Annotated in this window: 43 protein-coding genes, 3 pseudogenes and 2 CRISPR repeat arrays; of the genes and pseudogenes, 22 read left to right on the top strand and 24 right to left on the bottom strand. The window is 42.3% G+C overall.

Annotated elements, in window-relative coordinates; all coding sequences use genetic code 11:
• Positions 1-138: 138 nt before the first annotated feature.
• From F7734_RS31385 to F7734_RS31360, 6 genes are all read right to left on the bottom strand, one after another.
• Entirely contained in the window at positions 139-462 is a 324-nt protein-coding gene (locus F7734_RS31385; RefSeq protein ID WP_207714259.1) for a type II toxin-antitoxin system HicB family antitoxin, read from the bottom strand.
• A complete protein-coding gene (locus F7734_RS66330; RefSeq protein WP_347566316.1) occupies positions 449-613 on the bottom strand; it encodes a type II toxin-antitoxin system HicA family toxin in 165 nt (54 codons plus the stop codon). Before F7734_RS66330 ends, F7734_RS31385 begins: the two co-directional genes overlap by 14 nt.
• Before the next feature lie 454 nt (positions 614-1,067).
• Positions 1,068-4,592, bottom strand: coding sequence for a phytase (locus F7734_RS31375; RefSeq protein ID WP_155748470.1), 3,525 nt, complete (start codon positions 4,590-4,592; stop codon positions 1,068-1,070).
• A gap of 453 nt (positions 4,593-5,045) precedes the next feature.
• Positions 5,046-5,780: a hypothetical protein gene (locus F7734_RS31370; RefSeq protein WP_155748469.1), complete on the bottom strand. Its 735-nt coding sequence runs from the start codon at positions 5,778-5,780 to the stop codon at positions 5,046-5,048.
• A 76-nt stretch (positions 5,781-5,856) separates the two neighbouring features.
• On the bottom strand, positions 5,857-7,902 hold the full coding sequence (locus tag F7734_RS31365; protein WP_155748468.1) for an endonuclease/exonuclease/phosphatase family protein: 2,046 nt from the start codon (positions 7,900-7,902) through the stop codon (positions 5,857-5,859).
• 70 nt (positions 7,903-7,972) lie between these two features.
• Positions 7,973-11,011, bottom strand: coding sequence for a 5'-nucleotidase C-terminal domain-containing protein (locus tag F7734_RS31360; protein ID WP_155748467.1), 3,039 nt, complete (start codon positions 11,009-11,011; stop codon positions 7,973-7,975).
• Positions 11,012-11,451: 440 nt separating this feature from the next.
• Between F7734_RS31360 and F7734_RS31355 the strand changes: the two genes are divergently transcribed.
• Positions 11,452-12,324, top strand: a complete 873-nt coding sequence (locus F7734_RS31355; RefSeq protein ID WP_155748466.1) for an AraC family transcriptional regulator — start codon at positions 11,452-11,454, stop codon at positions 12,322-12,324.
• Here F7734_RS31355 and F7734_RS31350 read toward each other — a convergent pair.
• Complete coding sequence (locus tag F7734_RS31350) at positions 12,248-12,775, bottom strand: LysE family transporter (protein ID WP_155748465.1); 528 nt, start codon at positions 12,773-12,775, stop codon at positions 12,248-12,250. The genes F7734_RS31355 and F7734_RS31350 overlap by 77 nt on opposite strands.
• A 137-nt stretch (positions 12,776-12,912) precedes the next feature.
• Between F7734_RS31350 and petJ the strand changes: the two genes are divergently transcribed.
• The 5 genes from petJ to F7734_RS31325 all read left to right on the top strand — a co-directional run bounded on the left by petJ (position 12,913) and on the right by F7734_RS31325 (position 20,086).
• Positions 12,913-13,260, top strand: coding sequence for a cytochrome c6 PetJ (gene petJ, locus F7734_RS31345; protein WP_155748464.1), 348 nt, complete (start codon positions 12,913-12,915; stop codon positions 13,258-13,260).
• A gap of 90 nt (positions 13,261-13,350) precedes the next feature.
• Positions 13,351-14,370, top strand: coding sequence for an aldo/keto reductase (locus F7734_RS31340; protein WP_155748463.1), 1,020 nt, complete (start codon positions 13,351-13,353; stop codon positions 14,368-14,370).
• A 191-nt stretch (positions 14,371-14,561) separates the two neighbouring features.
• Complete coding sequence (locus F7734_RS31335) at positions 14,562-16,034, top strand: TldD/PmbA family protein (protein ID WP_155748462.1); 1,473 nt, start codon at positions 14,562-14,564, stop codon at positions 16,032-16,034.
• 215 nt (positions 16,035-16,249) lie between these two features.
• Complete coding sequence (locus F7734_RS31330; RefSeq protein WP_155748461.1) at positions 16,250-17,593, top strand: TldD/PmbA family protein; 1,344 nt, start codon at positions 16,250-16,252, stop codon at positions 17,591-17,593.
• A gap of 511 nt (positions 17,594-18,104) precedes the next feature.
• Positions 18,105-19,470: direct repeats of the CRISPR family, unit length 37 nt; unit sequence GTTGCAACTTATACGAATCCCTATCAGGGATTGAAAC.
• 91 nt (positions 19,471-19,561) lie between these two features.
• On the top strand, positions 19,562-20,086 hold the full coding sequence (locus F7734_RS31325; protein ID WP_155748460.1) for a hypothetical protein: 525 nt from the start codon (positions 19,562-19,564) through the stop codon (positions 20,084-20,086).
• Between the two features lie 93 nt (positions 20,087-20,179).
• On the opposite strand, the gene F7734_RS31320 is transcribed toward F7734_RS31325, so the two are convergent.
• Positions 20,180-20,992, bottom strand: coding sequence for an SDR family oxidoreductase (locus F7734_RS31320; RefSeq protein ID WP_155748459.1), 813 nt, complete (start codon positions 20,990-20,992; stop codon positions 20,180-20,182).
• Between the two features lie 123 nt (positions 20,993-21,115).
• Between F7734_RS31320 and F7734_RS31315 the strand changes: the two genes are divergently transcribed.
• Positions 21,116-21,520, top strand: a complete 405-nt coding sequence (locus tag F7734_RS31315; protein WP_155748458.1) for a hypothetical protein — start codon at positions 21,116-21,118, stop codon at positions 21,518-21,520.
• 47 nt (positions 21,521-21,567) lie between these two features.
• Here F7734_RS31315 and F7734_RS31310 read toward each other — a convergent pair whose 3' ends face one another.
• From F7734_RS31310 to F7734_RS31285, 6 genes and pseudogenes are all read right to left on the bottom strand, one after another.
• Positions 21,568-22,107, bottom strand: a complete 540-nt coding sequence (locus F7734_RS31310; RefSeq protein ID WP_155748457.1) for a hypothetical protein — start codon at positions 22,105-22,107, stop codon at positions 21,568-21,570.
• Positions 22,095-23,396, bottom strand: a complete 1,302-nt coding sequence (locus F7734_RS31305; protein ID WP_243147190.1) for a transposase — start codon at positions 23,394-23,396, stop codon at positions 22,095-22,097. Before F7734_RS31305 ends, F7734_RS31310 begins: the two co-directional genes overlap by 13 nt.
• Positions 23,299-23,898, bottom strand: a pseudogene (locus tag F7734_RS31300) (IS607 family transposase). The gene F7734_RS31305 and the pseudogene F7734_RS31300 overlap by 98 nt, the downstream one beginning before the upstream one ends.
• Before the next feature lie 84 nt (positions 23,899-23,982).
• The gene (locus F7734_RS31295; protein WP_155748456.1) at positions 23,983-24,318 is read right to left on the bottom strand and encodes a hypothetical protein; all 336 of its coding nucleotides are present in this window, start codon (positions 24,316-24,318) and stop codon (positions 23,983-23,985) included.
• 45 nt (positions 24,319-24,363) lie between these two features.
• Complete coding sequence (locus tag F7734_RS31290) at positions 24,364-24,642, bottom strand: hypothetical protein (RefSeq protein WP_155748455.1); 279 nt, start codon at positions 24,640-24,642, stop codon at positions 24,364-24,366.
• A gap of 372 nt (positions 24,643-25,014) precedes the next feature.
• A CRISPR array of direct repeats spans positions 25,015-26,808; the repeat unit is 37 nt; unit sequence GTTGCAACTTATACTACTCCCTACTAGGGATTGAAAC.
• A 345-nt stretch (positions 26,809-27,153) separates the two neighbouring features.
• Complete coding sequence (locus tag F7734_RS31285; protein WP_155748454.1) at positions 27,154-28,059, bottom strand: LysR substrate-binding domain-containing protein; 906 nt, start codon at positions 28,057-28,059, stop codon at positions 27,154-27,156.
• A 118-nt stretch (positions 28,060-28,177) separates the two neighbouring features.
• On the opposite strand from F7734_RS31285, the gene F7734_RS31280 reads away from it, so the two are divergent.
• The 3 genes from F7734_RS31280 (at position 28,178) to F7734_RS31270 (ending at position 31,283) form a co-directional block, all read left to right on the top strand.
• Complete coding sequence (locus F7734_RS31280; RefSeq protein WP_155748453.1) at positions 28,178-29,059, top strand: oxidoreductase; 882 nt, start codon at positions 28,178-28,180, stop codon at positions 29,057-29,059.
• 74 nt (positions 29,060-29,133) lie between these two features.
• Positions 29,134-29,379 (top strand): hypothetical protein, encoded by a 246-nt coding sequence (locus F7734_RS31275; RefSeq protein ID WP_207714258.1) that lies wholly within the window; start codon positions 29,134-29,136, stop codon positions 29,377-29,379.
• 515 nt (positions 29,380-29,894) lie between these two features.
• The gene (locus tag F7734_RS31270) at positions 29,895-31,283 is read left to right on the top strand and encodes an NCS2 family permease (protein ID WP_155748452.1); all 1,389 of its coding nucleotides are present in this window, start codon (positions 29,895-29,897) and stop codon (positions 31,281-31,283) included.
• A gap of 120 nt (positions 31,284-31,403) precedes the next feature.
• Here the strand turns inward: F7734_RS31270 and F7734_RS31265 are convergent, their stop codons facing one another.
• The 4 genes and pseudogenes from F7734_RS31265 to F7734_RS65555 all read right to left on the bottom strand — a co-directional run.
• The gene (locus F7734_RS31265; RefSeq protein WP_207714257.1) at positions 31,404-31,748 is read right to left on the bottom strand and encodes a hypothetical protein; all 345 of its coding nucleotides are present in this window, start codon (positions 31,746-31,748) and stop codon (positions 31,404-31,406) included.
• Positions 31,749-32,554: 806 nt separating this feature from the next.
• Positions 32,555-33,574, bottom strand: a complete 1,020-nt coding sequence (locus tag F7734_RS31260; RefSeq protein WP_347566315.1) for a catalase family protein — start codon at positions 33,572-33,574, stop codon at positions 32,555-32,557.
• Positions 33,575-33,770: 196 nt separating this feature from the next.
• Positions 33,771-34,241 carry a Clp protease N-terminal domain-containing protein gene (locus F7734_RS64070; protein ID WP_347566317.1) on the bottom strand — a complete coding sequence of 157 codons (471 nt, stop codon included), beginning with the start codon at positions 34,239-34,241 and terminating at the stop codon, positions 33,771-33,773.
• Between the two features lie 159 nt (positions 34,242-34,400).
• Positions 34,401-34,616, bottom strand: a pseudogene (locus F7734_RS65555) (metalloregulator ArsR/SmtB family transcription factor); the annotation flags it as partial.
• A gap of 202 nt (positions 34,617-34,818) precedes the next feature.
• On the opposite strand from F7734_RS65555, the gene hisD reads away from it, so the two are divergent.
• From hisD to hisC, 4 genes are all read left to right on the top strand, one after another.
• Positions 34,819-36,147, top strand: coding sequence for a histidinol dehydrogenase (hisD, locus tag F7734_RS31250; RefSeq protein ID WP_155748450.1), 1,329 nt, complete (start codon positions 34,819-34,821; stop codon positions 36,145-36,147).
• 155 nt (positions 36,148-36,302) lie between these two features.
• The gene (locus F7734_RS31245; protein ID WP_155748449.1) at positions 36,303-37,529 is read left to right on the top strand and encodes a hypothetical protein; all 1,227 of its coding nucleotides are present in this window, start codon (positions 36,303-36,305) and stop codon (positions 37,527-37,529) included.
• Positions 37,530-37,569: 40 nt separating this feature from the next.
• Positions 37,570-38,703 carry an HAD hydrolase-like protein gene (locus F7734_RS31240; RefSeq protein WP_155748448.1) on the top strand — a complete coding sequence of 378 codons (1,134 nt, stop codon included), beginning with the start codon at positions 37,570-37,572 and terminating at the stop codon, positions 38,701-38,703.
• Between the two features lie 15 nt (positions 38,704-38,718).
• On the top strand, positions 38,719-39,786 hold the full coding sequence (hisC, locus tag F7734_RS31235; RefSeq protein WP_155748447.1) for a histidinol-phosphate transaminase: 1,068 nt from the start codon (positions 38,719-38,721) through the stop codon (positions 39,784-39,786).
• Positions 39,787-39,873: 87 nt separating this feature from the next.
• On the opposite strand, the gene F7734_RS62305 is transcribed toward hisC, so the two are convergent.
• A complete protein-coding gene (locus F7734_RS62305) occupies positions 39,874-41,181 on the bottom strand; it encodes a hypothetical protein (RefSeq protein ID WP_207714256.1) in 1,308 nt (435 codons plus the stop codon).
• A 304-nt stretch (positions 41,182-41,485) separates the two neighbouring features.
• Here F7734_RS62305 and F7734_RS31225 point away from each other — a divergent pair, with 304 nt between their 5' ends.
• Positions 41,486-41,830, top strand: a complete 345-nt coding sequence (locus F7734_RS31225; RefSeq protein ID WP_155748446.1) for a helix-turn-helix transcriptional regulator — start codon at positions 41,486-41,488, stop codon at positions 41,828-41,830.
• A gap of 99 nt (positions 41,831-41,929) precedes the next feature.
• On the opposite strand, the gene F7734_RS31220 is transcribed toward F7734_RS31225, so the two are convergent.
• Positions 41,930-42,919 (bottom strand): aspartate carbamoyltransferase catalytic subunit, encoded by a 990-nt coding sequence (locus F7734_RS31220; protein WP_155748471.1) that lies wholly within the window; start codon positions 42,917-42,919, stop codon positions 41,930-41,932.
• A gap of 295 nt (positions 42,920-43,214) precedes the next feature.
• Between F7734_RS31220 and F7734_RS31215 the strand changes: the two genes are divergently transcribed.
• Positions 43,215-44,150, top strand: coding sequence for a CBS domain-containing protein (locus tag F7734_RS31215; protein WP_155748445.1), 936 nt, complete (start codon positions 43,215-43,217; stop codon positions 44,148-44,150).
• A 56-nt stretch (positions 44,151-44,206) separates the two neighbouring features.
• Here the strand turns inward: F7734_RS31215 and F7734_RS31210 are convergent, their stop codons facing one another.
• Positions 44,207-44,410: a hypothetical protein gene (locus tag F7734_RS31210; RefSeq protein WP_166482264.1), complete on the bottom strand. Its 204-nt coding sequence runs from the start codon at positions 44,408-44,410 to the stop codon at positions 44,207-44,209.
• 338 nt (positions 44,411-44,748) lie between these two features.
• Here F7734_RS31210 and mnmE point away from each other — a divergent pair, with 338 nt between their 5' ends.
• The 6 genes from mnmE to F7734_RS31180 all read left to right on the top strand — a co-directional run bounded on the left by mnmE (position 44,749) and on the right by F7734_RS31180 (position 52,323).
• Positions 44,749-46,131: a tRNA uridine-5-carboxymethylaminomethyl(34) synthesis GTPase MnmE gene (gene mnmE / locus F7734_RS31205; protein WP_155748444.1), complete on the top strand. Its 1,383-nt coding sequence runs from the start codon at positions 44,749-44,751 to the stop codon at positions 46,129-46,131.
• Between the two features lie 201 nt (positions 46,132-46,332).
• Positions 46,333-47,103 carry an SDR family NAD(P)-dependent oxidoreductase gene (locus F7734_RS31200; RefSeq protein WP_155748443.1) on the top strand — a complete coding sequence of 257 codons (771 nt, stop codon included), beginning with the start codon at positions 46,333-46,335 and terminating at the stop codon, positions 47,101-47,103.
• 855 nt (positions 47,104-47,958) lie between these two features.
• Positions 47,959-49,551 carry an alkaline phosphatase D family protein gene (locus F7734_RS31195; protein ID WP_155748442.1) on the top strand — a complete coding sequence of 531 codons (1,593 nt, stop codon included), beginning with the start codon at positions 47,959-47,961 and terminating at the stop codon, positions 49,549-49,551.
• Positions 49,552-50,046: 495 nt separating this feature from the next.
• Positions 50,047-50,502, top strand: coding sequence for a ribbon-helix-helix protein, CopG family (locus tag F7734_RS31190; RefSeq protein ID WP_155748441.1), 456 nt, complete (start codon positions 50,047-50,049; stop codon positions 50,500-50,502).
• The gene (locus tag F7734_RS31185; protein WP_155748440.1) at positions 50,453-51,157 is read left to right on the top strand and encodes a hypothetical protein; all 705 of its coding nucleotides are present in this window, start codon (positions 50,453-50,455) and stop codon (positions 51,155-51,157) included. Before F7734_RS31190 ends, F7734_RS31185 begins: the two co-directional genes overlap by 50 nt.
• A 488-nt stretch (positions 51,158-51,645) precedes the next feature.
• On the top strand, positions 51,646-52,323 hold the full coding sequence (locus F7734_RS31180) for a PAS domain-containing protein (RefSeq protein WP_155748439.1): 678 nt from the start codon (positions 51,646-51,648) through the stop codon (positions 52,321-52,323).
• A 332-nt stretch (positions 52,324-52,655) separates the two neighbouring features.
• Here F7734_RS31180 and F7734_RS31175 read toward each other — a convergent pair.
• From F7734_RS31175 to F7734_RS31165, 3 genes and pseudogenes are all read right to left on the bottom strand, one after another.
• Positions 52,656-53,120, bottom strand: a pseudogene (locus F7734_RS31175) (glycine betaine ABC transporter substrate-binding protein); the annotation flags it as partial.
• Positions 53,121-53,187: 67 nt separating this feature from the next.
• Entirely contained in the window at positions 53,188-53,937 is a 750-nt protein-coding gene (locus F7734_RS31170) for an ATP-binding cassette domain-containing protein (RefSeq protein ID WP_155748438.1), read from the bottom strand.
• 47 nt (positions 53,938-53,984) lie between these two features.
• Entirely contained in the window at positions 53,985-55,157 is a 1,173-nt protein-coding gene (locus tag F7734_RS31165) for a glycosyltransferase (protein WP_155748437.1), read from the bottom strand.
• Positions 55,158-55,274 lie beyond the last annotated feature (117 nt).

Here is a 55,274-nt window from a genome sequence, read left to right as displayed (position 1 = left end):
GGGTTAGGGTGGGGTAAAACTGAGGCGAAAACTTCCGTCTGCGAAATATTTCCGACTTGTGTGTACACCGTAACCGTTCAGGGGGGGTGTTCATACGATGCTCGTTCCGAGCCGCTTCGCGAACGTCAACTTGCTATTTTAACTAACATACAGGGACAAGCTTTTTTCAACCAATGAATTAAGGCTTTGTCCCTCTTTCTTTGCTTTAGCCACAATTTTTTTGTGTAAACTCGGGTCAATTCTTACCATGAATTTACCTGAAAATGGTTTATCAGGCTCCTCCCCACGTTCTCTACAAAAATCTAAATAATCATCCACTGAATCAGCAAAAGCTTGCTTGAGTTCATCTACGCTACGACCTTGAAAAGTAATCACGTCCCGAATATTAATGACTTCACCGTGAAAAATTTCTGCCGTTTCATCAAATTCTACGATTGCCGAATATTCTTTATACTTCATCATTTTTAATCCCCGCTTCTGTCAAGAACCGCCGCATCGACTTAACAGCACCTTTATCAGTTTCTTTTTCAGGGTGTGGTCTGTGAAATGTAGCTCTTATATCATTAAGAGCAAATCTGACTCTTGACCCTCTTCCCTCTGATACTCTGCCCAAGAGCAATTAGGAGAGACTCGATATCACTCCATAAAATCTCGATCTGATGGGTTTTGAAAAAGCCATCAAGAGTTTTTTGGTGTTTACTGTTAAGTTCCATTTTATAGTATCACTAGATGATATTATATTGGCACAAAGCGAGGTTATCCGTGAAGGGTTCGTCTTCTTAAAGACGAGAGGACTAATAATTAGTTTCTTTTCTTTTCCCTTCTGCTCCCGTGCCCTGCCCTCCTGCAGCCTCAACACAACATTTTAAGGTGGGATGTGGTAGTAGGTTGGGTAACCCGTGGGTGAAACCCAACAAATGTTGTAAATGTGGGTTCGTTCCTCAACCCGACCTACGTGTTTTCTGGCTGGATAAGAATTTTTTGTAGGTTGGGTAAACCCGTGGTGAAACAAATGTCTATAAATGTTGGGTTTCGGTCTTCAACCCAACCTACGTGTTTTCTGTCAATTAAGCAATATCCCCAAGAGATGTCACCTCAAGTGGACTAGCAATTGTGTTGTTAGAATCAAACAGGTAGTAAGGGCTGGGATTGCGAGGATCGTAGCTGGTTGTATCCAGTACTAAAGGAGTTGGGAAAGCATAGGCAATATTTTCCCAAGGAACTAACTTAAAGTTAGTGTTAACGTTCTCAAATTCTCCATCATCCTCAACCAATCTTGCAGGTAAATTATTACCATCTTGGGTCACGAATACACCATAAGGGAAATTAGAACCTAAAGGCACATTAATAACATCTGCACCATCTGACTCTTGCACGCTGTCAATGGGTCCATTGTTACCAACAGCAAAGCGTCCTAAAAAGTCATTGTTCCCCTCACGAGTATAGGCAACAAAGGTGTTATCACCTTGACTGGATGTTAACAGGTAACCAGTACCTTGATTGCCATAGTAAATAGTTAACCCTTCGACATCATCTTCTAGATATTTACCACCCAAATCTTTTACTTTGTCAATCAACACGCCTGTTGTACCACCGTTTGGTTCTGCTTGGTACTTCCAGATACCTACATCTTCTTGCCCAATATAAAGGTAGCCGAGTTCTTGGTCTGTTACCATGCCTTCAAGTTGTGGATCGCGTCCTGCTGTTGTAGGTACAGTGAAATTCCGCACTAACTCAGTGCCAATTTTACCATTGCCTTTATCTACGAGCTTTAACTGTGCAACATCTCCGGTTTCTCTACGATTGGTAAAAACATAGTAATCGTTTGTAACTGGGCTGCGGTACAATGCAACTCCGTAAGCACTTCGTTCTGAGGGGGAGTAGGGAGGTTCATAAGGAGATGACTGGAACAGAGTACCAAGACTGCTGTCAGTAATATCTTCTAGGTATTGACCTGAAGCATTAGGATGAGAATTAATTTTGAAAATGGCTAGTTTGTCGTTATTCCGATCTGTTGCTACAGCAATATCAACGGGATGACCGCCTAAGTCAAAGCCATATTGCAGGTCGATGTTATTGTAACGAATATTACCAGGGTTGATTTCCTCCAACAAATTACCCGACAAGTCGTACACTCGCAAACCTGCATTTTTAACCACTGTTAATACCAGACTTTGTTCTGGATTGGTGGAATTTACGTAGATAGCAGGGTCATCTGCATCAGCCCGTTGGTCGCGTGGTAATGTGGGATCATCAAATAGGTCGGGACGGGTTTCGACTGTGGGTGCTGCGGTGGGAACTAAGTCTGCACCTAAAGCAATGATTTGGGTAAATTGCGTTTGGCTGAAGTTGTTGTCACTGACTAAGACGATGGACTGACGACCATCTGCTAATTTGGGACCAAAGGAAATACCTTCAATATTATCTGTACCTGTGGGCAGATTCAGTGAGTTGAGATTTAACAACAAGCGTTTCTCAACGGGTTGAATTGCTGTTAACTGTTCGGAACTGAGAGCGTTGAGGGAATCGTAGTACTTGATGTCAGTTGCACCTTGCAAGCTGATTTCGTAAATTTTGATTGTGTTGCCAACACCTTCAGAGAAGGAACGTTCTAATGAGAGTAAAGTCCCTCGGTTATCAAGTGCTAACAAATCTACCAAACCACTATCAGCAAAGCCTGTTGCAGGGTTGGGTGGTGCAGCAATTGGATCGGTGATGTAGAGGTATTCTTTTTCTGGTTGACCTGAAACCAAGTTGTATTGGAGAATCCGAGAACGACTTCCCTCATTGAGACTGGCAATGGAACCATCCTGGAACAAGGAAGCTTCAGTTGCAGTGTATAGGAATTTTTGGTCGGGTGCGATCGTTAAACTTTCAAACGCTAAATTATTGCGAATACCAGAGACTTGTGTATCTCCTGTATCCACAACACCATTACCGTTGGTATCTTGAATAACTGGTAGGAACTTCGTCGGTACGGGTAAAGAACGTATTTGCTGTCCCGTGGTGAGGGAGAATTCATTGATAAAGGGATTGCTCACTCGCCCTGCATTGATATTTGCCTCTCCTTCAGAGGAAATAAAAACTGTCCCGTTGTTGGTAAGCGCAATTCCTTCCGGATCTAGGGTATTGAGTGCAAATTCTTGACCGTTGGCATCTTTTAGGGTAATGACGTTGGTGAAAGTCGCTCCTGAAGTGGCAATGGTAGACGGGTCAGCTGTCAATGTGTAGAATCGGGCAGGTGCAAGTTGAGAGCGATCGTCAGAGATAGCGTAAAAGACATTATTTGCAGCATCATAGGTGATACCAGACAGTCCGCCTAGTGCAGTTGTTCCAGCAGCACCACCGGGAATAAAGCCAGTAGGATATACCGTTTGTCCCAAAAAGTCCACTTCGGGAACAGTTTTTCCTGCTTCTGTAGGTGGAATTTGCAAATCTACCCAAATCAATTTATGGTCGGAACTGGGATACCCACCAGGTAAAGTTGGTTCGAATGTCCCTACCAGTCGGAACAGGGGGTCTGTGTTGAGAGGCCAAAAAACAGCTGAATTGTTAATTTGCAAGTCAGCAGATGGCAGTACGTAGTCTACTCGCAAGTTCCCTGGGGCTGTATCGGCAAAGTCCGCAGTGTCAAAAGCAGGGTTTCCTCGATGATTCAGATTTGCGCCACCTTGTAATATTGCTTGTTGAGAACCACCAAGGCTTGAAGGGATAAAATTTGTATTGATACCGGGATTAAGTAACAGTTGTCGGATAGCGTTGTTGTAGCTGTCACCATCAAAGGGGTCTGCATTTTGGTCACCCATAATCACAAAGCGTGACCCAGCAACAAGACCGCCTTTGTTTCCTGCATCATCATATATATAGTCGCCTTTTCCAGGAGTAATATAATCTGCCCAGAAGCGAATCTCATCATAATTGCGCTTACCATTGCGGTCTTCAAGACCATCAAATGTAGGCGGTGTAGGATGGCTGACTAAAGCATGGATAGTCTCGCCATTCACTAGGATAGGAACGTCCCAATGACTCTTGGAAGAAAGACGCAAAGCCTCTTGTTCTTCTGGGGAATACCAAGGTGTATCAGAATCGGGAAGAGCAATTGTCGGTAAGAGTGACTCTGGTATATCTTTCCATAAAAAAGTTTGGAAAGTCCGCAAATTTTCGGTATCTATGGGGTATTTTGATAGCAGTAACATCCCATACTGACCGGGAAACTCACCAAAACCAAAGGCATCATCGCCATAGCCCCGCGTACCGGGTGTTGTCACGACCGTACCATCGTTGTTTAAGTCAAATCCAGATGAAATACCAGTATTTGAAGGTGCTATGTAGGCGTAACGGTATTCAGTGGGATTTGCACCGTTTTGACTGATTGAAAGGTAATTTTTTTGAAAAAGTTCTACTGCTTTATATGGGTCTGGCTCGTAATAGTCAAACTCGTTAATCAGCAGTACGTCTGGGTTTGTGCGTTGAATAATTTCTGCAACGGACTTTGCCTGTGCATTTTCGGGGGTAGATAAATCCTGGATTAACTGACCCTCTGCACTACGGTTTAGGGAAGCATTGAATTGAGAAAAGCGAATTGTGTCCATATTTTGGATTTCGGATTTTGGATTTTGGATTTTGGATTCAGCTCGTTTCTAGGCTGCCGCCTCATCTCGTTCCTAGGCTCCGCCTGGGAACGCATGACTAGAGGCTCCGCCTCAAGATGAGTGACTGGAGGCAAATCGCAGGTTCATCTCGTTCCTAGGCTCCGCCTGGGAACGCATGACTAGAGGCTCCGCCTCAAGATGCGTGACTGGAGGCAGATCGCAGGTTCATCTCGTTCCTAGGCTCCGCCTGGGAACGCATGACTAGAGGCTCCGCCTCAAGATGCGTGACTGGAGGCAGATCGCAGGTTCATCTCGTTCCTAGGCTCCGCCTGGGAACGCATGACTAGAGGCTCCGCCTCAAGATGCGTGACTGGAGGCAGAGCCTCCTGGTTTTCATTCCCAGGCAGAGCCTGGGAACGAGGGGAGCCTGGGAACGAGGGGATCGATCGCTGGTTACTGAAAAACATTGTCTTTTTGTTGTCCTAAAAATTTGTTGCTGACTATTGCTCGGAAATCTTCAACATCTGTTGAAAAATTTTCCAATCGCATTATCATTTGTTGAAGCCGTTCTTCAAGCCCATAATTTCCAATTTCATAGTTGAAATTACCTGAAAATAATAAAGCTGATATCGGTGTTTTGTCTGGTTGTTGAACTTGTGCTTCGTTCAAATTAACTAGTAGTTTACAACGTTCTAATTGATAGAAAAAGTTAACTGCTGCTTGTACTGGTGCAACACCTATGGTATTCCAAAGACCGGGTGATAATAGGGTTTGTGTAATAAACTTTCTGGCTGCATTTTGTACCTCAGGAAATGCAATCAGTATTTTGGGATTGATACTAATTCCTTGATAATCAGCATTGGGAAGTTTTTCTACAAACTGACGGGCTAAAGCTGGTGTTTGTAGTGTATTTCCACTGTTAGAATCGAGGGTTTGGGTAAATGTAATGGTGCGGGCTTGGGCAACAATATTGACTCCATTTTTGAAGGTTAATTGAGATACGGTGGCTGTGAGAATGGGTTGCTTTTGGAGTTCCCAATCTGGAGGAATAATTCCACTCATTTTCAGGAAATCCATTTGGAGGGTTGTGGAAGCGAATTGATTGGCAACTAGTGCGATCGCTAGTTCTTCAAATCCTAAAGTTCCTGTTACTGCATAAGGTGCCAATTGGCTGTTAATTGCTTGCATGATTGTTAGTTGTTAGTTGTTAGTTGTTAGTTGTTAGTTGTTAGCCGTTTTTCCACTACCCATTAACCACTAACTACTAACTTGATAAATTAAATTGAGCAACACTGGGGTCATGATCGCTATCTCGATCGGCAAACTCAGAGTTAATATGGACGACATCGTAACCCTTTAATCTCTTAAAGAGATTTTGGCTGACTAAGATGTGATCTAAGACTTGAGCATTCCCTTGAAAATTATAGGTATAACGCTCGTTAGCAGGTAAAGTTTCTACCAAATTTCTCAGCACCGTCTTACCCTGACCACTCGGTCTCCCTCTTAAAATATTAAGTGGTTCGGAAAACTCAAAATCATTCAAATCGCCCAAAACTACTATATTGGCTTTGGAATCTACTGCCAAAATACTGTCTACAAAATCGTTGATAACTTGTGCTTGCTGACGGCGCTGGGTTTCTGTTGTAAGGACGGGGGGCTGATTGGGACCGTACAGGGGTTGGTCTCCACCTTTGGAGTTCCAGTGATTGGCGATCGCAAACAGTTTTTGACCTTGAAAGATAAACTCGCCTACCAAAGATTTGCGGCTGTCATTGAAAGCTGGGTTAGTCGGAGCGATTCTTCCAGGGCTGACGGAAAGTTCTGGTTGACCGCTGACGTTGTTAACTGTTGTGTTAGTGGTGGAGCTACCTCCTGCACGATCTACAAATTGTACTCGATTGGGGTTAAATAAAAAACCTACTCGAATATTGCCACCCGGTTGACCTCCATCCTGTCTTTCCACTGGATTGATTTGACGATAGTCGTATGCGGGACCGCCAATTGATACGATCGCACTCATTAATTCTTCGTAAGTGCGATTCGCATCGACCACTCCATCATTAATTTCTGCTCCAGTGTTGTCTTGAATTTCCTCTAAGCAAATAATATCTGGAGAACGCAAATTGTTAACAATGCGATCGGCAAGTGCGGCGAATTTACCATTCCCTAAATCATCATCAACATTACTTTTTTGCTGTTCGTTAACCTTGTCGATCTCCTCTAATTTGGGGTCAAGGTTCTCAACATTAAAAGTTGCAACAGTTAGATTGTTGCCTTCTGGGGCAAGATTTGTTACCTCTCTAGTTAAAGAACTCGGAGAGTTAACAGTTATAGAAAACGGCAGAATTTCATAACTGTTGAAATTATAATCAACTATACCTGTGATTGTGCCTAAAGTTGCACCGACGCTTACCTCAGGAGACCTACCAGAGATAGCTGGGGCGTCATCAATTTGGATGCGTTCGGGATTAAAATCTTTGGGTGAAATACGACTTCCACCGCGAGCCGTGCGTCTGGTGGCATTAGCTCCGTTGTCTGGAAGTAGCCAAATTTCTCCAAATCCGTTAGTAGGACTCACTGCTAGAGGATTGTTAATTTGAACTAACATACTTTCTAGACTTTCATAAAAGTCTATTCCCTCTGATGCTGGTTCAAAATCACCCTCGGTTTCTACATTACCGCGATCGCTTGCTGTAAAATCATCGTTAATTGCAGTATTGGGTGGAATGCGACCTCCCGTACCAATGACAGTGGGGGTAATAGTTCCTAAAGAATCGATTGTTTCAACTGCACCACCTGCCACGTTGGCATTAATTTGAGTGGTTGTCAAATTATTGGCATTGTTTCCCGGTCGAAATTCACTGACCCTTCCCGTAACTGCTACCGATTGACCAACACTAGGATTGGGAATTTGGGAATTACCCAAGAAAACAAAAATCCCCTCTGAGGTTGCATCATCATCGTCCGGATTCGGATCTTGCATATAAAAACCGCGACCAGAACCCGAACCAAGCACTAGTGTGATTACCCCAGGGACATCAGTCACTGTGTCACCAACTAATTTAGAGGAGTGACTTGCACCTTGAATATCGTGGATGCGAACAACATCAGAAGCTTGTGCGATCGCGTTTCCAAGGTTGAAATTTGTGGTGCTGTTACTTAGAGTGACTGCGGCGTGAGAATTCACGACAACAAACTCGCGATCGCTGTTGTTTGAGTTGAGAGTATCACCAGAGAAGGGAACAACATTTACCAGTGAAGTAAATGTTAGTACCATAAACCAATGCAACCAGTTTGAAAATAAAATCATATTGTCATTTGTTGTTTGTTGTTTGTTGTTTGTTATGCCCAATGCCCAATGCCCAATGCCCAATGCCCAATTACGTAAAATTCACTTGTACAACGATGTCGTTGTAATCGAAGTCGCCACCACCTGGTAGATCTTCATAACCGAAAGTATTGTTACCCAGTAGGCGGATGTGATCTACTCCATCAGGATTTGCTCCTAAGTAAGCAAAGTAAGCTTTCACAGTTCCACTTGCTTGATTTGTGGGATTCTGTGCTAAGAAATCAGTAACAGTGGCGTTAGCAATAATAAATGGTGCATATAATGCCCCGCCTGTCAAGTTCAGAGCAGAACTGCCGTTGGAACCAAAATTGAAAACGCTTCCTTGAATGGCTGCTTGAGCATAACCTGCATCGCCGGGACGCAGGTCGGCGGTTCCATTACCATCTCTGTCAATACCACCGTCAAGGTCAGCAACTCTGTAGAAACCAACAAAGTTTCTGTAAGCGGCACTACTGTTGACAGAAAAGCTAGTTTGTGCGTTACCGGAAAATCTCAAATCTAATAGTTCCGCCCGTTCTTGAATAACTCTTTGAGGGATGTTTCTATTTGACGCTTGTACTCTTAAACGAATGTCATCATAGTCGTTGTCTGTACTATCTTCCCAATTCAAGTTAAACGTACCTGTGCTACCATCTACTACCTGTAATTTATCGGATGTTGCCAAAAGTACGTTTCCTGGATTTCTTCCCGCTCGCAATTCAGAGAGTACGGTGTCGGTGCTGCTATTTTGTACCAGGTAAAACATCAGCCGTTGGTTTCCCGCACCAAAATTCAACAAGCGAGTGGGATTATCAAAGCCCAAACTTTCCGGTAATACGGAAAAGACAACTTCTGCTCTGCTTAATGCGGCTTGCAAATATCCAGCTTGTCCGGGTGCAATGCCATTTACCCGACTTTGGTTATCATCAACAACAAACACCCCTATTTCATTAACATTTGTTACATCTCTGCTAACGAGGCTCACCTCTAAATTTAAGGGGCTAAAGATATTGGAGAAGGTGAAGAGGTTATTTGATTGTTTGGTGAGACCGGTCGTTGCAAAAACGCTGTCGCTACGTTGTGACAAGTTTTGAATTCGTCCGTCTTGGCTGGTACCGACATCTTCCACGCTATAAGGGTTTGTTCGGAAATTCGCGGCTAAATATTCTGCTAGTGCATCCTGTTCCGAACCATCGTTGGCAAATGTTGCAACTCCTGTACGGGTTGACTGTACCAAATCCACCCGATTCTTGGCAAACCTGGGAATGGGATAACTATCTCCTCCAAGCCCAGGAGTTCCAGAACCCGCAGTCGCTAAAAAGTTTAGTGTTACCATCCGGATGAGACGATTGGGGTCACCCACCACTTGCCCGTCGCGGATAACTTCGTCGATAATGCGATCGCTTTGGTCGCGAATAGCAAGAGAACGGATGCGTTCTCCTTGAGTTGTCACATTACCATTACTATCAAATCTTACTGCCGTGCGAGTGGGGTCAAAACTAAAACTTAGCCCACCCACTTGGGGGAATTGACCGGGTGTTGCTCCTTCTCTTGTCCCTGCAACAGAATGTTCCATAATCAGACGTAATTCTGCTGCTGTCACGGACACTACGGTCAAACCATTGTTAAACCGCAAGGCGTTCTCAATATCAAGTTGGGAAATGTCCCCTGTCTGTTTATTTGGGGCTATGGGGTTGGGCTGTGGAGGTAATTTTCTAAAATCATCGGCATTGACTCCCCCTGCACTATTGGAAATAGCACCAATATTATCCCGGATACCTCCCCCATTTTTAATCGAAACAACAACAGTAGGGTCAGTATTGCGAGCTATTGCCAGGTTAGCATCTGCTGTTAAGTTACCAAAGTTAGTTTCTTGGGTACGGACATCATTACGGGTACCATTTAAGAAAACTGTAGTTCTACCGAATATAGTGTTATCTTTGCTGCCAATAACTCCCCGAAGGGCATCGGTAATTGCAACTACATTGGGATTGGCGACTGCTCTGGGATTGACATCACTACCGTAAACGCGATCGACTCCTGCATCATCCGTCGCATAAGCTCCATTAATATTGTTGTTAAGGCTGTTAACGTTAATAACACCATTGTCATCAAATTCAAAAACCAAACGTCCTACATATTTGTAGTTAGCATCGGTGTTAACAACCAACACAGGTTGACCGCTAGCAGAAGTTCTGAGGATTGGGTATTCTCCCCTGCTGGTATCACCTGCTCGCAAGGGGTCGTTGGCATCAGATAATAGAGTATGAGAACCACCAGCGATAACGACATCAACATCCCGCAATCGGGGTGCTAGTTCATCGCGCTCGATGTTCAACTGCTGCATATGCGCCAGCAGGATAATTTTGTTGATACCCGTATTCCGAAGCGCATCCACAGAAGTTTGAATTTCTGCGGCTAAGGCTGTATAATCTGTCGGGTTTGCAGGAGATACACCAATTCGACCTGGTGATGAAATGTTAGCGAGGGTAGGTGTTGTGGCTCCAACGATACCAATTCTTTGGTCATCGCCATTTCCCAGAATACCATCTGCACCGGGTAGCGTAATGACCGTGCTTTTCGCAAGCTTGCCCCTAATTGTGCTTGCTTCAGCAGTATTTTGATTGCTGGCGAGGTCATTATTTGATAAACTGCCTCCTGGTTGAGTTTCTGGAGCAAAGTTAAGGTTGGTGCTCAGATAGGGAAAATTTGTTCCTGGATTACCACTTCCAGTGCGAATTAGAGAAGCTACTTGTCCAACGCCCAAGTCAAACTCATGGTTCCCCAGTGCAGAAACTTGGATACCAATGGCATTGAGAATACCAATATCCCCCCGCCCTGCGATCGGACCTGAAGAACTTCCCAAACCGCCTACATTATTGAGGCTTGGATCGCTAGAGGCGTTTAAGAAAGCACCTGGGATATAATTGTCACCAGAGGATAAAGTTAAGGTGTTAGCGAGAACCGTAGATGGCAGTCTTGAGTCATTTCTGAGACGGTTAACAACTGCTGAAAAACCTACGGCATCGTTTAAGGCGGGGATGCCAGCTTCAAAATCAGAGGCGTGTAGTATCTGAAGTGTAAATGCCATTGTTGTTGCAACTCAAGGTGTATTGGCTGCAAGGAAAACCTTGACAGTGAGGGCAGATACGGACATGGCGGCAAAACCCATACCTCATGAAAGGACATGGAGCGCAATACCTGGGAATATTTGTGGTATTAATTTGTATTCTGCACCCTTAAGTTATACCAGTCAGATTAAGAACTCACTAGCAAAAGGTTAAGACATTACTTAACTCTGTTGACGGCAATAATCCTTCGCGAAGGTTTTTTCACCTTTTACTGGAGACACTTGCAGAAAGTGGTACGTCCTTAGCTTGGGCTACCCCAAGCCTTACCATCTTTTCTTAAGCTCATTCCACCTGTGGTAGTGTAAGCAGATAAAATCTACTGATGCAAAAAGCCCGGTCTGCTCGGCAGAATCTTGCCCAAAGTCAATACAATCAAATAAAATAGATAAAGTTTCAAATCATGAAGATGACTGCCACCCATGAGATAGAAACGACCCATTTTCCCATCTTGTCGAGTCAATCTCGCGGTTGGGAAAACATTCTGGTCGAGCAATTCCAACAACCTCCGGGTGAAGCGACGTGTCATTACAGTTACGAACATACGATTTATCTGTCTCTTTCCTCCCGTCCAATTCGCTTGCTACAAGTTCACGAAGGTAAGACTTATGCAGGACTGTATGCAAAAGGCGACATTTCGATAACGCCCGCAAAGATTCCATGTTTCGCCCGATGGGATGGAGATGACTACTACTTGCAGATTCGGATTGCGTCTCGTTTCATCCAGAGCGTTGCAAGAGAAGCTCTAGCCATGAATTCAGAGCCGCTGGAATTACTAAGCGAATTTCAGATTCGCGATCCACAAATTGAGTCAATTGGCATGATGCTGCTCTCTGAACTCAAACAGGAAAATTTAGGCGGAAGGCTCTACGTTGAATCACTGACAAATGTCTTAGCAGTGCATTTGCTCAGACATTACTCTGGTTCCAAACCTCGCCTTGCAATTTATAAGGGTGGTTTACCGGAGCGTCAACTTCTGCAAGTCTTGGAGTACATCAACGAACATCTCAATCAAGACATTAAGCTCGCAGATTTAGCCCAATTGCTAGGCATTAGCCAATTTCATTTCAGCCATTTATTCAAGCGATCGCTAGGCATAGCGCCCTACCAATACCTGCTCCAGCAACGGGTAGAACGGGCGAAGCAGTTGTTAAAACAAACAGACCAATCGATTGTAGACATTGCTTTAGAGTGTGGGTTCAACAGCCACAGCCATTTGAGCAAACAGTTTCGGCAATTGACAGGCATGACACCGAAAGCTTACAGGACGAATTAATACTCAGGTGCAGCTGGATTGTTAGGGTAACTCCTACAGCACCCATTGCGCTGCCTAAAGCTGCCCAACAAGCTACATTTTGTGGATTTGTGACTGATAGCAATACACCAGAACGCAAAGCCTTTTTATGGTCAGTGCTTGTCATGTTAACAGACTTGACAGTAAACTCCTGATTTGCTTCTTGCCATGCATCCCAAGCCAGCCAAAGTAGATAAATTACACCCGCGATACCAACCGGAAGGCGCAAGAAGTCCAATTGCAAAAGTAATCCAACGCCAGCCAAACCGAGCAAAGCCCAAAGGGCATCTCCTACAAGGGAACCGATTTGAACCGCTAAGGCTGACTTGAATCCACCTCTGGTTCCTTGGCGAATCGTTTCTGCAAAAACTGCTCCTAGTGCCGCGTTAAAGATGAATTCCAAGAGTAATGCAGCAGAGAAAAGTGCGAGCATTAAATTTTGATTGATATAGGAAGTATCAAGTATCAGTCATCAAGTATAAAATATGAAGTGAACACGGTCAATAAATTGAGGGGCAACAAATCGGACTAAACCTGATTTTTCTCCTTCATCCTTTTTTCGGTATTGATATGCAAGTAAGATATCAAAAGGTAATCGCTATTCTATTAGCAACATTGATGGTTTTCAATCTGTCATTCCAGCCTCAAGCAATAGCAGCAGATACAGCTAATGGTGCTAAAATCTTTAACGTTCACTGTGCTGGTTGTCATATCAACGGTAGCAATATTGTCAGGCGAGGAAAAAACTTAAAATTGAAAGCGCTTAAGAAGTATGGAATGGATTCTGTCAATGCGATCGCAGCTATTGTAACCAACGGAAAAAACAATATGTCAGCTTACAAAGAGCGATTAACCGCAGAAGAAATACAAGATGTTTCTACTTATGTTTTAGAGCAAGCAGAACAAGGGTGGCGGTAAAAAGACCAACCACTGTATCGGCGTAACGCCGCCGCGCCCCTACCAACAACTAACAACTAACAACTAACCACCAACAACTAACCAAATTCCATGAACCTACCTACATCAAGTCGCCTGCAATTCACCCAAGATTTAAACATATGTCGCTTGCTAAACGGGATGTGGCAGGTTTCCGGCGCACACGGGCGCATCAACCCAACGTCTGCTATCCAAGCTATGTTCCAATATGTAGATGCAGGCTTTACCACCTGGGACTTAGCAGATCATTACGGTCCGGCGGAAGATTTTATTGGTGAGTTTCGCCGTCAACTGATTGCAAGTCGCGGTCAAGAGGCTTTAGCTAATATTCAAGCTTTTACAAAATGGGTACCTCGTCCTGCTAAGATGACAAAGAAATTGGTAGAAGAGAACATTAATATCTCCCTAAGAAGAATGGGAGTAGAACGTTTGGATTTAATGCAATTTCACTGGTGGGAGTATCGCGACAAAAATTATTTAGATGCCCTCAAGTATATGGCTGAACTGCAAACAGAGGGGAAAATCAAACATTTAGCCTTAACTAACTTTGATACAGAACACCTACAAATTATTACAGAAGCAGGTATAAAAATAGTTTCCAACCAGGTACAATTTTCTCTTGTCGATCGCCGTCCTGAAGTCAAGATGATTCAGTTCTGCCAACAGCATGGCATACAACTGTTGACCTACGGTACAGTTTGTGGTGGTTTTTTATCAGAAAAATATTTAGGTGTTTCAGAACCAAGAGGGTCTGAGTTAGCGACTGTCAGCTTGAGAAAATATAAAAATATGATAGATGGTTGGGGTGGTTGGCAGCTATTTCAAGAATTACTCTCCGTTCTCAAGACCATAGCGGACAAACATAGCGTTAGTATTCCTAACATCGCACTGCGTTATATTTTAGACAAACCAACAGTAGCAGGTGCGATCGTTGGTGCAAGGCTTGGTATAGCCGAGCATCTAGAAGATAATGCCAGGGTATTTAGCTTTACATTAGATACTGAGGATTTGCATCAAATAGACGCAGTCTCGAGCAAATCGAGGGACTTATATCAGTTAATCGGTGATTGTGGGGATGAATATCGCCGATAATTCTGTACAGCTTAATACTTTTTTAATACTCAAGAAAAGGTAGAAGGTCGGATTCCACACCTGTTATCCTCTCACCTTATGACCATAATAGGTAAATAGGTATGATAGTACACAGTTCATTCAACCCGTTATATTTTACCTAAGTCGGAACTGCGAAAATACTTCTTAAACCCAGCTTACCGAAAATACTAATGCTTACAATTACTCCACTTCTCTCAAATCAACTTCCCAGCCTACATTACTCCTTCACCCCAGAGCGCTTCGATGAAAGCTGGGAAGCTCCTTTGTCTACCCTTTTGGGACTTGGACGTGCGGCGGGTGCTGATTTTATTGAATTTTTCTTAGAGCGTGTTAATTATATTAGTTGCCTTGCAGAAGAAGATACTATCACCAGCATTACACCCCGCCTGTCTACGGGTGCGGGAGTCAGAGTTTTTCGTGGCAAAGCAGACTGTTATGTTAGCACCAACGACCTGTCCTTTTCTGGGTTGAAAGCAGCGTTGGAAAAAGGGCTTTCGATCATGGGGTTGCAACTCCCCGCGCCCAACGCCTTTATCCCAGAAATTAACCTAGAACTGCTGAGAGACTACGCTACCAAAAGAGGTAAAGATGGGTGGCTACCTCTTTGTAGCTCAATTCGAGAAATGGGAGAACTATTGCTTGAAAGTACCGACCAACTCAAGCAAAAGGCAAACCACATACAATCGCGCCGGAGCACATATTTCCGCGATTGGCAAGAAGTTTTAGTTGCAGCGAGCGATGGTACGTTTGCTCGTGATATTCGCCTCACTCAATCAGTAGGTATCAGCCTTCTGTGTGCTGATGGCGCTAATCGTGCTTCCATTGGGGAACGTGGTGGTAACACCAGCGACCCCAATTTCCTGAGAACTTGGGACTACAAAGAAGCAGCAGAACACATTTCAGAATCAGCTGGAAAAATGCTCTACGCTGATTATGTAGAGTCAGGAACTTACCCCATTGTGATGGCAAATCACTTTGGTGGAGTTATCTTCCACGAGGCATGCGGACACCTGCTCGAAACAACTCAAATCGAACGCAACACCACTCCTTTTGCCGACAAGAAAGGAGAAAAAATTGCCCATGAAAGCCTAACTGCTTGGGATGAAGGGCGGACTGACAACGCCTTTGGTACCATTGACATGGATGACGAAGGTATGCCAGCCCAAAGAACCCTGTTGATTGAGAAAGGAGTTTTGAAGAACTTCTTAGCAGACAGGGCTGGTTCTTGGCGCACCGGACACCCCAGAACAGGAAGCGGTCGCCGTCAGAATTTCACCTTTGCTGCAGCCAGCCGGATGCGTAACACCTATATTGCTACAGGCGACTACAGCCTTGATGAAATTTTTGCCTCCATTGACAAAGGTATTTACTGTAAAAAGATGGGTGGCGGTAGCGTTGGTGCTACAGGTCAATTTAACTTTGGTGTAGACGAAGCTTATTTGATTGAAAACGGCAAAATCACCAAACCATTAAAAGGAGCAATTTTGATTGGTGAAGCTAAGGAAATTATGAACAAAATTTCCATGTGCTCTCAAGATTTATCCCTTGCACCTGGTTTTTGTGGTTCCGTCAGTGGCAGTATCTACACCACAGTAGGACAACCCCACATTAAAGTTGATTCCATCACCGTAGGTGGACGGTAATGGCTAATGGCTAATGGCTAATGGCTAATGGCTAATAGCTAATAGTGCAGTAACTCGTTCCCAGGTTCCACCTGGGAATGCCCTCCTAGTGGCTCTGCCACTTAATTATAGAAGCCAGCAGCCCACCGTAAGACACTCCCAGGCTCAGCCTAGGAGCGAGAAAATATTGCAGCCACTAACAACTAACAACCAACAACTAACCACTAACCAAGACTATGCCCAATATTACTGAAATTGCAACTTACGCCAAGGAAAATGCAGAAAAGCTTGGCATCAAAAAATTTGATATTTATGGCTCAAGTGCAGACCAAACCAGTGTACAAGTAGATAGAGGTGAGCCAAAGCAAGTGAAAGCCTCCAATCTTTCTGGCGTCACTGTACGGGTTTGGAATGAAGACAACACAATGGGTGTCACCACAACAACAGATGTAGACCCCAAAGGGCTGGAGTTAGCTTTGAAAACGGCATATGAAGCAAGTTTCTTTGGTGTGAAAGAAAATGTACCTGATTTTAGCCCAGAAGCCACTGTTCCCATAGACCATTCTTCTGAAGAAAAAGTACCTCAAGTCCCTGTTGCTCAACTTATTGACAGCTTATTAATAGCTGAGAAAGAATTACTGGACGCTCATCCGGCGATTAAGGGAGTGCCTTACAATAGTTTGGCGCAAAGAGATATCGATCGCTTCTATCTTAACAGCGATGGTGCTATGAGAACAGAATCTCATTCCGTCGCATCAGTTTATCTTTATAGCAAAACAGAGGAAGACGGGAAAAAACCTCGCAGTGCTGGTGCTTTTAGAATTAGCAAGGGTTTGGAAGATTTAGACATTAATGGTTGTATTAAGGAAACAGCAGAGAAAACTATTAGCCACTTGAATTATGAGAAAATCAAGTCGGGTAAATATCGAGTTGTTTTCTCACCAGATGCTTTTTTGAGTTTGCTGGGTGCTTTTTCTAATATATTCAACGCTCAGAGTATTTTGGACAAGCAAAGCTTATCTACTCCTGATGATTTAGGTAAGCAAATTGCTTCTCCTCTGCTTTCAGTTGCTGATGATGCTCTACATCCAGCCAACATTGGTGCAGAAGCTTTCGATGGTGAAGGAACTCCTACTCGCCGAATTTCACTCATTGAAAATGGTGTTTTAACCAACTTTCTCCACAGTGCAGGGACTGCGAAAAGAATGAACGCAACCCCAACGGGGCATGCTAATATTGGTGCAAAAGTTACTGTCAGCCCCAATTTCTATCATGTCTTTGCAACTTCTGCGACTCCCGAACAGGAATTGAACTTGGAAACTGCTGAGAATGTTATTTTGATTGATAATTTACAAGCCCTTCATGCTGGGGTGAAAGCTTTACAAGGTTCTTTCTCTCTACCATTTGATGGTTGGTTGGTGAACAAAGGTGAGAAGGTTAGTATTGAGTCAGCTACTGTTGCGGGAGATTTTCTAGAAGTCCTCAAGTCTATTATTTTTGTGGAACAAGAGGCGGAATTAACTCCTGGTGGGGTTTGTCCCAGAGTTTGGGTTGATGAACTCTCTATTACTGGTGAGTAGCTAGATTTTGTAGGTAGGGCTAAAGCCCACCTCAATATCATTATTTTTATCACGCAAAGACGCAAAGGCGCTAAGAAAAAGGCGAGTAATCCTACTGGAAAACGAGCGATCTCGTGCAGACCCAATACTACTCGGTTAAGTTAAAAACTCAAGTTCAACGTAGGTTGGGTTGAGGAACGAAACCCAACATTTACCAGCATTTGTTAAGTTGAACGAAGCGCTCAACCCAACCTACAATTTCCGAGAGCCCTTGCAGTATTGCGTGCAGACCTACTTTCATTCGTGCGCGGATGGGTAGGTGTAGAAAAATTAGTTCTTAAAAAAAGTACTCTAAAGCTTTGATATATAAGGTTTTGAGTTCATTTCAAAACAAAAACCATCCGCGCTCCTTACTAAACAAGCTTTTCAGCCATTTTCTCTTGTCATTACCATCCGCGATCGTGCTATGATTGGATCATCCGCGCTACCGCACCTAGAAAACTACATATCGCAAGCATTTCAGCTCCAGGCAGTTGCAACTTATACGAATCCCTATCAGGGATTGAAACGCGTTAGTATCCGATACCAACGCACAACTAGCAGGTTGCAACTTATACGAATCCCTATCAGGGATTGAAACATAGTGATTGCAGTTATTTGAGGAGGTAATAGTGAAGTTGCAACTTATACGAATCCCTATCAGGGATTGAAACGCAACATCCAAGCGCTTAAGGATATTCAACCATTACCTAGTTGCAACTTATACGAATCCCTATCAGGGATTGAAACGTGGGAAAACAACTCAAATAAGCTTGTGTTACGACTGGGTTGCAACTTATACGAATCCCTATCAGGGATTGAAACGGCGATAGTTTTGGGATTGGACTTGTCGCCCAGGTTGCAACTTATACGAATCCCTATCAGGGATTGAAACAAGAATCCAGAGTACTTAGAGACAATAGCACAAGCTTGGTTGCAACTTATACGAATCCCTATCAGGGATTGAAACTGCTGGCATCAAAAACAAGAACGGTGAGTTAACCAAGGTTGCAACTTATACGAATCCCTATCAGGGATTGAAACAGCATATAAAAGCAGAAAAAGATCGTTGCTTTTGCGAAGGTTGCAACTTATACGAATCCCTATCAGGGATTGAAACGGGCGATCGGTTTTCTGTCCCACAAATAGTCGCCAGGTTGCAACTTATACGAATCCCTATCAGGGATTGAAACCACATATTCCCAGGATGCGATCGCCACGTTTCCGTTGCAACTTATACGAATCCCTATCAGGGATTGAAACCATGAAGGTTGGAGCCAAGTTATAAACCTCAGCGATAGTTGCAACTTATACGAATCCCTATCAGGGATTGAAACATTAAGAGAAAGGCATAGAAATCATGAAAAGAACACTCGTTGCAACTTATACGAATCCCTATCAGGGATTGAAACAATCCTGGAGGACCGTGTGAGGGATGTAAGGACTATGAGCGTTGCAACTTATACGAATCCCTATCAGGGATTGAAACAGCAGCTAAACTCAACTCGCAGAACGTTGGAAGGGTTGCAACTTATACGAATCCCTATCAGGGATTGAAACTGTCCATCGCGAGACGGACAATAAAACTGGACATCTACGTTGCAACTTATACGAATCCCTATCAGGGATTGAAACAATGAATATTTTGAATGTTTCATAGAGATAGACTCAGGAGTTGCAACTTATACGAATCCCTATCAGGGATTGAAACGCAATAATAGCGATACCAGCCAACACTGCACCAAAGTTGCAACTTATACGAATCCCTATCAGGGATTGAAACCTAACTCATCTCGTATTAGGAAGAGAACATATGGGAGAGGTTGCAACTTATACGAATCCCTATCAGGGATTGAAACCCCAACGGCTAGACACGTCGTATGGTTTCTCGAACGATCCCAATCTCACCAACTTTCAACCACCTGTTGTGTTCGGAACGCTCACAAATCATTGTTTGTTTCCGATCGCGGAACTTTGTTGGGAAAATCGTTGTTTCATAACCCTGAAAGTGAAGCTGCCAGTTTGTTGGATATGCACCGATTTGCCAATGCCCCACAGGCTGGCGATCGCGCACCTGATGTTTTGCTATCGAATGGGAGAACGTTGTTTGAACTATTCTGTCAGACAACATCCCATGTTCTACTGCTATTTGATGGCACCTCACTGACTAACGTAGGCTATGACAATCTGATTGAGATTGCCAAAGTGGTACGAAAACAGTGGCTGAATCAAATTAAAGTTTATGGTGTTGTACTTGCGCCGACAGCACCCCGTCCAGAAACCGAGCCTGGTTCCGTCTTGCTCGATCCAGAAAAACACTTGCATATGCGCTACGGTGCAATTGCCGAATGTCTCTACTTGATTCGTCCTGACGGCTATATTGGTTTCCGCTCTCAACCTGCCGATCGAGAAGTGTTGTTGAATTACTTGAACAGCATTTTTTCAGTGCATCAAATGCTTGAGGAGGCAGCATGAGATGACGCAACTGTAACTTGCACCATAATAACGATCTCGATCCATATGTCCAGAACATCATCATGCTTGAACCTTTCACTGTTGAGCCAATAGTTACATCGCATTCTGCTTTTTATTTAGCATATAGTAACCAAACGCACGCCATAGACGATCGGGCATCAATTTATAGAGCCTAAAAAATGGTCCTGGCTTGGCAAGATAGCGTAGTTTATCCGTACCATCCGTAGCAGCGCGGTAGATCACTTTAGCTACTTCCTCTGGTCGCGCCCAAGAACGCTCGTCTTTAAGTAGGGCTTCGTAATTTGCTTGCTGCGGTTCATAAGCAGGATGTTTGATAAACTCCAGCGAACGCGAGCTAAAGTCAGTCTTGATACCACCGGGCTCAATAATTTTGATGCGTATTCCGTGGGGGGCAAGTTCAAAGCGTGCTGCTTCGCTAATCCCTTCAATGCCAAATTTTGTCGCATGATAGGCTGCTGTGTAGGGAAATGCCATTCGTCCGCCTACAGATGACACATTGATGATAATGCCTTGTTTTTGCTTCCGCATAATTGGTATTGCACACTGCATGATACGTAAGACTCCGTAGAGATTGGTTTGCATTTGCTTGTCAATCTGTGCCATGCTCAGTGCCTCAATTGGACCGAATAATCCATATCCCGCGTTATTGAGCACTACATCTAACGCACCATATTTTTCTACTGCCTCATCAAAAGCTTGTTTGATTGAGACATCATTTGTTACATCAAGCTCAAGAAGCATAATTCTGGGATGGCTGAGGGTGGGATGTGCTTTTTGAGGAGAGCGCATGGTTGCCACGACTTGCCAGCCTTGCTCTGCAAAATGAATTGCCGTAGCACGACCTATTCCCGTGCTGGCTCCGGTAATCAAGATAGTTCTAGACATAGATTCCTCTTCTTAGCTTTGGTGTGGCATTGAACTGTACAATGCTCTATACTGAGTTTCGTACAGGATTGAACTGTTCAATATTGAATAGTTTAATATTAAACTATTTATGAGTCAAGTCTGATGATCGGTTCCTGGGAATTGCTTCAAATGAATATCCGTTTCTACGAAAGCATTATGGGAGAAGCAGAAGAGGCGCTTGCTCAATTAAATCTTGATGTGAAGAGCTTTTTCCTTCTTGCATCTGTGGAAGAATGCAAACATCCAGCAGAACTCGCACAACACTGCCTGTTGCCGAAACCCACTGTTACCTTTTTAGTTAAGAAACTAGAGAAAAATTGTTATGTGGAACGCAAATCTGTCAAAGGCGATTTGCGTAAATTTGAGTTAGTTATGACCACTCTAGGTGCTGAGGTGCTTGATAAAGGTCGTGAGATTGTCACTGAGTCCTTCGAGGGATATTTGAAAAAACTGACTCAAGAAGAATATGACACATACGTTTGTATAATTAAGAAGATGCAAGCCTAGATAGTTTAACTCGCGATCGCCATCCCCAATTTTACCTCGGTATTTGGTCACTTAGTCGAACGGCGATTTGTTAAATGGTTAGTGAAGAGAGATACCATTGCTATTGCCACTAACATCAGTATTACAATTCCAAAAGCTGCTTTGAGAGCGAGTTGGTCAGCAATCCAACCCAAGATAAAGGGTGAGATGAAAACTGCCACACCTGCTCCCACAGAGAGATTAGCAGCTGCCAGATCGGGTTGTGTCTCAGCCGTACCAAGTGCTAGGGAGAGAATTAGGGGGTAGAAGTTAGCAATGCCCAGCCCTGCAATGAGCAACCCTATAATATTGAGTGGAGCAAAAGCAGCAAGCCAAAATATTGGGAAACCAACAAATGCGAGCGCGATCGCACCTAGTAGAAGCGTCTCACTTTGAATCCTTCGACTCAGCCTACTCCCTAAAACGCGCCCAATGAATCCCGCTAAAACAAAAACACTCATGGCACTTGCAGCATGACTTTTCACCAAGCCAATGGTTGTTTCTAAAAAGTCTGCTCCCCAAAAGAATAAACAATATTCTATTGATACTGATACTTTTAACCCTGACATTTTCCGACATCAGAGACATCTTGAATATCGAGTACAACATCACCAACAGAGTCGGCAAAGGTGGTATCCCACATCGCCTTGAGGAAAATCCCCACGGCTCCATTAAAATCGCGTGGTATTTCATAACCACAATTTGGGCATTTAAAGTTCTTAGAACTACCAAGTTTTCTATGAACTTTTCCGCATTTAGTGCAGGTTTTTGATGTATATTCTTCAGTTATTCTCACCAATTTGGAACCGTAGCGGTTACACAAATGTTCTAGGATTTGAGAAAACTGATAGAACGCCCAAGTCATCATTGCTCGCGCTGTTTTATTTTTTAACTTCCGTTTTTTCTTGACAACCATTTTGGATGTTTCAAAGGTGGGAAGCACAATTACATCGTAATTACGAGCCAAATAAGAACCAACTTGCTTATGACATTCAGAACGCAGATTCTTTATCCTTGTTCTAATTCGCTCCATAGCTTGTCTTAACTTGTATCTTAACCGTTTAAACTTCCCACCCTGAAACTTATCATGCTTTGATTTTAGCTTATCAAGATGGGAGCAAAGCTTAGCGATTTTGTTAAAGTCACCGCTTCCAAACTCTAGAAAATCGCTACCATTAAAGCAAGTTGCAAAGGTTCTAACCCCTGGGTCAATTGCAATAATCTTGTTAGTGACTTGTGGTGTAATCTCGTATTCAACAGGGAAGTGAGCAAACCATCTACCTTTGTTGTATGTAAGTTCTGTAGACCCATCTGTTAAAACACAAAACTCTTGTCCTTTAAATTCAGGCTTAGGGAGATGCTTAGTCGTTGATACCATCCACCGACCATTCTTATAGGCGGTTGGGTCAAATTGAATCGTTATCTTTTGGTCACGAATACTACGAAACTTAGCTATTTTTAACCCGGCTTGTGGGTGTGGTTTCTTGTTCTTCCCCTTACCAATTGTTTGAGGATTCCTTGCGGTTTCTGACCATGCTTTGTAAGCTGACATTGATGCATTATCCAGTATCTTGGATACGTTCAAGTCTAAACACCATTGTGGTATTAAGCCAGTTGCTTTAAGCAGGGTTCTGAAACCATGCTTCCCTCCTTTATTTCCCACCTTCTCAAAGCCTTGATGCTCATTAAGATAAGCAATTGAAATGTTGTAGACTTTCCGAACAGCGGCAACCCATTTTTTCCAAATAGCAGCAAGTTCTTTACTTGGATACACTCGGTAAGTCACCGTCTTCAGCGATTTGCTTTTTGTATTTTCTAAGTCCGTACAATCTACAACTGAAGACGTGGATAATGGCAAGGATATCAAAGACCATCTCGCGTTCTGGGCTGAGGTGCGTTTGCTTGAGAACCAATATCTCAGTTTGCTGCCTAGTACAGAGCCATGCGATAATATCGAACCCAAAGCGGCAAAGCCTATCTTTGTGGGCAATGACAACAGTTCTGACAGCATTTGAGAGAACTCTGTCCAATAAGGTTTGAAGACCTTTTCGCGCTTATTTGAGTCCGCTTCCAATGTCTGTGATAAGCTCAGCTTCTGGGTAACGAGACTTAAGAAACTCAACTTGTTTTGTAAGGTCACCTTTTTGATAGCGGCTTGAAACTCTGGCATAAAGCAAGATAGCTCGCTTGTCTGATTTATCGGTAGATCCAGTAGAGATAACTGAGTCCACGTCGTATCTTCTTTGACCGCTAGGGGTGAAGATGCCTTGGATTTTCCCTTCTTTGAGCCACCTTTCAAGAGTTTTGGTGCTAACTCCCAATCGGGCAGCAGCGATTCTTGGTGGTACATGGTTTGCCATTTAATATAATTTAATTTTTCCTACCTTATCCTATAGCAAATGTTAGGGTTTGTCCGGTAAAGTTTCAAAAATTCTTGTCCTAGGTCAAACTCCTAAAAACAGCACTATCCAATAAATCCAAAATGACATGGATAGTTTCTGATTTGACACAGCTATTTCAGTACAGTAGCCCTCAAGGGTAGAGATAGATACTTGCCGATATAAGAAAGCGATTGCAGTGAGTGCAATTGCAGCAAGGAAGAGGGCACTGCGCCACCCTAACCCAATTTGGGCAAAGCCACCTATCAGAAGAGGAACTAGACCTGCACTAATGCTTGCTGCGACATTCATTTCCGTGAGAGCAACAGTGCGATGCTCATGATAGTGGTCAGAAACAGAGGCTTGAAGGGTGATTTGCAGAAGAGAGCCAAGCAAACCCATGAAGAATGTACTAGTAATGGTTAAGATGGCTTGATAGCTAAGTGCTCATGACACAGCCCCTACTGCCATGCCAAAAGCCCCTCCCCACAAGCCAAAAGTACGACCCCAGTATTGGCTAATTGAGGTGTTGATTAAACCAGCTACAATCATTCCAAGTGCAAATGCACTAAAGTGAAGCCCACCAACGGTGTAACTGATTCCTAATTCATCACGTAGAAAGGGCATCAAAGGACCAAGAGCCGCTTGTAGGTAGGAAAAAAAAGCTGTCATCAAGTAAGCCAGCCAGGTGAAACGATCCCGTGCAAATGAAGTCCTTGAAGACAATATCTTGCTCCTGAAACCAGGAAATCAGAATTCTGATTATCTTAAAATTTTGAGGTTAGTGGAAGCACCAGTCTAGGGAGTGTTTTCAAAATCGTTGTATTCTAATAAGAACGCTATAGCAACGGGATGCTTCGCAAGCATGACTGCGCGGATGGGTAGGTGTAGAAAAATCACTTCTGAAAAAAAGTGCTTCAAACCTTTGATATGTAAGGATTTAAGTCCCTTGAAAAATAAAAACAATCCGCGCTCCTTACTAAATAAGCTTTTCAGCCATTTTCTCTTGTCATCACCATCTGCGATCGTGCTATCATCAAACCATCCGCGCTACCGCACCTAGAAAACTATATATAGTCAGTTTTTCGACTCCCAGCAGTTGCAACTTATACTACTCCCTACTAGGGATTGAAACTGCGGAAGCGGCAGGGGTGAGGGTAACGATATCAACGGTACCGTTGCAACTTATACTACTCCCTACTAGGGATTGAAACTTTGCGATCGCGAATTACTCCACAACGAGTAATTCCGGGTTGCAACTTATACTACTCCCTACTAGGGATTGAAACACGATTGCCCTTTGTATCGGGAATTATACTCTAGCTGGTTGCAACTTATACTACTCCCTACTAGGGATTGAAACTTGATGCCCTTGAAAAAGAGTCCCAAAGGGAAAGTTGCAACTTATACTACTCCCTACTAGGGATTGAAACTTGATTTTTTCCCAAGTTCGGCGGCGGCGGAAGAGTTGCAACTTATACTACTCCCTACTAGGGATTGAAACGAAACTGTTAACAAAATAGGACATGACCTGCACGTTGCAACTTATACTACTCCCTACTAGGGATTGAAACTTGTGTTGTGTTTGTGTTTAAATTGTGCTAAGCGGGTTGCAACTTATACTACTCCCTACTAGGGATTGAAACATGCCGAATACCGATAAATACATATTATCTGTGGGGTTGCAACTTATACTACTCCCTACTAGGGATTGAAACCAGCGAGATTTAATTTATCAAGCATATTGTTATGTTGCAACTTATACTACTCCCTACTAGGGATTGAAACTCATAATGTTGCTATTGCTCCTTTAATTTGTTCGGTTGCAACTTATACTACTCCCTACTAGGGATTGAAACGGCAAAGGAAGCTTTAAAAATAGCTTATAAAGCTGTTGCAACTTATACTACTCCCTACTAGGGATTGAAACATTTATTTTTGTGGGCAACGAAAGACCATTTACAGCTGTTGCAACTTATACTACTCCCTACTAGGGATTGAAACGCTTCTGCCTAGTGGTGCTTTTCTAAAACAAAAAAAACGTTGCAACTTATACTACTCCCTACTAGGGATTGAAACAACTGACAAGAGGGGAAACAATGAGTTGTGCCAATGTAGTTGCAACTTATACTACTCCCTACTAGGGATTGAAACTTCTGTTGCTGCAACGACAGGACAAGTCCTTAACTGTTGCAACTTATACTACTCCCTACTAGGGATTGAAACTGTATGGACTGTACCAATAAAACAAGACGAACTGTTGCAACTTATACTACTCCCTACTAGGGATTGAAACAAACTATTTTCTTGACAGCTTGTGCCTTATTCCAAGTTGCAACTTATACTACTCCCTACTAGGGATTGAAACGCGCAGTTGCTCGACAGTGTAAATCCTGCGTTGCCGTTGCAACTTATACTACTCCCTACTAGGGATTGAAACGACAAGCTCGCGAGCATCAGAAAAGCTGGGGGCGAGGCAGTTGCAACTTATACTACTCCCTACTAGGGATTGAAACGATACATTTAACTTTTTTCCGTTGCTAATAGCGAATGTTGCAACTTATACTACTCCCTACTAGGGATTGAAACGAAAATTACGAGCAGGGCAATATGGTACGCTGTATTGTTGCAACTTATACTACTCCCTACTAGGGATTGAAACATATGGAGCAGCTATATTACAGTAAATTGCAATTTGAGAAAGTTGCAACTTATACTACTCCCTACTAGGGATTGAAACCAATTCTGCCAATCGCAAAGTCAGGCTATTTGCCAAAGTTGCAACTTATACTACTCCCTACTAGGGATTGAAACGAACTAAGCTTCAGTGGAACCCTTACCCAGGATACAGCGACGTTGCAACTTATACTACTCCCTACTAGATATTGAGCCGAGATACGTGTAAAAACCTGCAAGATGGTCTGGAAACGCCTGCTCTACCTATGTTTCAGCAAATTTGACCTATCGTTTTATAATGCTTCCCGCATACTAGACAAAATTTATACCTTAACGACACTACTAACTCACCAAAGTGAGCGCAACTAGGGCGTAGTTGTGTCCCACAAAGATAACAATACTTAGCTTTAACGTTACTCGTACAGCATATCCTAAATTTAAACAATTTCCCGACCCTAAAGAACTTGCAGAACTTTATACACCAACAGAGACAGAAATTAAGCTGGTAAAGTCCAAAACTAAGAGTCATGAAGGGTCGAGGGGAACATAATCCCTAACTGCTCACGTATCATCATGATTTGACTCCCATTGTGTCGTCTTCCGTGCTAAGAGGAGAAACTCTCTTATTACTGGTGAGGAATCATGCTGCCGCCAAGCCAGATAAAGTCCGGTTTTAGGGATCTGTTCTTGTAAGGGTCTGTAAATGACTCCGCTTCTGTGGAAGTTTTGCAAGGAGGCGGGAACGATCGCAATGCCCAGCCCTGCTGCAACTAAGCCGATGATCGTCTGCATCTGAACCGCCTCTTGAGCCACTTTCGGACGAAATCCAGCTTGTTGACAAATGATAATAATTTGCTCGTAAAAGACGGGTCCCATTTTGGCAGGAAATAGGATAAATGATTCCGAAGCCAACGTGGAGAGAGACACTTTGGTTTGGGCACAGAGCGGATGGGTTTCTGGCAATGCCAAGACCAATGATTCTGGCAAAAAGCACTCCACACTCAAACCTGGTTCGCTAATGGCAGAACGAACAATGCCAATATCAACCTGTTTGTGATGCAGTGCTTGAATCTGTTGAGCAGTTGTCAGTTCATGCAATCGCAGTTCTACCGCCGGAAACTGTTCTCGAAAGACCCTTAAAATCTCTGGTAGTAACATATACATTGCAGAGTCAACAAAGCTGATTGCCAACCGTCCCACCTCACCCCGTCCGATTTGTTGTGTCACTTCGATTGCCTGTTGGAGTTGCGCTAACACTACGTAGGAGCGCTCTAAAAACACTTTGCCTGCTTCAGTCAAATGTACTTGCCGCTTCGTTCGTTCAAACAGCTTGACTCCTAGTTCATCTTCCAAACTGCGAATCTGCTGACTGAGTGGGGGTTGGGAAATGTGCAACCGCTCCGCTGCTCGACTAAAGTGTAGTTCCTCAGCCACCGCGATGAAATAGTGCAGGTGCCGTAGTTCCATCACACTTATATGTTTAACCTATTAATCTTAGTCAAATATATATTGGACAGTCGCATGGCTGTCTTCTACCGTAAGAAATATGAAGCGTGTCTCACCGTATTTGTATTGGAGAAAACAAATGAACTCAGACAAAAATTGTGTCGCTCCTAAAGTTTGGTTAATTACAGGATGCTCAACAGGATTCGGACGTGCCCTAGCAGAAGCTGTGTTGAAGAAGGGCGACTATCTACTAGCTACTGCTCGCAAACCAGAGCAAATTCGCGCTTTGATTGACCAGTATCCAGAGACCGCAAAGGCTGTACATCTGGATGTAACGTTATCCCAAGACATACAAGCAGCTGTTGATGCAGCAATCGCTACATTTGGTCGAATTGATGTGCTGGTCAACAATGCTGGACATGGGCTAATTGCCGCACTCGAAGAAGTCAGTGATGTTGATATTCACCAATTTTTTGAAACCAACTTCTTTGGGGCACTCCGCCTGATGCGAACTGTCTTACCTGTGATGCGTCAGCAAGGCAGTGGCCATATTGTGAATATGTCATCGACAGCAGGATTAGTGGGATTTGGTGGAAGCAGCCTTTACTGTGGTGCTAAATTTGCCTTGGAAGGTACGTCTGAAGCCCTGGCTAAGGAGGTTGAATCCTTTGGAGTTAAAGTTACCTTAATTGAACCTGGGGCATTTCGCACAGATTTCAACGGGCGTTCTCTGGCAGCAGCCCAACAATCCATTGATGCCTATGCGACCGTGAGCGGTGCTTCATTCCAATGGTTCAAACAGATGAATGGTAAGCAACCAGGTAATCCAGCGAAAGCGGCGCAAGCCATCATTCAAGCTGTGGAAAGTCCTTATCCACCGATGCGACTGGCATTAGGCACCGATGCCATGAGCCTGATTCAAGAAAAACTGGAATGGATCAAAACGGATTTGGATGCTTGGCAGCAGGTGACTGTAAGTACAGATTATACAGATAGTAATAGTGAGGTAATAGTTGGGTAGCTAAACTCGCTCGCTACTTATTAGACAGTGCATACATCCACTAAAAAGCAGAATTTAAGTCAGGAGAAAGTTAAGTGATTCAACTCGATAATTCTGTAGCTATTATTACTGGAAGCGGGCGAGGTTTGGGGGCAGCATATGCCCGTTTGCTGGCGGAAAGAGGAGCGCGTGTCGTTGTGCATGAGGTAGGTGTCAACAAAGATGGAACTGGATTCGATCCAAACGTGGCGGCTGATACTGCAAGCAGGATTCGAGAAGCAGGTGGAGTTGCGTTACCGAGCAACGTCATCCTTGATAGTAGAGATAGGTGGAGATTTTGAGTAGCGCATCGCAATACTGCAAGGGATCTCGGAAATTGTAGGTTGGGCAAACCCTTATAGAAACTCAACAAATGTGTGTAAATGTTGGGTTTCGTTCCTCAACCCAACCCAATACTGCAAGGGCTGAGAATTTTTGTAGGTTGGGTAAACCCTTGTAGAAACTCAACAAATGTGTGTAAATGTTGGGTTTCGTTCCTCAACCCAACCTACGGGTTTTCGCATTTTTAGGCTTAACCGACAAGTATTGCAACCCAACCTACGTGTTTTCGTATTTTTAGACTTAACCGAACAGATAATAATTATGATGTTCTTTCCTCTCTAAAGCAGTGTCTGCTACTTGATAGAAAATGCAACCACTAGGCAGGTTTTTGTCAATTTAATAATAATTATTGCAATAGTTAAAGGTAGATTCTTCTAGAAGAGTTCTGATATTAAAATAATGGTATTTCAGTATTTATAACATTTCATTATTGAGATTTTTTTTAGTAATATGAAATAAAATTTTCTAAAAAAAAATGAAAAACTTTACACATCAATATATCCCTAATACCTCAATTAGTCAGTTTTTCAAGTTTGAGCAATTGGGTACTACTTACAAGACAGAAGTTTTAGCTGGGGTCACGACATTTATGACTATGGCTTACATTTTAGTTGTGAATCCTAGAATTTTATCTAATGCTATATTTCAAGAGCAGCCAGGAGATTTGTTCAATCAGATTCTCATTGCCACTGCCATAACCTCAGCGTTCGCAACCGCGTTGATGGGAGTTATCTCGAATTATCCCTTTGCCTTAGCGCCAGCAATGGGTCTCAATGCTTTTTTTGCTTTTTCAGTGGTACTGGGGTTAAAGATAAGTTGGCAATTAGCATTGACATCTGTTTTACTCGAAAGTGTAATCTTTATGGGTTTGATTATCAGCAACATTCATGTCCAAATCATCCGAGCCATTCCAGCTTCCCTCAAATACGCTACTGTGGCAGGTATTGGTTTGTTTATTGCCTATATTGGATTATCTGGTGTTCCTGAAGCACCATCCAATGGAGCAGGTATTATTGTCGCCAGTCAAGCAACCTTAACCACCATAGGTTCTTTTAAGCATCCGGCTACCTTATTGTCAGTTTTCGGTTTACTGCTGACTGCAACCTTAATGGTACGCCGTATTAAAGGAGCTATGCTCTGGGGGATTTTCACTACAGCAGTGTTAGGCTGGACATTTGGAATTGCTCAGAGTCCGGAGAAAATTATCGCCTTACCCGAATTTCCACATGCTCTGGTGGGACAAGCATTTATAGGCTTGAAGGATCTTCAGCCCGACCAGTTGTGGAATCTCATCAGTGTCACACTAACGTTTTTGTTTGTGACTTCTTTTGACACCATTGGTGCGCTCACTGGTCTGGGACAGCAAGCTGGTTACATCAATCAAAAAGGTGAATTGCCTCAAGCTAGCAAGTCATTATTAGCCAGTGCTATAGGCATTTCCTTTGGCGCATTCATAGGCACCTCCCCATGCGCGACCTATCTTGAGTCTGCCTCAGGAATATCTGAGGGGGGAAAGAGTGGCTTCACGTCTGTGGTGGTAGCAATCCTTTTTTTGCTTTCGTTGTTATTCACTCCTGTATTTGCAGCAGTCCCCGCTTTTGCCACAGCACCTGCATTAATAATGGTAGGGGTGCTAATGATGAGTAGCGTGCAAAACATCAATTGGAACGACATCGCTGAGGCAATTCCAGCATTTCTTGTCATCGTGACCATGCCTCTGACCTATTCAATTGCAGAGGGATTGGCAATTGGTTTTATTTTCTACCCCTTGATGAAAGCTTCCCAGGGATTAGCTCATCAATTAAGTAAGCCAGTTTACTTTTTAGCGGCTATCTCTATGTTTCACTTGATGCTAAAAGCTTAGAGAATGTTTGAAAATTCTTTGCGCTCGCTATTTTCATTTGTCATAAAGACGTGCGGTCATAAAGATGTGCCATGCACGTCTCTACACGATTGTTTGTGATTTTAAAATGCCTGCTGAACATTAAGATACCCATTTATAAAGAGGGTTTTGGAAGTGAATTCTATCTGATAGTTGAGGGAACTTCTGTTTAATGACTAATAACGGTAACTGTTTCTCATCATTAGATTCAGATAGGTAGCCATCCATTAAAATTCCTAGATTCAACTGCTCATAGGTATGACACCAACAAAAATAATCAGGTTGACTTGCTTTTGGCAGAATACGTCCAACATAGTAACTTCCGTCCACATCATCTTTTGCTACAACGCAGAACCGTTCATACAACGAGCGTTTGTCTTTTCGTTTAATTGATTCTGTCTCATCAGGAGCGGGAAGGGACTGCAAACGGTATGCTTGTGTATTCATGGTAAAAATTGGGAAAGGCAGAAGTAGGAAAAATAATACTTAGATTACTTAAGTTATCAAAAAATTTTTTAGACGTCATGAAAAAAATCTCATGATTTTTTCATTCTTGTTTCATCTCAAACCCAAATCATTAGTATGCAGACACACATCAAGTAAGTAAGTAGGACAGAATTAATTGCACACAATTCGACAGGAAACCCAACTCCACCCTAGGATCTAACGTGTAATTATTTCTGTCCAATTGCTTAGACCCCATATCCCTCATGCCGTAATGCAGTTATCAGGTGTTGGGGTTTTTTTAGTGTTGCTCGCAGTAGAGAGGGGAGACTAGGGTAGGCAGGAGACACAAGACGTAATTCTCGTACCTGCTTTGAGATGCTTCGGCTACTAAGCACGAGGCTGACTTAGTTGCCACTCACAAGCCTTGTACTGTACGCGTTCTATCTACCATTGATGTCAATTCAAATGAAACAAGATAAGCAAAAATACTCTAACTCACAGAAATTATTAAACGCAGTTGCTATTATTACGGTAATGACAATTGCGCTTGCAGTCCATTTAAGACAATACCAATTTAGATTAACAAACCAAAGGGTAGAAATAGGGGAGCAAGCCAAGCGACACAAAGCGTTCTTGAAGAATTAAACAATGTTTCTAACTTGGGGTACTCCCCTTGAGTATGCTAGCGTTAGCATGAAGTTTACTTATAGTTTGTAGTTGCGCTCTCGTGCGTTCGCCGTTCTTGCGTGTTGCTGGGATAAGCAGCGCAACTACGAACGAAATATGAAAATTTCGTATTTTGTTAGTTAGCTCGGTTCATCTTGAACATCTGCATACGGTTGAGGTTCGCGCAGACGTTTGGCAATATTTTCTCGACGATAGTTTGCCAGTTCTTGGTAGATTTTTTTACGTGAGAGATTAACGCTTCCTACTGGCTCATGTTCGCTTAAAGTATGCCAAGGTGTAAAAAACATACCTTCATCGAGACGAAGGCGTTCATTAAAATTAAATTTCTGTGCGGGAATTCGTACTGTTGCAACTCTCATAAATGGTGAATCTTCTTCTTTCCATTCCTGCATTAGCTGTTCAATGGGCGTCTTGTCATCATTAACATAGAACTGAATCAGAAAGTCAAAATAAGCGTCTTTTCCTTTTCCAGTCAAATATTCAACCATTGCTTCTCGCAGGTAGTTTTCTGACTCTGGCAATGTCTCTGGCGCAATTTCGGGTTCCTGGGGCTTCACCGTCATTTTGACAACGCGATCGCCAAACCGAAATGCTGCCATACTCCAATATTGAATAAACAGGGGATTGCCAACTTTTTGGCTGCCAATTTGTTGTAAAATAGCATAAGATGACTGTAATTCTTCCATCCTTTCCGGTGAGAGTTTTCCGCTAGCAGCACGAAAAATATCTGCATAACCCTCAATATCATTGACAAAGAATGTTGGCCAGTTATTGAGCGTAAAGTCTTGGGTATTTTCTTCATCATCTAAAACTTTTTGACCAGGAACATTCATGACTTTGATAGCAAAACCGCGTATATCGGGATCGCGATCGGAACGGAATTTTCCTCGTCTTTCAGGAGCACCTCCACTAGAAAACCGAATCCATGCTGGATAGGTTTGAGGTGTTTTAAATAACCCTACACGCAATATTTCCGGTAAATTTGGCTCAATGATGAATTCACCCCAAACCAGCCCATGACTTTTCGCATGTATTTGTCGTAAATCTGGACCAGTTTGTTGTTGTGCTTGAAAACTGACCGCTAAAACTTCATCGACCATTTCTGTTTGCTGGGAAGCAGATATATTTGAAATGCTCACAAAAGATTTCTCCCTCTAGAGATCTGTGTACACCGTAGCTTTAAAAAGGGGGATATGCGTAAGTCCTATTGATGTAACCACAAAATAAAACTCTCTTTTAGAATAGGGAGTACAAAGACATTTAGTCTTGCACGTTCTTGCTGCGAGTTTTATACGTTCTTGCGATAAGCGGGATACGGCTTGTGTACGGGCAAATTTAACTCAAAGCACTTCGCAACCTTTGTTCAAAAGCAACTAAGTCTATTCCCAGGTTTTGCAGCACTTTAACTGCGACTCCTCCTCCTACACCTCCTGCACCTTCACGAAGAATACCTAATAGTAGGTGTTCTGTCCCAACGTAGTTTACACCCAGTTTTTGAGATTCTTCTACCGATAGTTCTAAAACTTGCTTGGCTCTGGGTGTGTAGGGAATATCTAAAGGCGTGGAACCTTTTCCTCTACCAATAATTTTTTCCACTTCAATCCGTGCTTTTTCCGAGTTCACCCCCACAGAGGTGAGAATCTCTGATGCTATCCCACTACCTTCGTTTATCAATCCTACTAAAATTTGTTCTGTACCGATAAAGTCATGCCCTAAGCGGCGAGACTCGCTTTGTGCAAACAATATAACGTTTTTGGCTTCTTGAGTAAATCTTTCATATCCTTGAAGGCGGAATCTCCCAGAAATGAATCCAAACAGTTTTTCAAAGATAGCCTCAAAAAATCTTTCAAACATAAATCCTTCCTCTATCGATGTTGCATTGGTAGCTTGAGGAGGACGATCGCCAAAAATACCCACGCGATCGCTTCTCGTTTTCCCTGTGGTTAAAAAAGCAAGCAAATCCTCCATCGTCTCAGCATTTGCTGAATACCACAAAAATTGCCTATCTTTTCGGCTAGTAACTAACCCCTCGTTTCGCAGCTTCTCCAAATGGTGGGACAGGGTGGAGTTCGGGATCTTGAGCTTTTCCTGAATCTCTCCCACTGTCAAGGCTTGTGGGTAAGCTGCAAACAGCAGTCGCATAATTTCAAGCCGTGGTTCCGACCCTAGTGCAGCAAACATATCTGCATAGCCAGCCGTTTCTTCATTAGTCATATTTCTAGAATAATCGAAATAAAGGAGATGTCAATATTAATTTTCTTATATAGCAATCCTAATTTGGTTTATGTAGGGTAGGCATTTAAATAGTGGCACAAATTACCCTGGAAGTTGGTATTATGATAAAATTCCGTTTTTTCACCCAACCAAAATTTACCTTGAAGAAATGAGTGAGGGCAGGCATCTAGTGGTTAGAACTCTCAAACTAGCAGAAATGACATCTCAAGATCTCTCTGCATTGAAGAGACGAGCTGAGTTAAACATCGAACAAGCCCTCTCCATTGCAAAAGAGGTTATCGACCAAATTAAGCAGCGTGGCGATGCAGCCTTAATTGAGTACGTGAGGAAATTTGACTATGCAGGAGCAGAACTGGAAAACCTGAAAGTCAGCGAACAAGAATTTGCAGATGCTCGCGAATCCATTGAACCTGAAATCAAGTCAGCCCTCCATCAGGCATTCGTCAACATCAAAGAAGTCCATGAAAGACAAATGCCGGAAGAAATTCAACTCGCAGAAATTGAGAGTGGAATTTTCGCAGGTGAAAAAGTCACACCCATCGCTAGTGCGGGGCTGTACGTTCCACGAGGAAAAGGTGCTTTTCCATCAGTGATGCTCATGTTAACAATACCAGCAAAGGTGGCTGGTGTGACCAAAATTGTTGTGTGTACCCCTCCAGACAAAAATGGATTGGTAGAACCAGCATCTCTTGTAGCGGCTGAAATGGCAGGAGTCAAAGACGTATACAGGCTGGGTGGAATACAAGCGATCGCAGCCATGGCTTTGGGTACGGGAATAGTCCCCAAAGTTGACAAAATTACAGGTCCGTGTAACGTTTATGGTTCCGCAGCTAAGAGAATTTTATACGGAACGGTAGATGTAGGGCTACCAGCCGGACCGAGTGAGTCCATCATCTTAGCTGACGAACATACCGATCCTCAAATTGCAGCCCTCGATCTGTTAGTTGAAGCAGAACACGGTCCTGAGTCAGCTGCATTACTCGTTACCCATGATGAATCCCTTGCTCTCAAAGCGGCTAACTATGTTACTGAGTATTTAACTAAACTTCCAGAGTGGAGGCGAGAGTTTTGCGAGAAAGGGCTTTCTTCTTATGGTGGCATCTTACTCACACGCAGCTTAGAAGAATCACTTGATTTCGTCAACGAGTATGCTCCAGAACATTTAGAGGTTTTAGTTAAAGAACCTTTCAGCGTACTAGGAAAGATAAAGAACGCCGGAGAAATCTTGCTCGGTCCCTACACACCAATACCCGTAAGTAACTATTGCTTGGGAGTCAATGCTATTCTTCCAACAGGAGGCTTTGCGCGATCGTATTCCGCTGTGTCAGTCTTTGACTTCCTTAAACGGGCGGGAATTGGCTATCTGACTCCAGAAGGCTATGCCAAACTGAAACAAACAACTCAAACACTCGCAACCTACGAAGGTTTTGCAGCCCATGCTATGGCAATTCAAGAAAGGGAAGGTTTATTAGATTAGGGGCTAGGGGCTAGGGGTTAGGGCTGCCGCCGAGCGTGATAGCATCAAGAGAAGTGCGTGACGGGAGGCGGAGCCTCCCAATAGGCATTCCCAGGCTGAGCCTGGGAACGAGGGTGAACGAGGGTGAGGGGTTTTCGCTTTTCAAGGAGGAAAATTTGTCAGACAAAGATTTGCAATATATTCAAGCTCTCCAATTTTCTGATGTAAAGGCTGCAAATGCATTAATGCAAGAATTCCTGAATGCAATTCTGCCTTTTAAAATCAAGGAAGTTACAATCCGACCATTAGCTGTCTCTCTCAATTCTCTCAATGGATTTCTATTGGCAGATGATGGACGAAAGCTATTTTTTAAAACCCATGTCGAGCCAAAAAGTATTATTAACGAGTACTATAACTCGACTATTTTAGCAGAAGCAGGCTATCCAGTTATTCAACCTATATTTAGTTCTAATGAATGGGGAAAGCAACTTCTGATTTACGAATATGTTGAATATCCATCACTATTTGATATAACTCGGAAATTAGAACTGGATAATCAACAAAATGCAGACTTTATTGTTTCTCTGCAACAAAAATCTGATGATAATCTTTGGAAGATTTATTTACAAACACTCCAACCTTTAACAGCAGAGGAACATGAAAAAGCCCCAATTCACCAACTGTTTTCTCACAGACTGACTGGCGGACGCTTTGCAACTTTCTACGAAAATACAGAAATTGTTTTGCCCGGACACACAATTCATTTTTCTACACTGGCGAAAATGAATTGGATTGTTAATGGAGTTGAATTTAAAGAGACGATTGGTAGTCTTGTACAGCAAGCGATCGAGGTATTAGACCCCTCCAAATCCGAAACTCCATCCATAGTTGGGCATGGAGATGCTCACAATGGTAATGTGTTTGTTGATAAAGAAAATTCTTCCTTAATCTACTTCGATCCAGCTTTTGCAGGGAGGCACTCGCCCTTTCTAGATTTAGCCAAACCACTGTTTCATAATGTGTTTGCTATTTGGATGTACTTTCCCCATGAAGTTGCCAAGACACTCACTATTCAATTAGAAATTAAAGACAATACTATTACTGTAAAACATAACTTTGCACCCTCAGAAGTTAGGCTAGCTTTTTTACAATCAAAAATTCAACGAGTGCTGACTCCTTTAGTTAAAGAACTGAAATCTAGAGAATCGCTGAATCCGCATTGGAAGAAGTATTTAAAGTTGGCTTTATTCTGTTGTCCTTTTCTAACAATGAATCTGAGCGATACTCAAAAGTTTCCTCCTGAAATTACACTCCTAGGGTTAGCTATGGCGGTTGAAATGGGGAGTGATATTCAGGGAGAAACGAAAAGCTTGATAGATTCTGAATTAGATGCTGTTAGCTAAATAACTTTATCCTTTATGCGCTCTCCTGAATCCTTATAATATGTATCAGCAACTTACAACTCTTATCTTTGATTTGGATGGAGTTATTACTAGTGAAAAAAAGTATTGGAATACAGCCCGCCTCACTGTCTGGGATTTGATAACTAGTGACAGCTACCTTGGGTTAAAAAATTATTTTGATGAAGGTGATGATTTTTTAACTAAATTGGCTTTGGTTGGGGAAAAGGTTATATCCAGTCAGTTTGTTTATGAATTAAAAAGGCGGGCTGTTAACTCAAACTGGGACTTAACATTTTTTGTTATGTCTCTGCATTTGCTGGGAATTCTCAACGCAGTGAAAGTAAATTATCCTGAGGATTGGTCTAATATTATCGGCAATCCTCTCCCTGTAAACGAGGAATTAGCAAGATTAAAAAATTTCTTGCAAAAGAATAATTATACCTCAAGAATTAGCGATGCTTTAATTGGAATATTTTGGGAAGAAACTCAATTTTTAACAGGAACAGATGTTGTTGGGTATGTCAGTTTGTTCTCAGAAAGAATTTTGGGGGCAAAGTTAAGTTACCTTCAACCTAAAGGAGATTTGTGGCAGCTTTGCTATCATAACTTCCAAGAATGGTATGAAACAAAGGGTTGCGGAGTTCTTCCTGATGATGATACCGTTTTGGACTTAGGAAGTATTGGGATAGTATTGCAAAATTTACGCGATCGCTATAACTACACTTTAGGCATCGCAACAGGAAGACCGAGAAATGAAGTGATTCAGCCCCTATCCAAGCTAGGGTTACTCGAATACTTTGACAAAACACGCATTGTTACATATGACGAAGTTTTAGACGCAGAAGCAATTCTATCTCGTTCTGGTAACAGTCAGAAACTCGGCAAACCCCACCCATTTGTCGTACTTAAAGCACTTTATCCTGATGAAAATGTTGAAATTTTCTGTTCAAAAGAATTTCAATCTTTAGATCGTAAGTATGCAGCTTATATTGGTGATGCTACGAGTGATGTTGTTGCTGCCAAACAAGCTGGATGTCTATCTATAGGGGTATTGACTGGTGTATTTGGAGATCGGATGTCAGATAAGCAACAAAGTATGCTCAAAGATGTAGGATGTGATGTTATCTTAAACAGTGTACTTGAGTTACCAATGTTACTAGGAAACAACCGTTAAATATTATTTGAAACAATGGATTATCTAGTTAACGAACATATTAAGAGTATTGGTCAAAAAGAACCCAGACGGGCTAAAGGGAGTGATGTTATTCGTCTGGATAAAGGTGAGTTACCTTACCCACCCTCACCCCATGTTGTCGAAGCGATTACAGATGCAGTGAAGACAATCAATCGGTATCCAGAGATACTTGGGGGAAAGCTACGAGAAGCATTAGCCAAGTATACGGGTGCAAAGGAACAGCAGATTTTTATCGGTAATGGCTCTGACGATTTGATCGAACTGATTGCTAAAGTCTTTGTCAAGCCGGGAGAAGAAGTCATTATCCCAGTTCCAACCTTTTTTGTGTATTTTCTCAGTACTCAAGTTGTTAACGGAAATCCGATTTTAGTCCATAGAACTGCGGATTTTGGGCTTGATGTTGAGGCAATAGTGCAGAAAGTCACTCCCAAAACGAAGGTTTTGTTTATTGCTAACCCCAACAATCCCACAGCTAACCTGATTCCACGCGAGATTGTCCAGGAAATTCTGGAGCGTGTAGAGTGCGTGGTGGTTGTGGATGAGTGTTACTATGAAATTTGCCAGGAAACTGTAGCAGACCTTGTCGATCGCTATCCGAATCTCATCATTTTACGCAGCTTATCGAAAAGCTTTGGCTTAGCAGGTTTAAGGGTGGGCTACGGAATTGGCAATGAGACTGTGGTGGATTATCTCTACCGCGCAGCCCAAATGTTTGCTGTGAATAAGTTAGCCATAGTAGGTGCGATCGCAGCACTAGAAGACATGGAGTATGTCCATTCTAATATTCAGCAAATTTGCCAAGATAGGGAGTACTTAGCTAGGGAACTTGAAAACCTTGGGTTCTTTGTTTGCCCTTCTGCCACAAACTTTCTTTTAGTTCATACAAAACCACTCAACATTCCCTCAAAAGATTTAGTTCAAGCACTCCAAGCCAGAAATATTTTTGTACAGGATTTTGGTTTAAAACCAGGATTAGATGCTTACTATTTTAGAACATCTGTCGGTAGCCCCATTGAGAATCAGGCATTGCTGACACAGCTAAAGGAAGTCATTAACCTCTAGCGCAGAATATACACCTTGAGTTGTTTTCTAGATTTACTAGGGCTATTTTCAATACCCACCAGTAATAACTCATAAAACTTGCGCGACTCAAATTTTTTCTCCAAGAACTTCTAAAATTTCGCTCACCGACGCTTTTTGTGCCTCTAGCTCCTGAATTTTGCTAAGCAGCCGCTTGGGAATATACTTGCTCTTTTTGGTAATGCGATCGCCCTCAATCCAAACCTCATAGTGATACCAAGGTTGGGGATAATCTTTCCCATTGAGGGTAATGGTTTTCCATTGAAGAGAACCAGTGCCTAAGCCTTTATGTCGCCGCGTTTTACTGGGGCTATTTTTACTGGTGGGTATTGGCTGTTCCTTGACATTACTAGGGCTATTTTTACTGGTGGGTATTGGCTGTTCCTTGACATTACTAGGGCTATTTTTACTGGTGGGTATTGGCTGTTCCTTGATGTTACTAGGGCTGTTTTTACTGGTAAATAAGTAATTTTGTTCTACTTTACTAGGGCTGTTTTCCTTACCCACCAGTAAACTTTCTCCACTCAATATTGCCAGAATTTCTATTACTGGGCGTTTCTGCTCCTCTGCCTGTTGAACCAGTTCTAGCAACTGTTTGGGAATGTACTTGCTTTTTTTTCGACCGTTCTCCTTCCAGTGATAGTAGGCTTGCAGGTAATCTTTTCCATTCTTGGTAAGAGTGCGCCAGTGGATAGTACCGTTGCCTTCGCCACGAGTTCTACGATTTTTACTAGGTCTATCTTTACTGGTGGGTAAGTCATTACTAGGGCTGTTCTTACCAAAGCAGGGATTGGGCTGTTCAAGATTTTTACTAGGGCTATTTACACTACCCCCCAGTAATGGCTGAGAAACACCGCAAGCATTCTCTGAATCTAACTCCTCACTCACACCAGAAGAATCAGTGGAGGCTGGCTCCTGTAACCAATACTGTCCTATTTGGTTATCCTGTACAAAACTTGTATGGCTTTTATATGAGGCTGTTGAGGTAGAGGATTCGATTTGAGGCGTGAGCCTTGAGCTATTCCATCTTGCTTGCTCGTTTTCAGTATTCTCATTTAGATGCTTTGAATGAGATTCATCAGCAAAACTTTCAGCAGCCTGCCAAGTTAAATCTTGTGGAATGTACCTCGTGAGCCTCACTAATAACTCAGGCTCAACGGGAATGGGTATGTTTTTCCCGTCCCACAGAACCAAAACATAGGGCAGGTACAAGGAATTTAAAAACGGCTTCTGTTGCTCAAGACAAACAGTTCCTTCTACAGTGCTGTTCCTCAAACGAACGCGATCGCCCACACACCAGACATCATCGGGATCTGCTGGTTCGTCTCCCCATTCTTCGTTATCTAACTGACTGCGGACTATCAAAACTTTTGTCATTCAACGCACCTCCTCAACGGCGGTACAGTGATACCAGACAAATGAGCAAGCTGCTTTAACTGGGTAATATATTCCTTGTGTTTCGGAATTGTTTTGAGTCATAATAGCAATAGATAAAAACTACAACGTTTCAGCCCCTGTCCCACCAGGCAAGGGCATATTTTTGATTTCCGTGTAACCTACAACTAGGAAATTGCAGTTCAATGGCTGATTTGTTATTGTTAAAATAACAAACAGGTATCTTCTCATTACTAAAATTGCTAATGAGAAAATGGTATAGCAAAAATTGCTATTTAGCAAGAAGATGGATCACCAGCAAATTTTGATAAAGGCGATTAGGGAAAGTGGGTTGACCGCCAGGGAGATTTCTGAGGCGACAGGAGTCAACGAGAGTAGCCTCAGTCGATTTATTAATGGTAAGCAAGACCTAAGAGCTGGCGATTACTTTGCTGTATTAAATTTTCTTCCTGAGGAAGCTAAAAACCCTGCGAAATGTCGTCTTTCGATAGATTCTTCTGTGAGTTTAAAAATGCTCATCATGCAAGCAACAGACACGGAAAAGGCAGAAGTTTTGTTTGCGCTTGGGCATTTGTTTCTGAAAGAGCATAAAAGTACAGAAGCAGTAGACCTACTCCCCGCAGCTTCTTGAAGAAGACAGAGAGCAAAATCATGACAGGCGAGACACCTATCCAACACCACTAACAACTAACTACTAACAACCAACCACTAACAACTAACCACTAACTATCTAACTCTTCCCACTGCCAATTAAGTACAACAAAGCCATACGAATAGCGACACCACTACTGACTTGATTTTGAATAAGACTAAATTTAGGATCGTCCATCACTTCAGAACTAATTTCAACACCACGGTTTACTGGACCGGGATGTAAAATTTTGACTTCTGGTTTGCAAAGTTCCAATCTCGAATGTGTAATACCATACATTTGATGGTACTCTCGCAAGGAGGGCAATAAATGAGCGGTCATCCGTTCTTTTTGCAAGCGCAAAGTCATAACAAAATCCGCATCTTCCAAAGCAGGTTCTAGCTCCCAGTGAAGAAACAATTTACCCGGTTGGTCTTCGCCGTAATCAGCAAATAATTTTGGTAAAAGTGTGGGTGGTCCGGCGAGATGTACCCGAGCACCACTAGCGGTAAAGCTCCAAATGTTTGAGCGGGCAACTCGTGAATGTACAATATCCCCAACAATGGCAACTTTTTTATCCTTTAAAAGTTCGATCTGCGGGGAGTCAGCATCGAGGAGAGTACAAATAGTAAATAAGTCAAGCAGTGCTTGAGAAGGATGTTCGTGTTGACCGTCACCTGCATTCAGAACGTTGACTCGTACTCCCAAACGATCCATTTCAGCTGCGATCGCCTGGGGAACGCCCGCTTCCTTGTGGCGGATCACCATAATATCGGTACCCATTGCTAGATAAGTCTTTGCCGTATCGAGAATAGTTTCTCCTTTGGTCATAGAAGAAGTCGCCGAGGCAAAGTTGAGCGTATCAGCTGACAAACGCTTTGCAGCAAGTTCAAAACTACTGCGAGTCCGAGTCGAGGGTTCAAAAAATAAATTTGCCACCACCTGCCCCTGTAAAGTTGGTACTTTCTTTGTTCGACGAGACAAGACTTCCATGAAACTGGCAGCCGTTTGTAATACAGTGTTATACTCGGCGCTTGTGAAGTCAGAAAGAGAAAGAACGTGATGACGATTCCAAGTGGTACTAGGCATAAATATAAGTAACAAGGATAAAGCATAAAGGATAAAGCATAAAGAATTTATACTTTGTCCTTCATTAATAAGAGATACAAATATCCAAAGATCTCCGTGAAGAACATACTTTCGTGCAAAGTACATTTTGTCAAGTCCAATAAATTTATCCATTTGGGTAAGGCAGAGCAGCCTCTGCCTTCATCCTTCCGCTAAGAAAAGTTACTAATCTAAACAATAAATAAATAAATGAAGAATTCTGTTACGACTTGGTACATTATGAAACAGAGCGCCATGTTCCTTTGTAAAACTAGCCATGCAATTTGATGACCTACAGCTAAGTGAGCCAGAAATAGAAGCAGCAATAGACTATAATCCACTCAAAGTTACAAGTGATACACAACTTATAGATGTTATTGCTTTAATGAACGAAAGGCGGATTCACAGTTGTTCGTTATCTAGTGTCAATTCACACTCAGATGGGTTTCCTATCCATGAGACGGGTTCTAGTTGTGTTTTGGTGGTGCAGGAAAGGGAATTGTTAGGAATCTTTACAGAACGGGATATTGTGCGGCTGACAGCAGCAAGCATACCCTTTGAAAAAGTGACAATCGCTGAAGTCATGACAAAACCAGTGATTACACTCTCTCAAACGACTTTTAAAGATATTTTTGCCCCCCTATTTTTATTTCGGCGCTACCGCATTCGTCATTTACCGATTTTAGGACAGAAGGGAGAACTCATTGGAGTTGTCTCTCATGAAAGTATTCGTAGTATTTTGCGCCCCATCCATCTCCTCAAGCTTATGCGTGTAGGAGATGTTATGACAACCCAAGTCATTCGTGCGCCAGTCACTGCTTCAGTTTTGAGCTTAGCTCAAGTTATGGCAGAGTATAAAATTAGTTGTGTTGTCATTACCGAGCAATATCCAGAATTAGAACTCGGACACTTCATTCATGTTCCTGTAGGAATTGTTACCGAGCGAGATATTGTCCAATTCCAAGCACTGCAAATGAATCTTACAGAAGTTCGGGCGCAGTCTGTTATGAGTACGCCGCTTTTTTTATTAAGCCCTGAAGATTCTCTTTTAACTGCTTTGCGGGAAATGCATCGGCGACATACAAAAAGATTGGTTGTGTCTTGGGATGGAGGTAAAGAACTTGGACTTGTGACTCAAAGCAGCCTGCTACGGGTTCTCGATCCAGTTCAGATGTATGGGGTAATAGCAACTTTACAAAAAACTGTGATTTAAAGGATGAAGTCAATACAAAACTTTTTATCCTTTATCCTTCATCCTTCATACTTTAATTACGTATCTTCAGGAAATACCCATTTAGGGGGTTCCATCAGTTTTTTCATTCTTGCTATTTCAGCTATTTCTATCATTTGGTCTAAGGGAGTATCTTCAATAAACTTTGAAGCAGCTTCTTTGAACTCTGTGTTGGGACACTCATCCCCTAAAACACAGCCATTGACGCAAGCTTCCGCACAGTTGATTTTTGGTTTTTCCACGATTAACTCCTTCGATTTTGGATTTTGGATTTTGGATTTTGGATTTTGGATTTTGGATTGGGAAAGAATTATTGTAGATTATAAAAAACTATAATTCTAAAGGGAAACAAGGATATTCCTCGTTTTTGCTGAAGCCTCCTTTGTTAAACTCAGAAGTTACTTGCGATATCTTATAAATGAGTACTTTTGAACTAGGATAGTACTAATTGGAATCAAGAGGAGACAGATAATTGATTGACATCAAGTCCATACATGACTTTCTCAATCCAAAATCTAAAATCTAAAATCCAAAATGGTATGGGGCTAATTTTTTGCAATTAACTATAAATCGTAACTGAATGTCAGAAAACTTTGCAACCACTGGAACCATTGCCGCGATCGCGACTGCTATTGTCCCCCAACAAGGCAGTGTTGGTATCGTGCGTGTCTCCGGGACGGAAGCAATGCAAATTGCTCAAACTTTGTTTCATGCACCAGGGCGTCAAGCTTGGGAAAGTCACCGTATCCTTTACGGTTATATCCGCCATCCACGGACACGCCAAGTCGTGGATGAGGCTCTTTTGCTAATTATGAAAGCACCTCGTTCCTATACTCGTGACGATGTCGTGGAATTTCACTGTCATGGAGGAATCATGGCAGTACAGCAGGTTTTGCAGCTTTGTTTGGAAAATGGGGCTAGACTGGCTCAGCCAGGAGAGTTTACCCTGCGGGCGTTTTTGAATGGGCGACTGGATTTAACTCAAGCCGAAAGTATTGCCGATTTGGTAGGTGCGCGATCGCCTCAAGCAGCACAAGCGGCATTGGCGGGATTGCAAGGAAAATTAGCGCATCCCATCCGTCAGTTACGGGCTAGCTGTTTGGATATTTTAGCAGAAATCGAAGCCCGAATAGATTTTGAGGAAGACTTACCGCCGTTAGATGAAACTCAAGTCATCTCGGAAATTGAGGGAGTTGCTGTAGAAATAGCCAACATCTTGGCAACTGCTGACAAAGGGGAACTGCTTCGCACGGGGTTAAAAGTGGCAATTGTCGGCCGTCCGAATGTAGGTAAGTCGAGTTTGTTGAATGCTTGGAGTCGAAGCGATCGCGCCATTGTGACTGACTTACCCGGTACAACTCGCGATGTTGTAGAATCACAGTTAGTTGTGGGTGGAATTCCCGTACAAGTCTTAGATACAGCCGGAATTAGGGAAACAGAAGACCAAGTAGAAAAGATTGGGGTGGAACGTTCCCGGCGTGCTGCAACTGAAGCGGATCTAGTGCTGTTAACTCTAGACGCTTCAACAGGTTGGACAGCCGGCGATGGAGAAATCTATGAACAAGTGCAACACCGTCCTGTAATTCTAGTTATCAACAAAATTGACTTAGCGCCACCAGAAGAAGTGCAATATCCCAAGAGTATCAGCCATGTTGTTAAGACAGCCGTTGCTCAAAACCAAGGGCTGGATGCTTTAGAAGCAGCGATTTTGGAAAAAGTCAGAGTCGATAAGGTGCAAGCCTCTGACTTAGATTTAGCGATTAACCAAAGACAAGCAGCCGCACTCGTCAAAGCAAAAACGTCGTTAGAACAAGTACGGGAAACCATCGCTCAACAGCTACCTTTTGATTTTTGGACAATTGACTTGCGAGGCGCAATTCAAGCACTGGGAGAAATTACTGGAGAGGAGGTCACAGAATCAGTATTAGATAAGATTTTCAGTCGATTTTGTATCGGGAAATAGAGGATTAAGGGAGTCGCGTTTAAATAACGTACCAATCATTCGTAGGGGCGCGGCGGCTTTGCGCCCTTACAAATTTGTATTTTATTTCGACGCTAGTTCCTAAGTAAGTTGGTACAAATAATCATTAGATAAGTTATACTGCTTAGACTGAAGTTGTAGTAAGTAATTATAATTATTAGGAAAGCTGCTGAGTTAGACAAAATGTCTTTTCTTCAAGAAATTAAGAACGCTAATGCATTGATTATAGGAGCAAGTCAAGGTATTGGTATTGGTTTTGTAAAAACCCTGCTGAAAAATGAAAAAATTGCCAAAATTTATGCAACCTATCGTCAGCCAGATTCTGCTTCTGAGTTGTTAATTTTAGCAGACAAATATCGCGCTCGCTTAACTTGCTTATCAATGGATATTACTGATGAATCCCAGATTGCTGAAGTTGTCCAAAAGATACGAGGGGAAGTAACACAAATTCATCTAGTCATTAATTGTGTGGGTATCTTGCATGAATCTTCTCTAGAACCAGAAAAAAGTTTAAGACAAATTAATTCTGAAAACTTAATGCGCTACTTCCAAGTTAACAGTATTGGCTCGGTTTTACTCGCCAAACACCTGTTACCCTTGTTGCGTCACAAAGAGCGTAGTGTTTTTGCTTGTATTTCTGCAAAATTAGGCAGTATAAGTGATAACCAACTTGGGGGTTGGTATGGTTATCGAGCCTCGAAAGCGGCTCTTAATATGTTTGTGCGAACAGTGGCTATTGAATATGGAAGAACTAGCCCGAAAACAATAGTTGTCTCCTTGCATCCCGGTACAACTGATACTCGACTTTCCAAACCGTTTCAAGCAAACGTACCACCTGAAAAATTGTTTTCCGTTGAGCGGACAGTCACTCAGTTACTGAGTGTTATTGAGCAACTTCAAGAAAACGATAGCGGAAAGTTTTTTTCCTGGGATGGTAGCCAATTGCCTTGGTAGCAATATCAGTGACCAGTAACCAGTGACCAGTGAATGGTGAGATTACTCACCAAATTCTTGAACTTTGCGTTTTTCTGTTTCTGCCCACACCCAAGTCATAAAAAGTAAAACTAGAAGTGGGCAGAGACTGATTATTGCGATCGTAATTGCTAACAACATTTGTGACAACTATTAGGATAAGAGGTTATCAAAAATAATCAATTGGTTACTTGGTACCAACAATGTGAAGGTTTAATTAGTTTAACTTGCGTTATGCATTAAATGATTATACTAAAGTTAAGATAGCAGAAAAAATAGTTTAATTAAAGTTTTTTTGGTAAAAATACGACAAGAACATAATAACTTTATAAATCTTCATAAAGTTCAGAAGATAGTAAACAATCATACACAGAATTAAGTATTACAAGAATTCTAAATTATGCAGGAAAAATTTTAGGTATTGTAGGGTGGACATTGCCTACCTAATTATGCTTTGGTAGGCTAAAGCCCACCCTACAAGTATTTCACTTTAGTGGGCTTTAGCCCTACCTACAGGTATTTCACAAATCAAATAGGATTGTTATGTGAAAAATCTGTTATGGTTCAAAAATTTCTTCCTAAAAAATAAGTATTATCGATCGCTACTTAAAAAAAGAATTACTGAATTTACATCTATCTTAATTGTTTTTTTAAAAGATAAGTGGGAGTTCTGATTGACAAATAAATACTTCATTAGATAATTTTCAAAGTGTGAAAGAACGCGCTCGCATTCATTTCTAAGTTGATATTTAAGATTGGGGTGCAAAGTGTCTAGAGATTAGTGCATCACTAACCACTAACCACTAACCACTAACCAATATCTACCTTTATATTCTTATGAACTCCAATTCTCCACTAAAGCTCAATCGCCGCCAGTTTTTAATAGCTTCAGCTATGACAACTGGTGGAATCATATCCACGAATCTTTTATCAAAATCGCGAGTTTTTGCTCAAGCACCAGCCATCATCAAAACAGATCGTCCTACCATCCCTTATGGTGTAGCCAGTGGTGATATCAGTGGCAATAAGGCTGTTATCTGGAGTCGTACTGACAAACCAGCAAAGCTGATTGTGGAATACAGTCTAGATGAATCTCTCCGAAATGTACAACGTGTTGTTGGACCCAATGCAATAGATGTCAGCGATTACACGGCACGTGTTTATCTTAAAAACTTACCATCAAATCAAAAGATATACTACCGAGTCATTTTTCAAGATTTGGATGATTCTAGTAAGGAAAGCGAACCTGCGATCGGCTCTTTCCAAACACCCGCTATTTATAGAGGTCAACGAGATATCTTTTTTGCATGGTCGGGGGATACTGCCGGTCAAGGATGGGGTATTAATCCAGACTTCGGTGGTATGAAGATTTACGAAACTATCCGGAAACTCAATCCAGACTTTTTCATCCATTCCGGTGACACTATTTATGCCGATAATCCAATCCAATCAGAAGTGAAATTGGATGATGGAAGCATCTGGAAAAATATTACGACAGAAGCAAAATCAAAAGTTGCAGAAACTCTACAGGAGTTTCGAGGTAACTATATTTACAACTTATTGGATGAGAACGTCCGACGTTTTAACGCTGAGGTTCCTATATTAGCTCAGTGGGATGACCACGAGACAACTAACAATTGGTATCCGGGCGAAATTCTTGATGATAATCGCTACACTGTCAAAGATGTTTCTTTGTTAGCAAGACGAGCAAATCAAGCGTTCTTGGAATATTTCCCCATTGATATCAATGGTAAAGACCCAAGCAGAATTTATCGCTCGTTTAATTATGGTCCTTCATTGGAAATCTTCATGATTGACAAGCGCAGCTACCGAGGACCCAATTCACCAAATCGCCAAACAGAACAAAGTGCGGAAACGGCATTTTTAGGCAACGCCCAGGTGCGCTGGTTGAAAAATCAATTGCGGAAATCGACAGCAACTTGGAAAATTATTGCCAGTGATATGCCCATTGGGTTGGTGGTTCCAGATGGTGCTACAAACTTTGAAAATTTAGCAAACGGAGATGGTCCTGCTTTGGGGCGGGAACTTGAACTTGCGGATATACTGCGCTTTATCCATCGCAGTGATATTAAGAATGTAGTGTGGTTAACAGCTGATGTACATTATGCAGCAGCCCATTACTACGACCCCTCTCAAGCACAGTTTACTGACTTTAAACCTTTCTGGGAGTTTGTTGCGGGTCCTATTAATTCTGGTACTTTTGGACCCAATCGACTGGAAAATACCTTTGGTCCGCAGTTACAATTCCTGAGTATTCCCACAAATTTACAGGCAAATCGACCTCCAAGTGATGGCTTGCAATTCTTTGGAACTGTAAAAATTAACAGCAATACGGAAGTGATGACAGTTGCATTGCTTAACCTAGAGGGCAAAACTCTTTACAGCGTGGATTTGTCGCCGGAAAAGTAAAACGCCCGTTGGGGCGCTTTCGGAAAAAGAAAAAATAATTACCTGAATATTTTGGGGTGGGCAGTAATGCTCGCCCGTTTAACAATTCCCAACACACCTATTGAGTACTCGCGTCTTTTTAACTATCGAATACCCAACTCAGTACTTTTGCCTTATAATAAAAGCCTGAAGACTAAGGCACAATCTCGCAAATTCTGTTAATTCAGTTTTGAGGCTAGCTTCTATCCAGACAAGCTAGCCAATGAGATGCTTTGTCTTTCACTCGAGAACAACTCCTCAGGGGCATCTACTTTTTCTTGTTTTCTCTTTTATTTTCAACAGTAATAACTCATCCCAACTAATACTAGCGTTTGTCATTTTTTTCTGTCAAGAATTCATTCAAAATTGGCGTAAGATAAACAGTGAGTAATTTAAATCCTATTCCTACAATTTGGGTCAAATGCGGGACAATAAAGACAAGCATGATATCAACAGTCTATGGAATGACCAAGAGACATGACTGACAAAAGGCGTTCTGCTGATTACAAACAAGTCAGTGGCTATGTTCTCGTGGAAATAGCGCGGGAATTCAAAAGCATCTGTGCTCGTGAGGGAATTTCCCAAAGCGATGCAATAGAAGAGATGCTTTGTGAGTGGCTGGCTAAAAGAACCGCTTCCAACTTCTCGAAACCCGAACAAACTTACCTCCCAAGAACGATTGGGGAGTTGGTTCGAGTTAATATGACAAAACTAAGGCACCTTGGAATCAAAAACTTACAAGCGCTTGCCAGAGGGGAAGTACTGCCTACACCTGGGGACTTCGCCATTATCACGTCTACCTTGGGCATTCCTGAGCAAGAACGAAAGATAATTTGGCAACAAACTTTTAAGTGCTTACACGATAATTCTGAAGGTGTGATAGATGAGTATGAGCGTTCTGAAAGTCCTCAATCAACCAGGTTGGAACTATAAGCTGTCTTCTGAAGGAGTTTCTATCCTTGCCCCTACAAAGCAAGATGCAACCAGCCTTGCTCAAAACTACGGCGATGTTTTAACTGAAACCGCAGCAAAAATTAAGGGGAAAGTACGAATAGGATGGAAACGGTGCAAGCATCCTATCGAGTTTTACGGTTGGATGGGGTTGCAAAAAATGCCCGCACCTGCTGAGGCTAGCGATAAGCCAGGGGAGGCTTGCGCCAAGGGCGAACGCATTTTCTCTAGAGAAAAAGTTTTTTGCAGCCAGTTGTACTTACCAACAGGGTTGTTGTATCGGATGATTGCAGCATCTGAAAATCACCGTCCGGTCAGTATTGTCAGACAAGATGACAATCAGCAAATCATTATTAACCAAGCTATGTCTAATATGTTACAGTCTTTTCCAAAAATTGCCACTCAAAGGGTCATGACCCGATTTTGGCTACCGGAAGATTTAGCAGAACTGCAACGGCGCTTACGCAATGAGAGCCGATTTATTTGGACTTACTGCGGTGGACTCAACGAACACACTTGGGCAATTCTCACAACTGAGTTTGAGGCTTTTGAAGTAGAGGGAATTTGGTACAGACAGGGAACCTGTTTGACGACTCCTCAACCTGTGCCAATCCCACCAGGGGCTTACTTTCAGTAACCACCTGACCAGTGACCACCTGACCAGTGACCATTGACTAGTGAGCAGTGGCTCTTCGGGTCACTACTCACTGTTAATATCTTTACTTTTGTTTATTTTAAACTTTTGTTATTACTTCTAGAAAAGCGTCGCCGTACACAATTCTTAACAGGAATCCCAGAAATTCTATAAGAAAAAACACATAATTTCCTTACATTCGTTGACTATTATTAAATAATAGATATCATTCAAAACAAAAACGCTTAACAGGGCTGTTAAGCTAGTTTGCCATCAATTCATGGTGCTGTATGTCATACACGCATTGATGGCAGGGTTTTTATATGTCTATCAATAGTTTTTGGTCAGCGTGCGATCGGTAATTTAATGCAAAACCCAAAATCTAAAATCTCAAATCCACAATCTAAAATCCACAATCTAAAATCCAAAATTGCTATGACTTGGCAACTAAATTTTCATAACTTTATATAATAAATCAGAAGGTGTGAGAGATGAGTGCGTGTGTTCTTAGAGTTCTTAATCAAGCAGGGTGGAGCTATAAATTGTCCCACCAAGGGGTTTCTATCCATGCTCCTACAAAACAAGATGCTATCTATCTTGCTCAAAACTATGGAGATGCTTTGTCGGAAACGGCAGCAAAAATTAAGGGGAAAGTAAAAATAGGGTGGAAACGTTGCAAACACCCTATTGAGTTTTTTGGATGGATGGTCGATCAAACACCACCTCCACTAGCTGAGACTGCTGAGACTCTCTTGCCAACAGGTTCAGTTTTTTGCAGTCAGTTGCATTTGCCTATTGAATTGTTGTATCGAATTATTGCAGCAGCTGAAAACGAGCGCCCCGTTAGTATTGTCAGACAAGATAACCACAAGCAAATTATTGTCAATCAAGCCATGTCTAATTTGCTAGAAACTCCACCAGAGATTGCGACTCAAAGGGTGATGACTCGATTTTGGCTACCTCAAGACTTGGCAGAACTAGAGCAACGATTGCGGAACGAAAGTCGATTTACTTGGACTTATTCTGGTGGACTTAATGAACGAACGTGGGCAATCCTTACAACTGAGTTTGAGGCTTTTGAAGTAGAGGGGATTTGGTACAGACAAGGAACCTGCTTGACCACCCCTCAGATTGTACCCATTCCCATCGGCGCTTTTGCTCCAGCTTGAATCATCCGAGCGGTGACCAGTAACCACTAACCACTAACCACTAACCACTAACCACTAACCAGCAATGGGTGACTGGTCATTGTTCAGGATTTTTTAAATGAATTCTTGACATGAAAAAATGACAAGCGCTAAGATAAGCAAGTAGGGCAATTTGCCACACAATAAAAAAACCCCATCTGTAGATGAGGCTAGCTGATATTTGTGCACTACAGGGTATTTTACTGTGATTAAAATACTGGAGTGCGTCTTATTAAAAAAATAAATTTAAAAAAAAGAAATACTGCAATATTTTAATAAAGCAGTGCAAACGCAAGTATGTATGGTGCTTGTCGTTACATTGCTCGCGCAACGGGTGTAGTATGTAACTCTCCCTCAACTAGGTCATTCATCCGTCGCATTTCATCTGCTGAGATTTTGCCAACAAGTTCAGCGATCGCCTTCTTCAGTTCAGGATACTTTTGCAATGTTTCCTTCCTGAATATGGGAGTTGCTTCATAGGGTGGAAAATAACGCTTGTCATCTTTCAGCACCACCAAACTCAAGCGAGCAATTTGTCCATCTGTGGAATTGCCATTTACCATATCCACTTGCTTTTGCACGAGCGATCGATATATCAATCCCAAATCCATGATGCGAGGAGATTTGGCAAAGCGCAAATCATAAGTTTTTGCCAAACCAGGAAAACCATCCTCCCGTTCCATGAACTCATAACTAAAACCCCCACGCCATTGAGGTGTATATCGAGCAGCATCAGACAGAGTTTGAATATTGAAACGTTTGGCATCTTCACCGCGTACAGTCAATGTTCAAAAGTCCGTTCTAGAATTTCTTGAGCATATTTTATGAAGAAGAAGTTACTGAAGTTCATAGAGCCAATTTTAAAGACTGCAAAAATGCCAAAGCTTCAGGATGCTGGGATTGCAAAAATTCTTTTGGTGTACCTAATGCTACCAATTCTCCCCCATACATCAACCCAATTCTAGATGCCAAAACAAATGCTTCATGAATATCGTGAGTTACGAACAAAACAGTCTTACCCAATTCTGTCTGCAAGCGCTTGAATTCTTCTTGCAGTTCTAACCGCGTAATAGGATCTAAAGCCCCAAAAGGTTCATCCATCAACAACATAGGTGGATCTGCTGCCAATGCCCTTGCGACTCCCACTCGCTGCCTTTGCCCTCCTGAAAGTTGGTGTGGAAATCTTTGAGCAAATTTCTCGGGTTCTAAACCAACTAAATGCAGTAATTCATACACTCTTGTTTTTATTTGTTTTGGCTTCCAACCTTCTAAATGAGGAACCAAACCAATATTGCGTTCCACAGTAAAATGGGGAAATAACCCTGTTTCTTGAATAACGTAACCAATTTTTCTTCGTAGTTTTATTTCATTCCATTGAGTTGTAGGAATACCATTAAATAAAACTTCACCTTCTGTTGGTGCCAAAAGGTGATTGATTAATTTTATGATTGTTGTTTTGCCACTCCCACTGCGCCCTAGTAAGAGCAGGGCTTCTCCTTGGTCTATAGTAAAATTGAGGTTTGATACCAAAGGGCGCTTGTTTAGACTGAAGGTTACATTGCGAAATTCAACTGCGGCTTCTGTATCCTGCGGCATTGTCAATAAATTGCAAGCTAGCTTTATGCTATTATACGCACTTATTGTCACTGAGCCAAAAGCAGTCGAGTTTGGTGACAGCTATCCGGTGAAGTCCTAGCTATTTCCGCTAAGTTTTGGAGATGAGCTTTCCGTTTTCCGATCTTTGGAGTGCTATCAAGCCCTAGGGTTGCCAAAATTGCTTCCCAACGGTACACCCAATCATGGGTAAGTAGGGAATTGAAAATATTGTTTTTACGTATTTTGTCTTGATACTCGGGTTGTGTATCTAACTCACCTATTACCCCAGCTATACTAAAGCAATCAAATGGAATCTCAATCACTGGATCTGACCAATCAAAATATTTGTTGAAATCCTTACATTTTGGAGCAACGCCTAACATAATTGTTCCTCCGGCGGCTCCTTCAAAGAAGCGCGGATCTACTTCTTCTTGAGGATTGGTTTTACCAGTTAAATCAAATTTTGCTTTATTGACGATCGTGTATCGGCTTCTCTTAATAAAATTTGTGTAAAGACTCCGGTGATAGCCGTAATCACTCATGTATAAATCTTTGATTGTGTCATAGATATAGAAAAGCTTTTCTCGGTCGGCAAGTTCTAGTAGGGCATTATGGGTGACTTTTGAACGCCGTCCAATATTTAAAACATCAATACAACGGTAAAGGTCTGCTGGATAAGGACAGAATTTTACCGTGTCAACTCCGTAAGGTATGGAATAGCAAGGACGCTGAACGATATCATGGACTCGATCGATACTAGAACTAAAGTTCATAAAAACACAATCAAAGTCTTTGAGAAGTTCTAGCTGGGCTCTCCAACTATCAATATCTTTTGCCCAAAGTTCGTCCAGCCAGCAAACAGCATAGCGGCATTTGTCCCGCCAGCCTTTAAGAGAATTTAAAACCAGAATATCTTGTGGTGATTGGCAGAATATGAAAAATAGTTCGTATTCTTTCTTGACTTCAAATTGATAATTCACTAGAAAGTGGAATAATTTGCCATTTTTGAAAATTTTTGCAGCGCTATTAGCTAAGGCATTTGTGACTTTGAAAAGAGCGGGATTGAAGGTCGGAGAAAATAAATCTACTGTGTCACAACTACAGATAATATCCTCAAATTCGTAACCGGCAGATCGAGAAACATGAAATTTTAGATTCCGCATTGATACCATTAATACACGTGATGCTTCATTAAACGGAAATGCTATACTTTGTGTCATGATGACTTCCTAAAATTTAAGAAACACTGGAATAATTATTGGTAAAATAACTTCTCTTAGAGGATGTTTGAAAAGTTATGATTGATGTATCAAATATTTTTTACCCCACCCTAACCC

It is taken from the genome of Scytonema sp. UIC 10036 (genome assembly GCF_009725235.1).
The sequence above is the reverse complement of the archived record's forward strand: the minus strand, read 5'-3'. Positions and strand labels throughout refer to the sequence as shown.

Coding starts and splice junctions, on each gene's coding strand:
- F7734_RS31200 (WP_155748443.1), top strand. CDS start 46,333: ATGTCTTTTCTTCAAGAAATTAAGAACGCTAATGCATTGATTATAGGA.
- F7734_RS31180 (WP_155748439.1), top strand. CDS start 51,646: ATGAGTGCGTGTGTTCTTAGAGTTCTTAATCAAGCAGGGTGGAGCTAT.
- hisD (WP_155748450.1), top strand. CDS start 34,819: ATGAGTGAGGGCAGGCATCTAGTGGTTAGAACTCTCAAACTAGCAGAA.
- F7734_RS62305 (WP_207714256.1), bottom strand. CDS start 41,181: ATGACAAAAGTTTTGATAGTCCGCAGTCAGTTAGATAACGAAGAATGG.
- F7734_RS31240 (WP_155748448.1), top strand. CDS start 37,570: ATGTATCAGCAACTTACAACTCTTATCTTTGATTTGGATGGAGTTATT.
- F7734_RS31195 (WP_155748442.1), top strand. CDS start 47,959: ATGAACTCCAATTCTCCACTAAAGCTCAATCGCCGCCAGTTTTTAATA.
- F7734_RS31365 (WP_155748468.1), bottom strand. CDS start 7,902: ATGATTTTATTTTCAAACTGGTTGCATTGGTTTATGGTACTAACATTT.
- F7734_RS31320 (WP_155748459.1), bottom strand. CDS start 20,992: ATGTCTAGAACTATCTTGATTACCGGAGCCAGCACGGGAATAGGTCGT.
- F7734_RS31165 (WP_155748437.1), bottom strand. CDS start 55,157: ATGACACAAAGTATAGCATTTCCGTTTAATGAAGCATCACGTGTATTA.
- F7734_RS31225 (WP_155748446.1), top strand. CDS start 41,486: ATGGATCACCAGCAAATTTTGATAAAGGCGATTAGGGAAAGTGGGTTG.
- F7734_RS31215 (WP_155748445.1), top strand. CDS start 43,215: ATGCAATTTGATGACCTACAGCTAAGTGAGCCAGAAATAGAAGCAGCA.
- F7734_RS31285 (WP_155748454.1), bottom strand. CDS start 28,059: ATGGAACTACGGCACCTGCACTATTTCATCGCGGTGGCTGAGGAACTA.
- F7734_RS31350 (WP_155748465.1), bottom strand. CDS start 12,775: ATGCTCGCACTTTTCTCTGCTGCATTACTCTTGGAATTCATCTTTAAC.
- F7734_RS31190 (WP_155748441.1), top strand. CDS start 50,047: ATGACTGACAAAAGGCGTTCTGCTGATTACAAACAAGTCAGTGGCTAT.
- hisC (WP_155748447.1), top strand. CDS start 38,719: ATGGATTATCTAGTTAACGAACATATTAAGAGTATTGGTCAAAAAGAA.
- F7734_RS31370 (WP_155748469.1), bottom strand. CDS start 5,780: ATGCAAGCAATTAACAGCCAATTGGCACCTTATGCAGTAACAGGAACT.
- mnmE (WP_155748444.1), top strand. CDS start 44,749: ATGTCAGAAAACTTTGCAACCACTGGAACCATTGCCGCGATCGCGACT.
- F7734_RS31340 (WP_155748463.1), top strand. CDS start 13,351: ATGAACCTACCTACATCAAGTCGCCTGCAATTCACCCAAGATTTAAAC.
- F7734_RS31295 (WP_155748456.1), bottom strand. CDS start 24,318: ATGGGTTTGCTTGGCTCTCTTCTGCAAATCACCCTTCAAGCCTCTGTT.
- F7734_RS31310 (WP_155748457.1), bottom strand. CDS start 22,107: ATGTCAGGGTTAAAAGTATCAGTATCAATAGAATATTGTTTATTCTTT.
- F7734_RS31385 (WP_207714259.1), bottom strand. CDS start 462: ATGATGAAGTATAAAGAATATTCGGCAATCGTAGAATTTGATGAAACG.
- F7734_RS31315 (WP_155748458.1), top strand. CDS start 21,116: ATGATCGGTTCCTGGGAATTGCTTCAAATGAATATCCGTTTCTACGAA.
- F7734_RS31270 (WP_155748452.1), top strand. CDS start 29,895: ATGAAAAACTTTACACATCAATATATCCCTAATACCTCAATTAGTCAG.
- F7734_RS31280 (WP_155748453.1), top strand. CDS start 28,178: ATGAACTCAGACAAAAATTGTGTCGCTCCTAAAGTTTGGTTAATTACA.
- F7734_RS31335 (WP_155748462.1), top strand. CDS start 14,562: ATGCTTACAATTACTCCACTTCTCTCAAATCAACTTCCCAGCCTACAT.
- F7734_RS31330 (WP_155748461.1), top strand. CDS start 16,250: ATGCCCAATATTACTGAAATTGCAACTTACGCCAAGGAAAATGCAGAA.
- petJ (WP_155748464.1), top strand. CDS start 12,913: ATGCAAGTAAGATATCAAAAGGTAATCGCTATTCTATTAGCAACATTG.
- F7734_RS31360 (WP_155748467.1), bottom strand. CDS start 11,011: ATGGCATTTACACTTCAGATACTACACGCCTCTGATTTTGAAGCTGGC.
- F7734_RS31355 (WP_155748466.1), top strand. CDS start 11,452: ATGAAGATGACTGCCACCCATGAGATAGAAACGACCCATTTTCCCATC.
- F7734_RS31265 (WP_207714257.1), bottom strand. CDS start 31,748: ATGAATACACAAGCATACCGTTTGCAGTCCCTTCCCGCTCCTGATGAG.
- F7734_RS31185 (WP_155748440.1), top strand. CDS start 50,453: ATGAGTATGAGCGTTCTGAAAGTCCTCAATCAACCAGGTTGGAACTAT.
- F7734_RS31375 (WP_155748470.1), bottom strand. CDS start 4,592: ATGGACACAATTCGCTTTTCTCAATTCAATGCTTCCCTAAACCGTAGT.
- F7734_RS31170 (WP_155748438.1), bottom strand. CDS start 53,937: ATGCCGCAGGATACAGAAGCCGCAGTTGAATTTCGCAATGTAACCTTC.
- F7734_RS31220 (WP_155748471.1), bottom strand. CDS start 42,919: ATGCCTAGTACCACTTGGAATCGTCATCACGTTCTTTCTCTTTCTGAC.